Source organism: Bartonella sp. CM31XJBT (assembly GCF_028618555.1).
Classification (GTDB): domain Bacteria; phylum Pseudomonadota; class Alphaproteobacteria; order Rhizobiales; family Rhizobiaceae; genus Bartonella.
The window spans coordinates 1-57671 of sequence record NZ_JAQITD010000006.1 but is presented as its reverse complement, the minus strand read 5'-3'; the positions used below and the strand labels follow the sequence as shown (position 1 = coordinate 57671).

Below are 57671 nucleotides of genomic sequence, written 5' to 3'. Positions count from 1 at the left end.
TTGCCTGATCTTAATTGGCAGGAAACCTATAAGCGCTTAAAAAGAAAATCTGGTTTTTCTTGGATACAGCGTGGGTTAACACCAATGCAGAAGACGCAAATTATGGCTCTTGGTATACCAGGAATTGGTTTTCGGACTGAAATTCGTCGTTTTTATCCTGATGGACCTGTAACTTCTCATATTCTCGGTATGGTGAATGTTGATAATCAGGGCATTGCAGGTATGGAAAAATACATTGATGATGCGGGGCTGAGTGCTTTGCGTGCCGCTGGTCTTGCCATGGAAGAATCATTAAAACAAGTTCAGCTTTCGATTGATGTGCGTGTTCAGTCAATTGTTCATGATGAACTTATTCAGGCTATGAAGCGTTATAAGGCAATTGCTGCAGGAGCTGTTATTTTAAATATACATACGGGGGAAGTTTTGGCTTTGGCATCACTACCAGACTTTGATCCTGGAAATCCTGTTGAAGCTTTAAAAAGTGATCGTCTCAATCGGATGACGGCAGGAGCTTTTGAAATGGGATCGATCATTAAAAGTTTTACGACCGCTATGGCTCTTGATTCCGATATTTTTCATTTAAACAGTATTATTGATGCTTCAAAGCCAATAAAAGCAAGTAGTGGCTATACTATTCATGATTTTCATGGAAAAAATCGACCCTTAACGTTATGGGAGGTTTTTATTTATTCTTCTAATATTGGTTCTGCTAAAGAGGCGTTGGCGATAGGGATTGATAAACATCGTGGTTTTTTGCAAAAACTTGGATTACTGGATCGTCTCACAACAGAGTTGCCTGAAGTTGCCCACCCTATTGTGCCAAATCATTGGAAGGATATCCATTCTATGACGATTTCTTTTGGGCATGGTATGGCAACAACACCCTTGCAAACAGCTGTCGGGGCTGCTGCTTTAATGAATGGTGGTTGGTTAATTGCTCCGACATTTTTAAAACGGCCAAAAGAACAAACTTTGCACCATGCAAAACGGGTTTTGCAGGCTAAAACAAGTCAAAATATGCGTTACCTTTATCAATTAAATAGTGATATTGGTTCTGGACGTAATGCAAAAGTAGAAGGCTATCGTGTAGGTGGTAAGACAGGAACAGCTGAAAAAGTTGAAAATGGAAAATATTCTAAAACAAAAAATTTCAATAGTTTTCTTGCTGCTTTTCCTATTGAGGATCCTGCTTATGTTGTTTTAACAATTATTGATGAACCAAAGCCTGCTGAGGGACAGCGTTCAGCAACAGCGGGGATGAATGCTGGACCAATGCTTGCTAATATTGTTCGTCGCACAGCTAGTTTTCTTGGTGTAAAACCCGATTTTAAAAAAGAATATGAGCCTCTTTTAAGTAAAAAGAGCAATTCAAGTTTCGTTAAACAACGGTAAAATGAATATAAAGGTGCGTTATCATGTTGTTGGGAACAGTTTTTACAGAATGCGTTGAAGATGAAAGTCTTTCTTCAATAGAAATAACAGGAATAAGTGCGGATTCTCGACAAGTTTTGCCAGGCTATGTTTTTGTTGCTGTTCAAGGAAAAAAAAGTGATGGAAGACACTATATAGATGATGCGATAAAGCGTGGTGCACGAGCAATCGTTACAGATTGTCATGCTGTTCTTGAGGATTTATCTGTTCCCATTTTACGTGTTTCTAATGTTCGTCATAGTTTAGCGTTGGCAGCTGCACGTTTTTACGGTTCTCAGCCTGAAACGGTCGTTGCTGTGACTGGTACAAGTGGTAAAACATCTGTTGTCTCTTTTCTTCGGCAAATTTGGACTTATGTTGGATTTTGTGCTGCGAGTATAGGAACGGTTGGTGTTGTTTCTCCTAAACGGAATGTTTATGGTTCTCTCACAACACCTGATCCGGTCGTCTTGCACCGTCTTCTTTATGAAATTTCTCATGAAGGTGTGACACATGCAGCTCTTGAAGCTTCTTCGCATGGGCTTGATCAAGGGCGACTTGATGGAGTCCGTTTAACGGCTGGTGCCTTCACCAATTTAGGGCGAGATCACATGGATTATCACACGGGGGTAGAGGATTATTTGCGGGCTAAAATGAGGTTATTTGATACACTTTTGCCTGTATCTGCTCCTGCTTTGATTTTTGCTGATGATGTCTATTCACAAAAGGTTATTGATGTTGTCACACAAGCGCGTCGCCGTGTTTTGACAATTGGTCGTAAGGGGCAATTTATCACGATTAATCGTGTCGAACATCAACGCTCAAAACAGTGTATTGAGTGTCGTGTGGAAAACAATATTTATACATTTGATTTGCCTTTAGCTGGAGATTTTCAGGTCGCCAATGCGCTTATGGCAGCGGGGTTAGCAATTGCAACGGGTGCTTCACCTCGTAAGGTTTTTTCTGCGCTTGAAACTTTGCAGGGGGCACCTGGGCGATTAGAGTTTGTGGGAAAGACAGAAAATAATGCGCTTGTTTATATTGATTATGCCCATAAACCAGAAGCTTTGGAGCAGGTTTTGCTTTCTGTTCGTCCCTTTACGCAAGGGCGCTTGATCGTTGTTTTTGGTTGTGGAGGAGATCGTGATCAAGGAAAAAGACCTTTGATGGGAAAAATTGCGGCGGATAAAGCGGACATTGTTATTGTAACGGATGATAATCCTCGCACAGAAATGCCAGAAAAAATACGCAAGGATATTTTACAGGCGGTGCCAACAGCAATAGAGATAGCAGATCGTGGTGAGGCTATTTCTTACGCGGTGGAGCTTTTGAAAGTTGGTGACACATTAATCATTGCTGGAAAAGGTCATGAGGATGGCCAAATTATAGGGCAGACAACTTATCCTTTTTCAGATCGTCTGAAAGCGATAGAAGCTTTAGAGGACCGAAAGAAATGACAGCTTTATGGGATAAGCAAGCACTTGTTGCTGCAATTAATGGTGTTGTAATGGGAAGCATGCCAGAAACTTTTTCTGGGGTTTCCATTGATAGCCGTACTCTTGCGGAAGGGGATGTTTTTTTCTGCATTAAGGGGCATCATCTTGATGGTCATGATTTTGCTGCGCAAGCTTATGAACGAGGTGCAGGCGTTCTTATCGTTGCGGAACACCGTTTGAGGGATATGAAAAAGATATCGGCTCCACTCATTGTCGTTCCTGATGTTTTGCAAGCCTTAGAACAACTTGCACAAGCTGCACGCAAACGTTCAAGAGCTAAGATTATCGCGGTAACAGGATCAGTGGGAAAAACAACGACAAAAGAAGCTTTGAAACAAGCTCTTGCAACTGCTGGGAATGTTCATGCGAATCTCGCTTCTTTAAACAATTGCTGGGGGGTTCCACTCACTTTAGCGCGGATGCCTATGGAGAGTGATTATGGTATCTTTGAAATTGGTATGAATCATAGAGATGAAATTCGCCCTCTGGTCAAACTGGTTTGTCCGCATGTTGCTCTCATTACGCATATTTGTGCAGGACATATGGGTTTTTTCAAAGATCTTGAAGAAATAGCAAAGGCAAAAGCTGAAATTTTTGAAGGATTAGATGAAAAAGGAATTGCCATTTTAAATGCGGATAGTGATTTTTTTTCTTATCTCGTTCAAAAAGCAAAGAAATGCGGTGTAAAGAAGATCTTAAGCTTTGGTGAGACTAAAGATGCTGATTATCAAGCGCGAGGTATACGTCTTCTAACTGATAGTACTTCTATGATTGTGCGTATTGGGGGGCGGGATAGGGAGGTTCAAATTGGTGCTCCAGGACGCCATATTGTGCAAAATAGTTTAGGGGTTATTGCTGCTTGTGATGCTATGGGGGTTGAGTTAGAGCCTGTTTTTCTTTCTTTTCGCCATTTTTCTTCTCAAAAGGGGCGAGGTGTTCGTTATCAATTGTCTTTATCAAATGGGGGTGAATTTTATCTCATTGATGAAAGCTATAATGCAAATCCTGCTTCTATGCGTGCTGCACTTGAGCTTCTTGCTACAGGACCTGTAGGGAAAGAGGGGCGGCGAATTGCTATTTTAGGGGATATGCTAGAGTTAGGGGAGTATAGTGAAAAGCTTCATCGTGATTTAATAAAACCAATACGTCTTTCCGGTGCTAATCCGGTTTTTCTATTTGGTGAGGCGATGAAATCTTTAGTCAGTGATTTGTCTACCGGTGTTAAGGTTTATTATGCTGAAAATATTGAGAAAATTTTACCGCTTCTTTTAGCAGAAATTTCTTCTGGGGATCTGCTTATGGTTAAATCATCCAATAGCCTTTGTTCATCAAATATTGTGACTGCATTGCTTGATCGCTATAAAGCGGTTTCTTCATAGTTTTAAGAGGTTTTTTGTACAATGATGCTGTTTTTTTCTTCGTTTAGTGATTGGCTTCCAGGTGTGAATGTATTTCGTTATATTACTTTTCGCACGATAGCGGCTATGCTTACTTCGGGACTTATCGTCTTTTTGTTTGGACCTAGCATCATTGCTTCTCTTAAATTGCGGCAGGGTAAGGGACAACCGATTCGTGCTGATGGTCCTCAAACACATTTTAAAAAGGCTGGAACACCTACAATGGGTGGATTGATGATTTTAACCGGCATTGTGGTATCGGCATTTTTGTGGTGTAATTTATCGAATATTTACTTTTGGGTATCGCTATTGGTTATGCTTTCTTTTGGGGCAATTGGATTTTATGACGATTATCTTAAGGTCACAAAACAAACAGACAAAGGATTTTCTGGGAAAGCACGGTTAAGCTTAGAGTTTTGTGTTGCCGCAATTGCGGCTTTTGTTATTCTGAAAATTGGCTCATCTGGATTCGCTTTGCCTTTTTTAAAAGATTATCTTATCAATTTGGGCTGGTTTTTTATTCCTTTTTCTGCGTTTGTTATTGTCGCGACGGGTAATGCGGTTAATTTAACGGATGGACTCGATGGGCTTGCTATTGTTCCTGTGATGGTTGCAGCTTTATCTTTTGCTCTGATTGCTTATCTTTCTGGTAATATGAATTTTGCTGATTATCTCCAAATCCATTATGTATCGGGTACAGGTGAATTGGCTGTTTTATTGGGAGCTGTTGTTGGGGCAGGGCTTGGTTTTTTATGGTTTAATGCACCACCTGCAGCTATTTTTATGGGAGATACTGGTTCATTGGCTCTTGGAGGACTCTTAGGGACTGTTGCGGTTGCTACGAAACACGAAATTGTTTTGGTTCTTATTGGTGGGCTTTTTGTTGTGGAAGCTTTTTCGGTCGTTATTCAGGTTGGTTATTTCAAATTAACAAGAAAACGCGTGTTTCTTATGGCACCGATACATCACCATTTTGAGAAAAAAGGCTGGACTGAAAGCCAAGTCGTGATACGCTTTTGGATTATTTCGATTGTTCTCGCTCTCATAGGTCTTTCAACACTTAAATTGCGGTGAGAATGTGATTTCTGTTACGTGTTATAAAGGTCAAAAAGTTGCTCTGTTTGGATTGGGACAGTCTGGACTAGCAACGGCACAAGCATTGATGTGTGGTGGTGCAGAAGTGGTGGCGTGGGATGATAGTCCTTCAAGCGTGCAAATGGCTTTTCGGCACAATATTCCAACACGAGATCTCCGTTATGAAGATTGGTCAGAATTTGTTGCATTGATTGTAGCTCCTGGAGTTCCTTTAAGTTATCCTCAACCCCATTGGGTTGTTGAAAAAGCACGAAAAAAAAATATAGAAATTATCGGTGATATTGAATTATTTGTTCGGGCGCGCCATCAATTTTTACAGCATTATGGTTTTTGTGACAAAGACGTTCCTTTCATTGCGATTACGGGGACGAATGGGAAGTCAACCACAACATCTTTACTTGCGCATTTGTTGGAAAAAATGGGCTATGATGTGCAGATGGGGGGAAATATTGGAAAGGCAATATTGACGCTTAAGCCCTTTGTTAAAAAACGTATCTATGTGATTGAATGTTCATCATTTCAAATTGATCTTACTCCCTCTCTTCAGCCGACTATTGGACTTTTATTAAATCTCACACCTGATCATATTGATCGACATGGAAGTTTTGCCTGTTATGTGCAAACCAAAAGGCATCTGATTGCTCAGGCTTCTCAGGCTTTTATTTCAGTTGATGATGCAGCTTGCCGGGTTTTATATCAACAGTTACTTCATGAGGGGAAGCAAATTGAGGCAATTTCCAAGGATCATTTTGTTGAAAATGGTTTTTATGCAGATGGGACCAAGCTCTTTTCTGTTCGTCAAGGACAGCGTCATATGCTTGCAGATCTTGCTCCTATGGCGGGGTTACGTGGGAGGCATAATGCGCAAAATGCCCTTATGGCATTAGCAACGTTGCAGGCTTTAAAAATAACCGATCCTTCTATGGACAAGCATTTAGCAAGTTATAAAGGGTTGGATCATCGTATGCAACAGGTGCGTAAAATGGGGGCGGTTTTGTTTATCAATGACAGCAAGGCGACTAATGCAGATGCAACAGCTCCTGCGCTTTCCACCTTTAATGATATTTTTTGGATTGTTGGGGGACAGGCAAAAAAGGGAGGAATAGAGTCTCTTAGAGAATTTTTTCCTAAAATTCGTAAAGCCTATTTGATTGGGAGTGCGGCGGAAGAATTTGCTCGCACTATTGGATCTGCTTTTCCCTTTTCTATGAGCTTAACTTTGGAAAATGCGGTGCGTGAAGCAGCTGTTGACGCAATAGGCTGTAAGGCAAAAGAGGTGACGGTTCTTTTGTCACCTGCTTGTGCAAGTTATGACCAATTTAAAAATTATGAAATGCGAGGCGAAGCATTTGTCTCTTTTGTGATGCAGTTACAATAAAAAAAGCATCAATTATAAAAAATATTTTTGCGTTAAGACTCCAGAATCTTTTTTTGTGTAATTTAGTTTTTAAAGTGTTTGTTAAACAGGCTGGGAACCCATATCACTTTGAGACAATTTATAAAATGGATAAGGTGTGTATATCATGGTGACGCGTGCAGATAGAGATCCAATTGCTAATTGGTGGTGGACGATTGATCGCTCTATCTTTGCAGCTTGTTTAATTTTAATGGGAATTGGCATTATGCTGTCTTTTGCTGCCAGCCCCATTATTACAAAAAAAATCGGAATTGCTGATAGTTTTTATTTTGTTCGGTGGCATATCATTTTCAGCATTTTAGCATTTTTTACGATGGTTACCATTTCTTTTTTTTCGCTTTCTAATATTCGTCGTTTATGTGCTCTTTTGCTCATTGTAACGCTTGCTCTTATGGTTGCAACCTTATTTTTTGGTCCAGAATTAAAGGGAGCACGGCGATGGATTCAGCTATTTGGTTTTTCTGTACAGGCTTCAGAGTTTATGAAGCCAGCTTTTGTGGTTATGTCCGCTTGGCTTTTTTCGGAACAGATACGCAAGAGGGGAATTCTAGGTTATACGTTAGCGATTGTACTTTATGGCATTTGTTGTGTGCTTCTGGTTTTGCAGCCTGATATTGGACAAACAGTTTTAATAAGTGCAACATGGGGGGGGCTGTTTTTTATTGCTGGTGTACCTCTTACTATTATTTTTCTCTTTCTCATTTTAGGCGTTGTAGGAATTATTTTAGCTTATTTTTTTCTGCATCATGTGCGCGAGCGGATCAATGGTTTTTTGACAGGTGAAGGAGATACTTTTCAAGTGGATGTAGGACGTGAGGCTATTTTGAATGGTGGTTGGTTTGGGCAAGGTCCTGGGGAGGGGACAGTAAAACGTATCATTCCTGATAGCCATACAGATTTTGTATTTTCCGTTGCTGCTGAAGAATATGGTATTATTCTTTGTTTATTAATTATGATGCTGTTTGGCTTTATCGTTATGCGTTCATTGTATATAGCCATGAATACACGTGATTCCTTTATACGTCTTGGTATTACTGGCATAGCAATGATGATTGGCTTTCAATCAGCTATTAATATGGCCGTTAATCTTCACTTAATTCCTCCAAAAGGCATGACATTGCCTTTTATTTCTTACGGTGGTTCTTCGATGGTGGCGATTGCGTTTTCAATGGGCATTTTGCTTAGTTTAACACGTCGTTGGCCAGAAGCACGCCTTTCAGCTTTTTCTTCCTCTTCTGTCTTGGATACCCCTTATGAATGATAAAAAAGTTATTGTTTTGGTGGCTGGTGGTACAGGTGGACATCTTTTTCCTGCTGAAGCCCTTTCTGTTGAATTAAGGAAGCGTGGATATGATGTTCATTTAATAACAGATGAAAGAGCACGACCTTTTGTTCGGTGCTTTGATGAAGAGCATATTCATATCGTTTCATCGGCAACGTTTATACGACGTCATCCTTTTGCTCTGATAAAGACGTTTTGGTCTTTGCTAAGGGGAATGGGGCAATCGTTGGCGTTGTTTTATAAATTACGTCCTGTTCTTGTTGGAGGATTTGGGGGGTATCCGAGCTTTCCTCCTCTTTTTATTGCGGCTTTAACGAGGCGTGTGACATTTATTCATGAACAAAATGCTGTTATGGGGCGTGCCAATCGGGTGTTGGCAATTTTTGTGCGTGCAATCGCTGGTGGTTTGTTGTCGCCAAATGGCGCTTATGCTCATAAAATACTTTTGACGGGGAATCCTGTCCGTGAGGCTGTGTTGAAGGCGGCCAAAATTCCTTATCATTCTTCAGAGGGGGAAAAGCCATTTAATTTTTTGATTTTTGGAGGTAGCCAAGGGGCTTCTGCTTTTTCACATATTGTTCCAGAAGCGATTGCTTTATTCGATGATAAGAACCGTAAACGTTTACGAATTGTACAGCAAGTTCGCGGTGAAGCAGGAGGGTTGATCAAAATCTACCGTGATATGGGCGTACAAGCAGAGGTTGCTCCTTTTTTTGATGATATGGCTGAACGTATGGCACATGCTCATTTTATTTTGTCGCGCGCTGGGGCTTCGTCCGTTTGTGAGATAGCGGTGATTGGTAGACCTGCTTTGCTTGTTCCATATCCCCATGCTTTAGATCATGATCAGGCTGCCAATGCAGCTCTGCTTGCTCGTGTAGGTGGTGCGCAAATTGTATCAGAAAAAGATTTGAATGCACAAAAGCTTTTTTCTCTTTTAATGCACGCTTGTTGTGCACCCCATTTATTGGAAAAACAAGCGCTTGCTGCAAAAAAAGTTGGGCAACCTCATGCAACCCGTTGCCTTGCTGATATGGCTGAATCCTTAATTGCAGGGCGATTGTTGTCAGATATAAAAGAGGAGCTTTTTAATGAAAATGCCACTTGATATAGGCGTTATCCATTTTATCGGAATCGGGGGGATCGGTATGAGTGGAATTGCGGAGGTTTTTTATAATCTTGGCTATAAAGTTCAAGGGTCAGATCAAGTTGAAAGTGCAAATGTTGAACGTTTGCGGAAAAAGGGAATTAACGTTCATATAGGTCATTGTGCTGAAAACTTAGGGAATGCAGAGGTTGTTGTTTTTTCTACTGCCGTTAAAAAAACAAATCCTGAGTATATTGCTGCAAAGGAAAGACATTTACCGCTTGTTAGACGTGCAGAAATGCTGGCGGAGCTGATGCGGTTTCGGCGTGCAATTGCGGTGGGTGGTACACATGGTAAAACAACAACCACATCAATGGTTGCAGCCCTTCTTGATGCTGGTCATTTTGATCCAGTGGTGATTAATGGCGGTATTATTAATGCTTATGGTACGAATTCTCGTACAGGAGATGGCGATTGGATGATTGTTGAAGCTGATGAAAGTGATGGTACATTTTTAAAGCTGCCTGCTGATATTGCTGTTATTACTAATATTGACGCTGAGCATTTGGATCATTATGGAAGTTTTGATGCTGTGCGTGAGGCTTTTCGGCAATTCGTAGAAAATGTTCCCTTTTATGGTTTTGCTGTTTTGTGCCTTGATCATCCAGAGGTTCAGTCATTGGCGGGCCGTATTGATGATCGTTGGGTGATCACTTATGGTGCAAATCCACAAGCAGATGTTCGTTTTCTTAATCTTTCGATGGATGGTCAAAAAACGCATTTTGATGTTCTTGTTCGCTCACGCAAAACAGGAAGAAAGATTGAGTTGAAAAATATGCTTTTGCCTATGGCAGGGCAGCATAATGTTGCCAATGCAACGGCGGCGATTGCTATTGCGCATGAACTTGGCATTTCAAATGAAGCTATAAAAAGGGGCTTAGCAGAATTTGGCGGAGTAAAACGGCGTTTTACGCGAACAGGAAGTTGGCGTGGCATTGAAATATTTGATGATTATGGACATCATCCTGTCGAAATAAAGGCTGTTTTGCGTGCTGCACGTGAGAGTGCAAAAGGGCGTGTTATTGCGATTGCACAACCCCATCGGTATTCACGGTTGTATCATTTATTTGATGATTTTGCTGCTTGTTTTAATGATGCAGATACAGTGTTGATTACGCCCGTTTATGCGGCTGGTGAAGAGCCTATTGTAGGATTTGGTTCTCAAGAATTGGTAGAGCATATTAAAATGGCGGGTCATCGTGATGTGCGCTTGATACATGGTTTGGAAGATGTTGTGTCTCTTGTCTCAAAATTTGCTCAGGCAGAGGATTATGTTGTTTTTCTTGGTGCTGGCAATATCACACAATGGGCTTGTGCGTTGCCTCATCAGTTAGCGGTATTGGATGGTCATGATAAATTTTCAGCACATTGATGGTGAGGCGCTATTGGCGCAATTGCAACCATTGTTGGGTGGCGTGAGAGGAAAACTTACACCTAATGTTGAGATGCGTAAGGTAACGTGGTTTCGCACGGGCGGATTGGCAGAGCTTTTTTATCAGCCTGTTGATGAAGAAGATTTGGCTCTCTTTCTTCAAAATTTGCCTGAATTTGTTCCTGTAACAATTGTCGGTATCGGTTCTAATCTTCTGGTGCGTGATGGGGGGGTTCCTGGTGTTGTGATTCGTCTTTCGCCAAAAAGTTTTGGGCAAGTGAAGCAGGTTTCTCCAAAAGGCTTTTTAGTTGGTGCTGGTGCGGCGGATAAACATTTAGCTGCTGCCGCTTTAGAAGCTGAGATTGCAGGTTTTCATTTTTATCATGGTATTCCTGGAGGTCTTGGAGGAGCTCTCAAAATGAACGCTGGTGCGAATGGTGTTGAAACCGCAGCGCGTGTTGTCGAGGTCTATGCGCTGGATCGTAAAGGGCAACGTCATATCTTGAGTGTGAAAGATATGCATTATTCCTATCGCCATTGTGATGTTCCTAAAGATTTTATTTTTACGGCTGCTTTATTGGAAGGAAAACTCGGCAATAAAGATGATATTCGTGCTGCTATGGATGAAGTTGCCCTCCACAGAGAAACAGTGCAACCTATTCGTGAAAAAACAGGGGGGTCAACTTTCAAAAATCCTGGGAATGGATCTGCGTGGCGCGTGATTGATGAAGCAGGGTGTCGTGGTTTACGGATTGGTGGCGCTCAAATGAGTGAAATGCACTGTAATTTTATGATTAATACAGGGCAAGCAACAGGATATGATCTTGAAGCATTGGGAGAAACAGTGCGTGCACGTGTTTTTGCAAATTCAGCCCACCTTTTACAATGGGAAATAGAGCGTATTGGTCAATTTGAGCGCGGTCGAAGTGTTTCTCCTTTTGATCCATTTCATTGATTTATTGTTCACTAAAAAAGTGAAAATAAAAAATTGAGTCATTTCAAAGAGATAATAAAAAATTTCTATTAAGAATCAATAAATTAACAAAGAATCTCTTGCATCAGGCTTTTGAGTCTGATTCATTATGCAAAATGCTAGGTTATTGATTCGCAAGGATAAACTTTGTTTTTCCTGTATATGGTGCTGATGTATTCTATATAGACTACATATAGTATGCGAAAGAGGGTGATTTATTATGAAAGATAAACATATAGCTGTGTTAATGGGAGGTTTTTCTTCTGAGCGGTCTGTAAGTTTATCTTCAGGGGCGGCTTGTGCTGATGTTCTAGAGGTACAGGGGTATCGCGTGAGCCGCGTGGATGTTGATGCTCGTATTGCTTCTGTTCTTGAACAGTTGCAGCCCGATATTGCCTTCAATGCATTGCATGGTCCATTTGGTGAAGATGGCCGGATTCAGGGGATTCTTGAATATTTAAAAATTCCTTATACTCATTCTGGCGTGATGGCATCTGCTTTGGCAATGGATAAGGGACGTGCAAAAATTATCGTTGCAAATGTTGGGGTTTGTGTTGCTCCTTCTCGTATCATGAGCCGCTTTGCTTTGGGCCGAACGCATCCCATGGAGCCTCCTTATGTAATTAAACCTGTGTGTGAAGGATCAAGTTTTGGTGTTGTCATTGTCCAAGGAAATGAAGCTGTACCGCCGCATAATATTGGGGGAGCTGAGTGGGGATATGCCGATGAGGTGATGATTGAAAAATATATTCCTGGTCGTGAATTGACTTGTGCTGTTTTGGGGAATGAAGTGCTGGATGTGTGTGAAATTCTTCCCGATAAAAACTTTCCATTCTACGATTATGACTCAAAATATAAAACGGGTGGTTCTCTTCACATTTGTCCTGCACAACTTTCACTAAATATTTACCAAAGTGTGCAAAGAATGTCTTTAGCAGCCCATCAGGCGATAGGGTGTCGAGGTGTTAGCCGTTCTGATTTTCGTTTTGATGAAAAAACGGGAGAGTTGGTTTGGCTTGAAATTAATACGCAACCCGGTATGACATCGACGTCTCTTCTTCCTGATATTGCAAAAGCGAGCGGCCGTACTTACGGCGATATTGTTCAATGGATGGTGGAGGACGCATCATGTATGCGTTGAATGTTAGTAAAACAAATGTTCCGATGGAGGTGCTTTCAGTGCCGGCTTTGCCACGTCTTTATCGTCGTTTTCTTCGGTTTATGTTTGAGTTTGTTTTTGTTAATATTCATATTCCACGCCATTTTGGCTCTTTTGCTGTTGTATGGTTTTTCTTTGTTACGGCTTTTTATGGACTTTCATCAAGTGGTCAGATGGCTGTGATCGTAAACACGATCATATTGGATAGTAGTTTTGTGGTCACTCATGTTGATATAAGCGGTAATAAGCGCTTGGCAAAGCAGGATATTTTTAAAATTTTAAAACTTGATGTTGCGCCTTCTATATTCACTTTTGATGTTGAAAGAGCGCGTTCTCTTTTGGAAAAACAGGCTTGGGTGCAATCGGCTAATGTTCAGAAAATTTATCCTAATAAAATGCGCATTTCCATCGTGGAGCGTGAACCCTATGCCATTTGGCAACATGATGGCATAATGGATATTGTTGATAATACAGGTCGTGTCATTGTGCCTTTTAAAGGGGAAATTGTTCGGGATTTACCTCTTGTGGTTGGGCAGGGGGCACAAAATGCTGCTAAAGTGTTTATTCAAGCGCTGTCAGTCTATCCGGAAGTATATGATCGTATTCGTGCTTTTGTGCGGGTAGGTGATCGACGTTGGGATCTTGTTTTGAATAATGGAATGCGCGTTATGTTGCCTGAAAATGGTGCTCTTGAAAGGCTTTCTTCTCTTTTTTCGTCCGGTACAATGCAAGATCTTTTATCTCGCGATATTCTCAGTGTTGATTTACGTCTTGCTGATCGAATTACTGTTTCTTTATCAGATGAAACGTTGGAGCGTTATCATGCTACTGTAGCAGAAGAAGAACGTATTTTAAAAGCGCGAAAGGCAGGAAGCCTATGATGCTACTCAGATCACATCATTTGAAGGGGCGTAAAACACGTTTTTTAACGGTACTTGATGTCGGTTCAAGTAAGATTGTTTGTCTTATTGCTTGTTTGCGTCCTTTGAAGCATGCACACTATTTACATGGTCGTACACATTCTACGGAAATTCTAGGCTTTGGAGTGCAGCGTTCACGTGGTATTAAATCCGGTGTTGTCATGGATATGTTTGCAGCAGAACAATCAATAAGATTGGCTGTTGATGCGGCAGAAAAAATGGCGGGTTTGGTGGTGGATTCAGTGATTGTGAATTTTTCCTCAAGTCGATTACAAAGTGCTTTGATTAATGGAAAGGTCCATTTGAATGGTCGTGAAGTCACCAAGCGTGATATGCGTATGGCCTTTTCAGATGTTTCGCGTAAAGCCTTTGATGCTGAACGTCATGTTATGCACTCAGTTCCAGTTTCTTATGTATTGGATGGAGATAAAGGAATTTTTGATCCTATTGGCATGGCAGGGGAAACATTTGGTGTCGACGTGCATGTGGTAACAGCAGAAACAGCCTCTTTGCGTAATTTAGAAACTTGTATTAATCGTGCACATTTGAGTGTTGAAGCAATGGTTGCTACTCCCTTTGCAAGTGGTCTTGCTGTCTTGATGAATGATGAGGCGCATTTAGGGGCTGCATGTATTGATTTTGGTGGTGGAACAACAACATTTTCAGTGTTTTTTGAAGGAAAATTTATTCATGCGGATGCTCTTGCTGTTGGGGGGCATCATGTCACTCTTGATGTTGCGCGCGGATTTTCTATGTCTTTAACAGAGGCGGAACGTTTAAAAGTTGTTTATGGTTCAGCACTTTTAACAAGTGCTGATGAGCGGCAAATGATTAATGTAGCAGAAATTGGGAGTGAACAGCGTGAAACTCAATATCCTCGCGCGGTTCTTGGGCGTATCATTCGTGCGCGTGTTGAAGAAATTTTAGAAATGGTCCGTGATTGTTTAAATCGTTCTGGTTTTGGTCACATCATTGGTAAACGTGTTATTTTGACGGGGGGAGCAAGCCAGTTAACAGGATTGCCAGAAATGGCACGTACTATATTAGGAAGAAATGTTCGTATCGGGCGGCCTTTAGGTATTTCGAGGCTTCCTTCTCTTGCAAAAGGGGCGGCGTTTACATCTGCTGTTGGGTTGTTAATTTATCCGCAATTGGTGGGTTTTGAAGAAAAAACAATGCAGGCGGCAGGAAATCATTTATCGATGGGCACGCGTGGGTATTTTCAGCGTGTTGGTGAGTGGTTGCGTGAGAGTTTTTAGTTAAGTCTAGTTGGATAAATTTCATCGCTTTGGCTTGCGGTGTCTTATGAGAAGGAAAAGAAAATGACGATTAATCTGCATCGGCCAGATATCGCGGAATTGAAGCCACGCATTACCGTTTTTGGTGTTGGAGGTGGTGGCGGGAATGCCGTGAATAATATGATAAATGCTGGTCTTCAGGGAGTTGACTTTGTTGTTGCAAATACGGATGCACAGGCTTTGGCTATGTCAAAGGCTGAACGTGTTATCCAACTTGGGGCAGCTGTGACAGAAGGTTTGGGTGCTGGGGCTTTGCCGGAAGTTGGACAAGCGGCAGCAGAGGAATGTATTGATGAAATTATTGATCATCTTGCAGACTCTCATATGGTTTTCATTACTGCTGGTATGGGGGGAGGAACTGGAACAGGAGCTGCTCCCGTTGTTGCTCGCGCAGCGCGTGAAAAAGGTATTTTGACTGTTGGTGTTGTGACAAAGCCGTTTCAGTTTGAAGGCGCACGTCGTATGAAAACGGCAGAGGCTGGTATTGAAGAATTACAAAAGTCTGTCGATACATTGATTGTTATACCCAATCAAAATCTTTTCCGTATTGCAAATGATAAGACAACGTTTGCTGATGCTTTTGCTATGGCTGACCAAGTGCTTTATTCTGGTGTTGCTTCCATTACGGATTTGATGATTAAAGAGGGTTTAATTAACCTTGATTTTGCTGATGTTCGTTCTGTTATGCACGAAATGGGGCGAGCCATGATGGGAACGGGTGAGGCATCTGGTGATGGGCGTGCTTTGGCTGCGGCTGAAGCTGCTATTGCAAACCCACTGTTGGATGATACCTCTATGCGTGGGGCGCGTGGTTTATTGATTTCTATTACGGGTGGTCGTGATATGACTCTCTTTGAGGTTGATGAAGCTGCTAATCGTATTCGTGAAGAAGTGGATGCTGATGCGAATGTGATCTTTGGCGCTATTGATGATGAGTCATTGGAAGGTGTTATTCGTGTTTCTGTGGTTGCCACCGGTATTGATCGTGAAGTTAGTGATGTTGTTCAGTCCTCTCATCCTCAGATTCAAAGACCTGCTTCTTCAATACGCAAGAGCGATCCTGGAACGTCACACAGTTCTTTTCACGTTCAGTCATCGCCTCTGCGTTCTGAGTCAATGGTAGAAGTGATCGAATCACTTGAAATAGAGAAGGGTAAATCAACCGGAGAACAGTTCCGTCCCAAAAGTCAAATTTTTGCACAACCTGCAGAATCAATGACGACACGAAGTACCACGAATGCTGTTGCGTATGGTTCAAATGCTGTTCAGGAACAGAGATCCAATGTGCCTCGTATGCAAGTAAGCCGTGGTTCTCAACAGGCGATGACGGCTCCTGTGAGTATGGAGGCAACAGCACATGTTCTTGATGAGATGACAGGGGTTGTGAAGCAAAAAGAAAAGCCAGTGCAACCAAAACAAATGCAACAAATGCAAGCGCGCGCTCCAATGCGTATGCCTGAGTTAAAGGATTTTCCTCCTGTTGCTCATGGACAAAGTCAAAGAACATTTGTGACTGATCAAGGTCCTCGTAATCTTTGGCAGCGTTTGAAACAGAGCTTGACACATCGTGAAGAAGCTGAGCCAGAAGCGAGGCTGGAGCCTGCTGTTAGATCGTCTCAGCAGAAAGAGTCTCATGTTTACAATAAAAATTCTCAGGCGCTTTCTCAAGATGCTTCTGTGTATGTTCCACGTCGTTCTGGTGAGCTGCACCCTCAGGTACCACAAGATCAACGTACTTTTATAAGTGAAGAAGATCAGTTGGAAATACCAGCATTTTTACGTCGTCAGGCAAATTAATTGATGAAAAGTGAGATAAAGTAAGAAAAATTATTATTTCTTTAATGATCAGTCAAAAATTATACAGTAAAATATATTGCTGTTTTTTTGATAAAATACTTTGTTTTAAAAAAAAACCGCTTATAATAAGCGGTTTTTTTTTATTATTTACTATGAATATTCTTTATAATTTTATAAATTTTGTTAAAAGATGTACAAGCAATTTAATAAAATGATTATGATGAATTTAGTACCAAAATATCAGTCTACTCTTAAAAAAGCAGTAACATTTAAGGGGATTGGCGTTCACAGTGGCTGTTTGTCAGTGGTAAAGGTTTGTCCAGCGGATGTTGGGTGTGGTATTGTTTTTAAGCGTTGTGGATTAGACGGAACAGAGAAAATATTTCAAGCTCATGCATCGCAAACAGGAGAAACTGAATTATCAACAGTACTTGGAGATGGAGATGTAAGGGTTGAAACAATTGAACATTTGATGGCAGCAATTGCTGCTTATAATTTGGATAATCTTGTTATTGAAGTGTCACATAATGAGATTCCTATTTTGGATGGTTCAGCGTGGCTATATTGCCAAGCTTTTGAAGATGTTGGTATTGTACAGCAAAATGCGTTGCGTTCTTATTTCATTATAAAAAAGCCGGTGCGAGTTGAAGGATCTCATGGTGTTGCAGAGCTTTTGCCATTCGATGGACGTCGTTTTGATATAACGATCTCTTTTCCTTCTTCTGCTATTGGTAAGCAACATTTCAGTTTTGATCTTACCACACGAGGGTTTAGGGATGATTTGTCACGTGCGCGCACTTTTGGTTTTATCAAAGACGTGGAAGAATTAAGGCTTTCTGGAAAGGCGAGAGGTGCTTCTTTGGAAAATTCTCTTGTTATCGACCTTAATGATAAAATTTTAAATCCCGATGGTCCTTATTGGGAGAATGAATGTGTTCGGCACAAGATGCTTGATGCGATTGGTGATACTGCTTTGCTGGGAGCACCTTTTATTGGATTATTTCGTTCTTATTGTAGTGGGCATAGAATTAATGCGCAATTGGTGAAAGCTGTTTTGGCGGACGAATCATATTACGAAAAAAGCTTTTTAGAGAAAGAGTAAAAAAATTGACAAGATTTTTTTATCGTTTATTTGATTTTTAAGGGGATGATTGACCTAAACTGCTAAATTGGTTATGTGGATTTTAAAGTGATATGGTATAAAAACTTTAATAAATTGTTTTTGCTACAAGGTGATATTCTCTGGAGGCCGGAAAAACTATGAAAAAATCTCATGTGTGCATTGGAAATATGACATATAGAAAATCTAACATTGTACGCAAGATATTGGGGGTGGTACTTTTAGGAAGCACCTGTATGTTAGCGGGATGTCTCTTTAAAGAGAAAAAAACCCTTGATCCATCTGCTTATGTTTTGAAAATAGAGCCACCAGATGTTCTCTATAATCAGGCGCTTGCTAGCCTTGAAAGTGGGCGGCTTGGGGATGCATCGAAGAAGTTTTTGAAGATTGAAAAACAGTACGCTTATACAGACTGGGGGCGTAAATCTTTGGTCATGGGTGCTTTTACTAATTATCGACTCGGAAAGTATGATGATTCGATTAGTATGGCTCAACGCTATATTACTCTTTATCCAGGGTCGACTGACTCGGCTTATGCGTATTATATTATTGGTCTTTCTTCTTTCCGTCGGATTCCTGATGTTACACGTGATCAACGTGATACGAAACGTGCTATTGCTGCTATGCAGCTTCTTATAGAGCGTTATCCTAATTCTGAGTATGTCAAGGATGCTAAGGATAAAATCCGTTTTGGTCGCGAACAGCTGGCTGGTAAAGAAATGCAGATTGGCCGTTATTATGAAGAGGGGCGGCGTTACCTTGCGGCAAGTAGACGGTTTCGTACCGTGGTTGAAGAGTATTCTGATACAAATCAAATTGAAGAAGCGCTTTTCCGCTTGACTGAGGTTAATCTTGCTCTCGGCTTAACGGCGGAAGCACAGACGGCAGCAGCTATTTTAGGACGTAATTATCCCAAAAGTGAGTGGTATAAATTTTCTTATAATCTCTTGCAGAAGAATAAAATATCGCCACGTGAGCATAAATCTTCTTGGATCTCAAATGCTTTAGGTGGTGATAAGAAGAGGGTACGTTGATTCTCTATGTTGGTACAGCTTTCGATTCATAATATTGTTTTGATCGAAACGCTTGATATTCATTTTACGGCGGGGTTGACGGTTTTAACTGGAGAAACAGGTGCGGGGAAGTCTATTCTCCTTGATGCTTTATCACTTGCTCTAGGGGGGCGGGGTGATGCTTCGCTTGTGCGTCATGGTGCTGACCGCGGGCAGGTCACAGCTGTTTTTGATGTGTCTGTTTCACATCCTGCACGTCAACTTATTCGTGAGAATGGTCTTGATGATGAGGGTGATATTATTTTACGGCGTGTGCAATCAAGTGATGGACGTAGCCGTGTTTTTATCAATGATCAGGTGTCTAGTGTTGCATTGATGCGGAGTGTTGGCCGTTTGCTGGTTGAAATCCATGGACAACATGATGATCGTGCGCTTGTTGATGTTGCTACACATCGCCAATTATTAGATGCCTTTGGTGGTCTTGAAGATGAAGTGGAAAATTTGCGTCAGTGTTATCACTCATGGCGTGAATTTGAGGAGCGTTTGCAACGGCAGCGTCTTAAAGTAGAGAGTGCCGTACGTGAGGTTGATTATCTTCGTGCGTGTGTAGAAGAGCTTGAAAAGCTTGATTTTAAAGTTGGTGAAGAGGAAGCTCTTTCTCTTCGTCGTGCTGATATGCTTAAATTAGAAAAAATAGCGACAGATATTAAAGAAGCGGATGATCTTTTAACGGGTCAAAAATCACCAATCCCAGTACTTTCTAATTTGGTGAGGCGTTTGGAGCGGAAAATTCCTGAGGCGCAAGAACTTATTGTACCAGTGGTGAAATCTATTGATGAGGCATTGCATGCACTTGCAACAGCACAAGAAGGTATTGAGACGGCAATACGAGCATTAGATTTTGAACCTGATGAATTGGAACGGATAGAAGAGCGTCTTTTTTCTCTTCGGGGTTTTGCTCGTAAATATCAAGTTTCAGCGGATGAATTGATTCAGTTACGCGATAAAATGGATGCAGAACTCGCTGATTTTGAAGAGGCTCAGACTATATTGACACGCTTTGAAGATGAGGCAAGACAAGCACAAAAAAAATATGATATGTTAGCGCAAGCGTTGTCAATAAAACGTCAAGAGGTTGCAAAGAACTTGTCTGAAAGCGTGATGACTGAGCTACCGGCATTGAAATTAGAGAGGGCTGAATTTATTGTTGAAATGCAAAGTGATACGGAAAAGCGGAGTGCAGAGGGATGTGATCGTGTTGAATATTGGGTGCGAACAAATCCTGGCTCACGGGCTGGTCCCATGCTTAGTGTGGCTTCTGGCGGTGAATTATCTCGTTTTTTGCTGGCATTAAAAGTTGTTTTATCTGATCGAGGATCAGCACCGACGCTGATTTTTGATGAAATTGATACAGGCGTTGGGGGGGCTGTTGCAGCGGCTATTGGGCAACGGTTGCAACGCTTATCAGAACATGTCCAAGTTTTCGCTATTACGCATGCTCCACAGGTTGCATCGAAAGCGCATGGTCATTTTCTTATTTCAAAAATTGAGAGTCATGATAAAGGACGCTTTGTTACTGCGATTCATAAAATGGAAGAGCATGAGCGTGCAGAAGAAATTGCCCGTATGTTGGCTGGAGAACAGATTACTGAAGAAGCGCGTGCAGCGGCTCAAAAGCTTCTAGCATAAAGGTAATTAGTCAGCGATAAAAATACTGGAAAGCTTGTATTTATTGAGATTCACTTGATGAGGATGCGTGTGGAAATCCTTGTGGCAGTGCTTGTAATTTGGAATAGATTTTATGAACAAAGATGCAGATAAAAATCTCACAGCTGTTGAAGCAGAACGTGAATTAGAGTGGTTGGCAAAAGAAATTGCACGTCATGATGTGCTTTATAATCGTGATGATCAGCCTGAAATTTCTGATGCAGAATATGATGCTTTGCGCCGCCGTAATGCAGAAATTGAAGCTCTTTTTCCAGAGCTTATACGTATTGATTCTCCTTCACATAAAATTGGGGCACCAATTTCTGAAAAGTTTGAAAAATCTGTTCATGCACAGCCTATGCTTTCACTTGATAATGCGTTTAGCTCTGAAGATGTTAGTGAATTTGTTGAGCGTATTCGTCGTTTTTTACGGCTTCCAGAAACACAAGTGTTAGAAATAACAGCGGAGCCAAAAATTGATGGTTTATCTTTGTCTTTACGCTACGAAAAGGGGCGGCTTGTGCGTGCGGCAACGCGTGGGGATGGAACTGTCGGTGAAAATGTGACGGCAAATGCCCGAACAATTGCTGATATTCCACAAGTTTTACAAAGTGATTTTCCTGATATCATTGAGGTTCGCGGTGAAGTTTATATGGGGCGGGAAGATTTCCAAGCACTGAATATCAGCCAACAAGAGAAGGGAAAGTTAACTTTTGCCAATCCTCGAAATGCGGCGGCTGGTTCACTCCGTCAGCTTGATTCACGGATAACCGCTAGCAGAAAACTTCAATTTTTTGCTTATGCTTGTGGTGAGGTGAGTGAAATATTGGCAGAAAGTCAAATGGAGATGATGAAAAAGCTAAAAGAATATGGCTTTGTTATCAATCCATTAACAAAAGTCTTTAAGACAGTAAAAGAAATTATTTCGTATTATCACGATATCGAAGAATGCCGTCATTCTTTAAGCTATGATATTGATGGCATTGTTTATAAGGTTAATGATTTGATGCTCCAAAAGCGTTTGGGGTTTGTTTCTCGTTCGCCGCGTTGGGCTATCGCCCATAAATTTCCAGCAGAAAAAGCGATAGCGCTTTTGGAAGATATTGACATTCAAGTTGGTCGCACGGGAGCTTTGACACCTGTTGCACGTCTTACGCCTATTACTGTTGGTGGAGTGGTGGTGACCAATGCTAGTTTGCATAATGAGGATTATATTAAGGGAATTGGTCATAAAGGAGAGCCCATTCGTGAAGGACGTGATATCCGTGTAGGCGATAGCGTGATTGTACAACGTGCTGGTGATGTGATCCCTCAAGTTATTGATGTTATCATTGAAAAACGCCCGAAAGATGCTGCTGTTTTTATTTTTCCTCATTTGTGCCCAGCTTGTGGGAGTCATGCTGTTCGTGAAGTGCGAGAAGCCGTGCGTCGCTGTACAGGGGGGCTTATTTGTCCGGCACAAGCGATTGAACGTATTCGTCATTTTGTTTCACGCAATGCTTTTGATATTGAGGGCTTGGGTAAAAAACAAGTGGAGTTCTTTTTCCATGTTCAAGATGAAGCGCTTTGTATTCATACACCAGCCGATATTTTTACGTTACAACGGCGCCAAGAAAAATCTTTGATACGTTTGGAAAATATGGAAGGTTTTGGTACTGTTTCAGTGCGGAAATTGTATGATGCCATTAATGCGCGCCGAGAAATTCCTTTGAGCCGTTTTTTGTTTGCATTGGGGATTCGTCATGTTGGCGAAGTGAATGCACGCCGCCTTGCACGTGCTTATAAAAATTATACAGCTTTTGAGATCGCGGCTATGGAAGCACTTATGCCATGTGATAAGAAAAATGAAGAAGGAAATGAGGCTTGGATGGAGCTTACCAATATTGAAGGAATTGGACCACAGGTAGGGAGCGCAATTGTTGATTTTTATCAAGAAGCGCATAACCGTGAGATTTTATCTGTTTTGCTTGAAGAAGTAACACCTCTTGATGAAGAGCCTATCATAGCAGATTCTTCACCAATAGCGGAGAAGATCATTGTTTTTACAGGAACTTTGTCGCATATGTCACGCGATGAAGCAAAAGCATTGGCAGAGCGATTAGGGGCTAAAACATCTGGTTCACTTTCTAAAAAAACAGATCTTCTTGTTGCAGGACTTGGAGCGGGCTCCAAATTGGCTAAAGCTGAAGAATTAGGTGTTGAGGTTATCGATGAAGAGGTTTGGCTACAGCTGATTGAGAAACATAATGTTTAAAGGGTGTTTTCCAGAAGATCGTATACTGTTGATATGATTATCTTTCTTACATTTTTTTGGGGGATGAAATCAAAAAGGGGATAATAGGAGCTGTTTTTTGCAAAAATAGAGCGCCATATATTTTGATATTTATTAAGTTATTAAAATAATTAACGTTGAACTTAAATATTAAACTTAAACTATTATGATGAAGAATATGCAAGGTTATTATTAGTAAAAGATATAAATTATTACTGTGAAGAAAGGTAAAATTTTTGAACAAATATGTAGAATTTAATCCAAAATGCCGTAATAGAAATGTAACGCGGAAGATTACAAAATATAATAAAATATTCCGCTATAAATGAATAAGGGATATAAATGCGAGTTGTTTATTATGTTGAATTTATAAAAGATTACTGGTACCTATACTTATCAGGCATTATTAGATGGTACACTTGTCCAATTTCATTACAAAATTTCGGATATTCGCTAATGCGTCTAGCAGCATAATTTTTTTCCTGACTTCCTTCATCTCTCTCAAATTTCTCAGCATAGGAAATTTCGTTTATTAGAGCTAGTATTTGGATTGAGAATATTTCAGAATTAAATACCATTCGTGCGTATCTAAACATTGGATCTGTCGAGTTCATGACCAAATTTTTTGCCCAAATGAAATCGTTTTCTTTCCAATTATATTGAGAACGTAGCTTATGTATGTAGGTAGGTAGGGATAATGCTGGAAATTTTTTATTGTACTCTCCCTGTAATAAGTCCACAAGGCATGCACACCAAACAACTTTCGCATGGATAAGATTTATATTTTCAGGAATTAGTACTACCATCCCAGGGCTTAGAACATGATATACACCATAACTCTTATTATCCAGATATTTTTTTGCAATTTCTAGGCGCTCTTCGTATATATTATCAGGATATTGTGTCTTTACGTACTCTTCGTATAATTTATCGTACTGATTTGGAGTAATGACTTGATTTTCAGAAAATAAAGCAATAGGAATTCGCTTAAATTTAGTAATTTCCTTCAATACAGAAGGCCCAATATAGTATCCAAATAATAATATTACGGAACAAAATAAAATTATACGCATTAGGATAGTCACTTTATTTCTAAAATACTGGATAAGGAAAGGATATAGATTACTAAGATCTGTGCTTAAGATTTTGTTAACTAACAAGCTATAAGACACACGTTTTATTGTGTATTTTTCAGAGCATTTGTAAAACTCTGTAGAGAGTTTGAATCTTCTTTATTTACGTGACTGTTTTTGTGTTATCTAGTTTTTCATATCCTCTGTGATTGTTGTTAATTTTTAGCTGAATAACACATTCAGGTCAAAACACATGCCTCCATATATGTTGTTTTTATACTGTGTAGTTGGAAACTATCTATATTGTGGGTAACTTTTTTTCAACAGTAAGTAATAGTCTAGAAAATAATATTTTACTGTTAACTATGCAAATAAATAAAAAACTTTAACGCTGATGTTATCAGCATGCTCCTTCTTTTAATTCTAACTTAATTTTATTTCATAGCAGATTCTATTTTATTGTAGCAATATGTATTATAATGAATTACAACTATTGAAAATGATTCAAGAATTAAAATAATATAAATTATCATTGTGAAGCAAACAAAAAGGTAAAATTTATGCGAATAAATATGCAGAATTTTTGAATCCAAACAGCGTAATAAGCTGGTTATAATAGGTGTTTTAGAAATACGATGCGAAGGATTACAAAATATAACGAGAGTTTCCATATAAAGAAACTAGGGATATGGTAGTATCTAGATGGTAATACCCAAAATAAGCATTACCACGTGCAGGCGTATCTCACTCTGCTTCACCTAGGTCAGTGTTTGCCATATCAGAAAAAACGTGAAGTATCTTGTAGAAATATTTTTTGTATTTCCTGACGCAAGTACATATTTTTCTCTAAAAAAAGACGGTGCTGTTTTTGTAGAAAGGGTAAAAGTTATAGGTTGCTTGATTTAAAGGGGCATTGTTGCTTCTTTTGCCCATTTTTTATCTTCTTCATTTAAGTAAGGTGCATTCATCTGATAAACGCGCGCATGGTAATCATTGAGCCATTGCCGTTCTTCTTGTGTCAAAAGCTCTGGAAGGATTAACCGTCGATCAATGGGGCAATGTGTGAGTGTCTCAAACGAGAGCATTTCTATATCTCCACCATCAATTTTTTGTGCTGGCTTTACTATCATCAAATTTTCAAGACGGATACCAAAAGCACCTTCGCGATAATATCCTGGTTCGTTTGAAAGAATCATACCGGAGATGAGTTCTTGGCATCCTTTGCGGGAAATATTTTGTGGTCCTTCATGAACAGAAAGATAAGACCCAACACCATGACCGGTGCCATGAGCATAATCAAAACCAGCTTTCCACAATGCAATGCGTGCTAGAATATCAATGTCTTGTCCACGGGTTCTTTTGGGAAAGCAAGCAGTTGAAAGAGTAATCATGCCCTTGAGAACAAGAGTGAAACAGCGTTTTTCTTCTTCTCCAATATTCCCAATTGCTACTGTACGTGTGACATCTGTCGTTCCATCACGATATTGGCCACCTGAATCAACAAGATAAAGTTCACCAGCATTGAGTTGTTTATTTGTTTGTGTCGTTACACGATAATGAATAATGGCGCCATTTTCTCCTGCTGCTGAAATTGTATCAAAAGAAAGATCTTTAAGTTTTTCTCCCATTTCGTTTGCTGTATTTATGCGAAATTCTTCTAATTTTTGAGCAGCAGAAATTTCACTTATTGACCCTGGTATTTGTTTATCTAACCAAGAAAAAAAACGGGTTAGGGCAACACCATCGCGTAGATGCGCTTTGCGTGCGCCATTGAGTTCTGTGTCATTTTTAATGGCACGTGGTAGAGCAGCAGGATCGGTAAGTGTGATAAAAGAGCTATTTTTTTCTTCAATAACAGTTCGTAATTTTTCGCATGTTAGCTGTGGATCTAAGGCAAACACGGTCCCTTTTTGAACATACTCTTTGATCTTGGGAATAAGCTGTTCTGGTTCATATAATTTTGCATAATGTTCCAGATATTGTTTCTGTTCTACACCAAGTTTTTTGCTGTCAATGAATAAGGTTGGTGTTTCGTTAAGTGGAATGAGAGCAAAACAAAGGGAAAAAGGCGTGTTGGAAACATCATTGCCCCGTATATTGAATGTCCATGCAATGGAAGAGGGGTCTGTAAAAATAAAAGCATTTGCATGAGTTTGCTGTATATCTTTGTAAATCAAAGCGAGTTTTTCATCTGTATCGCACCCAGCATATTTGAGAGGGTGAATTGATAAGGCAGATTGTGGTAATTTTGGTTGATTATGCCAGAGCAAATCAATGGGATTATGTTGAACTTCTACAAGTTTTCCACCTGCTTTCATTTCTAATGCGTTTCTCAATGCATCGGTGGCAGCAATCGTGTGGAGCCATGGATCAAAGCCAATAGAAAGTTTTTGACCATTTTTTTCAAGCCATTGTGAGGGAGGACAAGTTATGAGATCTTCATAATTAAAAATATCAGGATCAGTTTGTTGGCGAACTTGGAGCTTATATCGCCCATCTGTAAATATGATGGCTTTGTTTTTTAAAATCAGTGCAATCCCAGCTGATCCAGTAAAGCCGGTTAACCAGCTAAGGCGTTGAGCATGAGGGGGGACATATTCTCCTTGATGCTCATCGCACCGCGGAACAAGAAAACCATCGAGTCCAAGGTGATCGAGTTCTTTACGAAGGCAAGAAATGCGTTCTGCTGCATAAGCAGGATTTGTTGTCGCCTCAAAAGATTGATACATAACGACGTCCTTTTCTTTTATTTTATTTCAGATGTATCGTAACCCATCCTTGCCGGTGGTATGTTTCGATATGCTTCATTCCTTGTTTTATATAAGTCTCCAAAACATGGGCATGTTGTTCTTCAAGAATTCCAGAGAGTATAAGTGATCCCCCTTTTTGAAGTGCCTTTACCACTTCTTGCGCAAGTTCAATAAGCGGATTAGCAAGGATATTGGCAACGATGAGATCAAAAGGGGTTCGTGATGCAATTGCATCATGGGCAAAATCTGTTGCTGTAATAGCTGTAATATATTCCTTGACACCATTGAATTCGATATTGTGTTGTGCAACTTGAACAGCAATTGGGTCAATATCGGATGCAAGCACAGTAATTGGTTTGAGCATTGCTATGCCAATGGCTAGTACACCGCTCCCAGTACCAAGATCAAGGGCATTTTTGGGATTTTCGTGTTTCATGACTTTGGCAATCATTTCTAAACAACCGGCTGTTGTTCCATGATGTCCGGTGCCAAAAGCTTGATTAGCTTCAATTTCAATAGGGAGAACATTTGCTGGAATGGCGTTTCGGTTGTGACTTCCATGAAGGAAAAAAGGACCGGCTTGCACAGGTTTTAGTCCTTCTAGGCTTTTTTGTACCCAATCAATGTTGGGTAAAACTTCCATATTAATTTTATCAAAATCTATAGAAAGGATTTGAGCAAAACGTTTCAATGCGTTCTCTTGATTGTCTTGATCGACATATAGAGAAAGCTCATATACAGCATTTTGTTCATCTATCTCTGTGAGAGCAAGAGGATACCCTTCTTCGTCAAAGGCTGTTTCTATAAGGGTATAGAACCGTTCTGCTTCATTTTTAGAAGCAGTATAATAGAGGCGAATTTGTTGCGACATACTGTTCTTTCTTTTGATCGGTTTTTTTAGTTTAAGATGAGTTTTTTTAACCGTTCAATGGCGATTTCATCTTTTAATTCGCTATCGCTTTCTTTCGTGTCATAACGGATAACGCCAGCTAATTTTCCACCTTTTTTGAGTAAAAAAATTGCTGCTGTATGGTTATATGTATAGTTTCCATCTGTTTCAGGGACTTTTTCAGCAACGATGTTGAAAGAATTGACCATTTTATGAACTTTTTCAGGATCTCCGCTGATGCCAACAATTTTATTGTTAAAATTACTGAGATAATCATGGAGTACTTTTGGTGTGTCTCGTTCAGGATCAACAGTCACAAACCATATACCTAATTTATCAGCTTCAGGCCCAAGGGCTGTAAGCCATCGATCAAGATTCATCAGTGTGGTAGGGCAGCTTTCAGGACACATAGTGAAGCCGAAAAAAATTATTGAAGGCTTGCTTCGAACATCAGCCTCAGTAATATTTTTTCCATTAGAATCAGTGAGAGTAAAGTTATCACCTAAAGGCTTATTTGTCAGCGTATCATAAATAAAAACACCTGCAAGAAATATGATTGTCAGCCCCAAGATGCGTATTACATTTTTCATAGTTTGACTCTCTTAAATAGATCGAGAAATTGTAACATCGGCAGGTTTGTTTTGCAATGTGTGTTTCATGGTTGATTTTATTGGCTTGATTGGTATGTCTTTCCATATCTATGATGAAACATTGGTGAAAGATGCATGAATATTGAGAACGATCTTCGGTTTCATGAAAGTGAGCCTCGTATCCATACGACGGCACGGCTGCATGGTTGTAAATTAGGGCGCTATGTGGAAATTAATGAGCGGGTGATTTTACGGGATGTAACCGTTGGAGATTTTTCTTATTTAGAACGTAATAGTGAGGCTATTTATAGCGATATTGGGCGTTTTTGTTCTATTGCATCTCATGTACGGATGAATGCGTTGGAGCATCCTATGGAGCGCGTTTCAACGCATAAAATAACCTATCGTCCAAACGAATATTTTCGTTATATGGCATTAGATAGTGGTTTTCGTGAAAGGCGTTGTGCAAAACGTGTTATTATTGGGCATGATGTGTGGATTGGATATGGTGCGGTTATTATGCCTGGGGTGACAATTGGTCATGGCGCTATCATTGGCGCGAACGCTGTTATAACGAAAGATGTTTTGCCTTATACGATTGTCATTGGGGTGCCTGCTAAACGGTTGCGGATGCGTTTTCCCAATAATGTGATAGAATGCCTTTTAGATATGGCTTGGTGGGATTGGCCGCTTGATAAAATTCACAACGCATTGCCTGATATGCAAAATTTGCCTATTGAAGCCTTTGTTCGTAAATGGAAATGACATTCAGAATAAAATAAAGTGGTTTCTTGAAAAAACTGATCGTGGTTTACTTGTAATTAAGCTTTGTTTACAAAATTGTCTAGTACACGCTTTTCTCCGGCTTTTTCGAACATTATTGTCAATTTATGATCGTCTATTGCTGTAATATGACCATAACCAAATTTTATGTGAAAAATCCGATCATTGACAGAAAAATCTGATGGTGCATGAGAGATTGATTGAGAGATAACTTTCCCTTCAATATTCTTGTTTTTTTGTGCACGCTTTTGTCTTGCTGTTGCATAGTCAGTATAAAAGGAATCGTGATGTTGAAAGGAAGATTTTCCATAACCACCATAGGATGTTTCCATTTCTACAACTTCTATATGTTCTGCTGGTAATTCATCTAGAAAACGGGAGGGAAGAGCAGGTTGCCAAAGTCCATGAATTCTTCGATTAGATACAAACCATATATGCAAATGTTTTTTTGCTCTTGTTAGACCTACGTAAGCAAGGCGCCGTTCTTCTTCTAATCCTGAACGTCCACCTTCATCTAATGAGCGTTGGTGGGGAAAGAGTCCTTCTTCCCAACCTGGAAGAAAAACTGTTTCAAATTCAAGTCCTTTGGCTGAATGAAGTGTCATGATGTTGACTGCATCCATATTTTCATTATTTTCCGTTTCCATAACGAGTGCAACATGTTCCAAAAAACTTTGAAGATTTTCAAATTGTTCCATGGAACGAATCATTTCTTTAAGATTTTCTAGTCTTGTAGGAGCCTCTGGTGAGCGATCTTCTAACCACATGGTTGTATAACCAGAATCATCAAGGACGATCTCGGCAAGTTCTCTATGAGGAGTGTCTTGAAGCATATTTTGCCAGCGGCGGAAGCTTTCAATGAGGCTTCGTAACGCACTGCGCGCCTTAGGCTTTAATTCATCTGTTTCAATGATGTCAGCGGCAGCAGAAAAGAGAGGAACAGCACGTGCACGTGCACTCTCATAAAGAATGCGCAGGGTTGCATCTCCTATGCCGCGTTTTGGTGTATTAATAACACGCTCAAAAGCTAAATCATCAGTAGGTTGGACAACAACGCGTAAATAAGCCATGGCATCACGTATTTCCATTCGCTCATAAAAACGAGGACCACCAATGACGCGATAATTAAGGCCAAGTGTTACAAAGCGATCTTCAAATTCACGCATTTGAAATGATGCGCGTACCAATATAGCCATATGATTTAATGCATGACCGGTTTGTTGTGCGCGTTCGATTTCTTCTCCGATTGCTCGTGCTTCTTCTGCCGAATCCCATGCTGAATGAATTTTTACCTTTTCTTCCTCACTCTTTATTTGAGCAGAAAAAAGGACTTTTCCCAGCCTTTCTTCATTATGAGCAATGAGATGGGAGGCGGTTTTGAGAATATGGGATGTTGAGCGATAATTGCGTTCTAGACGAATAATTTTAGCAGAAGGAAAATCTTTTTCAAAACGTAATATGTTTTCGACTTTTGCACCACGCCATCCATAAATGGATTGATCATCATCGCCAACACAACAAAGATTAACATGTTGACCTTGAGGATGTTGGGCCAAAAGGCGAAGCCAAAGATATTGTGCTGTATTTGTATCTTGATATTCATCGACAAGAATATAACGAAATTGAGAATGATATTCGCGAAGAATATCTGGATTATGTTGGAAGATAGAGATAGAATGAAGTAGAAGGTCACCAAAATCACAAGCATTAAGATCTTTTAATCGATTTTGATAATTGTGATAAAGTTCATGTCCCATGCCGTTACCAAAGGAATGAGCATCACTTTTTGAGATATGTTTTGGTGAAAGTCCTTGATTTTTCCAAGAATCAATCATCATGGCAAGGTTTCGTGCGGGCCAACGCTTATCGTCTAATCCTTCAGCTTGAATAAGCTGTTTTAAAAGTCGAAGAACATCATCGCTATCGAGAATTGTAAAGTTTCTTTTTAAATCAACAAGTTCTGCGTGACGGCGTAAAATTTTAGCGCCAGTGGAATGAAAGGTTCCAAGCCAAGGCATACCTTCAACAACTTCTCCAATAAGTTCACCAATACGTATTTTCATTTCACGTGCTGCTTTGTTGGTGAAAGTGACAGCAAGTATTTGCTGAGGAGAGGCAAGTCCAGAGCGTAAAATGTGAGAAATACGGGTTGTTAAAACGCGCGTTTTTCCTGTACCAGCACCTGCAAGAACTAAAAGAGGTCCCTCAGTATTCATAACAGCTTGTTGCTGTTCTGGATTGAGTTGTTCTAAATAATCTGTGTTATATGATTTTTGTTCTTTTAGAGTATGGGAGAAAAAACCAGAGCTCTTCTTATCATGGTCTGGAGGGGAATCTTCTTCAAAGAAAGGTATGTTGTGATCAGAAAAATTACTCATTATCTCTCTTTTGTAGTCTTTTTTTTATTGAAGTTCTAGATTAAAAAAACTTCTCTTAAAAAGTCACAACAGTTTCAGTTAAACAGACAGAAAGAGAACGTAAAAAAATAAGCACAAACATTAAAGGCGCTGGGTGAGAACGCTTTGAAGGGCATAAACGCGTAACGAAGCCGAAAGATTTACTTGTTGTGGTCTTTTGCTATCAATATCGGTGATAATAAAGGCTAAAGATTGTCCTTTTTGGCGGGCTATATCTTTTAGAATATCTAAAAATGGTGGTTCTAAAGAGACGCTTGTTGCGTGTCCATCAACGCGAACAGATATCTTTCGTGGAATGACTTTTGACCAATCGATAGAATTATTTTCGTGCATTTTTACACCTTTATTCGTCGTTTCGTAAACGATTTTGATCAAGAAATTTTTGCGTTTTTAAAGATTTTTGTTGCTCAAAATTTTTTTCAGTTTTTGTTCGTCCAAAACGATAACGATTTTGCTCAGCACGAAGAGATTTTTCTGTACGTTTTTTTTGTTTTCGAAATTGGCGAAGATTAATCAATTCAGTCATGAGAAAAATTATTTTTTCCGAAAGGAATCTAAAGAGACAACATCAGCACTTTGACTTTGTTTTGCATCGTTATTTGAAGGTTCTTTGTTTGTACTGAGACTTTGTTCTTTTGTAAGCGTATTTTCTATTTTTTGTTTGTTTGATAAGGTAATGGGCGTAGTTGAGGTATTTTCTGAATTTTCACTTTCTCCAGAGGTCAGATTTGAGGGCAGATCAAATGCTGCTTCAAATGCTGCTACAGGATCATAAAAGACCTGAATGGAAGTAAAAGGAATCACGAGCTTTTCGGTTATTTCCCTGAAAGAGAGGGTTACTTCGAAAGCTGTTTCTGAAACACTGAGATCTCTAAATTGATGTTGTAAGACGATTGTCATTTGCTCGGGATAGCGATTTTTTAGCCGAGGAGAAATTTTAACGCCTGGGGCATTGGTCAAAAAAGTTATAAAAAAATGATGATTTCCCGGAAGACCTGCTTTGGCAACTTCCGATAAAACTTTACGGATAACTCCACGAAGCGCATCCTGAACGAGAATATCGTAACGGATTTGATCTTTAACCATCGAAGTTTATTCCTTTTATTTCACGTAGCAGAATGGGGCGTATTGATATTGTGTGACAGAATATATTTTAAATTAGCAGTATTTTTTCTACGATGCACCTCAATAAATCGAATAAATACGAAACTCTATGGTAAATAATGTCTGATAACGTCTGAAAGATCAATCAACAACATTTAAAAAAGTGAAGGCTTCTGTTGCCAGGTGCCTCCGAACCCCGCTTAAACCTGCGACGGTTTAAGGCTCAAATTGAAACATTCACACCACCTTAAGCGGCGAGACGTGCTTCCGCATAGTTGTCATTTGCAACTACTCATTTAGCCCGATAACGGTGGTACAATGCCGAGTAAAAGAGCGATCTTTACACCCTTGTCGATCCTATTTCGCCCCCACCAAAATATAACTTTGGTTTCTTATATTTTGGTGGAGGCGCCGGGTACCGCCCCCGGGTCCAATAGGTTTATTTCACCGTCCATTTATTACCATAGCTGGTAAACCAGCCCTCTAAATATAGATGAAGAACAGTCTTAGGAAAAGGGGGGGTTGTTAATATTTTTAATCCTCTAATTATTTATGGAGCTATATGATGCGGGCTGTAAAGTATAGTCCGCTCATTTTTGGAGAGGAGATGATGCAAAATGACAAATAATTTAGCAGATATTAAACTATATGATTCAAATCCCGATGAAGCAGCAGTAGAACGACTTAGCCGTCGTTTAGCTTTAGTGATGAAAAAGCAGGATGCAGCGCTTGTTGCTACATCGGATCCAAAAGAGTTAGAACGTGTTGAAAAATGGGTTCAAGATGTTTTAGAAGCAGATGAGAAGAGTGCTAAAATGGCTGTTTCAAAAGTGGCTGAGATGATGTCTGGAGAGCGTAGAAAAAGTCGACTGACTTTTTATTATCTAGTTGCTAAGCACCTTAATGCACTTCATAAAATTTAAACAATATTAAATTTGTGATAATGATAAAAAAAGCCCAATTTCTTGGGCTTTTTCGTTGATAAAAAGGGTTAATGTTTTTCATCCTCTTGGAGGTAGCCTCCTTTACGCATACTCGGGACAAAGAGAAGAGCAATGAATGCCATGATCATCACGACGGTTATATAAAAATAAAAGAGTGATTCATGACCGTACTTTTTTAATCCAAGCGCGACGTATTCAGCAGAACCACCAAATAAGGCGTTGCCAATGGCATGAGAGATGCTAACGCCTAATGCGCGTATTGAAGAGGGAAACATTGCTGATTTGACGACACCAGAGATGGATGTATACATGCTCATAATGAAGAGCAAGCCAATAATGACGGAAAAGGCAACCCATATACTATGCGTATTACCGATTATCCAGAGTCCAGGAAATGTAAAGATGACAGAGAGTATACTCCAAATGATAAGTAAAGTTTTTGTTCCAATTTTATCGGCTATGATACCAGCTATGGGTTGGAATAGGATGAAAATAAATAGTACAGCTGTCATAATCGTTGTTGCGGTATGTTTATCAAAGCCGGTGGTTGTGATTAGATATTTTTGCATATAAGTCGTAAAGGTGTAAAATGTGAGTGATCCTCCTGATGCAAAGCATGCAATTACGACAACGGCTTTTGTATGCTTGGTGAGAAGTTCCTTAAGACTGCCAGAGTGTTTGTGAGAGCGGCTTTCTTTCGTGGTTGTTTCGTGGAGAGAACGACGCAGATAAATCGCAATCACTGCCCCGAAACCACCAATCACAAAAGGAATGCGCCATCCCCATGCTTTTAACTGATCTTCAGAGAGATAAGATGCTAGAATAAATATAATGAAGCTGGCAAGAAGTTGACCTGTAATAAGGGTGGCTGATTGGAAAGAAGCAAAAAGCCCACGATGTTTTTTGAGAGCAACTTCGCTCATATAAGTGGCTGCTGTACCATATTCACCACCCGCTGAAAGTCCTTGCATCATTCGAGCTAAAAGTAAAAGGATTGCTGATGTTATTCCTAAGGTTTCATAGGTGGGAAGTATGGCGATGAAAAAAGAGCCACCACACATCATAAAAATGGATATAAGCATCGAGCGTTTACGTCCATAACGATCGGCGACAAATCCTAAAAACCAAGCTCCAATAGGGCGCATAAGAAAGCCAATAAAAAACACACCCGCGGTTTTTAACAGTGGCGTAATCGTATCACCATCGGAGGGAAAGAATTGTGATGCAAAATAAATTGATGCAAATGAGTAAACGTAAAAATCATACCATTCTACGAGATTTCCTGATGCGCTTGCTATAATAGCAAAAACACGTTTTCTTGCATCCTGTGATGCTGAAGTTGTTTCATTTTTCATGAATTGTTCCCCTTTTGGATTTATATTTTATATTTTCTAAACATAATTGTTTATGATTTCCAGAAAAATTCAATTGTATTATAATAATTTCTTAGGGAAACTCTTTAAGATGATTTATTAGAGTTATGTTGTCATTCGTTTTAAGATTTTTACTTGTGTTATAGAATAAAAAGTTATCACGTTGCATTTAAAGGGAGAGAACATTGAAAAGTAGATCAAGATACCTTTAAACTTTATGAGAAGAATGCAATTATTGGCATACCGGAAGATTATAGAAGAGATGGTCTTTATGAGCAGAAAGCCCAAAAACTGAAGACATTTCATAAAGCTTAAATAATGTAAAAGGGGATTTTTGTGTCCTTGCTTATCTTGTTGTATCACCACACATCATTATTTAGGAGGGGGAGGTAAGGCTCAGATAAGGTTTTCCGTATGAGGTGTTTTTCAGATATCATGATAAATATTTAGGGTAGGGCTTGCCTATAGAATCTTATCAAGTAAATTACATAAAGAGGGCAGTAACTATAGACAATTTAAGAGAAACTGAGTTGTTTGTAAGACGAATGCGGGGCAGAATTTTCGTTCTTTGTTAGGATGGAGAGGAGATAAAAAAAGCCCAATTTCTTGGGCTTTTTTTTTATCCAGAAAATAAGTTTAATGAAGTCTATCGTCTTTATCGAGATATCCTCCTTTATCTATATCGGGCATAAGAAGAATAGAGATGAGTGCAATGACCATCATACCAACTATGTAAAAAAAGAAAACAGATTCGTATCCCATATTTTTTAATCCAAGCGCTACATATTCGGCAGAACCGCCAAAGAGTGCGTTGCCAATGGCAAAAGCAAATCCAACACCAATTGCTCGGATTGAAGCAGGGAACAATTCTGCTTTTATGATACCAGCAATGGACGTATAAAAACTCATAACACAGAGTATTCCAATAATGATTAAGAGTGCTGTCCATGGATTATGGGCATTACCGATCATTTTAAGTACAGGGATAGTGCAGATAATGGATAATAGCCCCCAACTAATGAGTGAAGCTCTTGCTCCAATTTTATCGGCTAGGGAACCAAAAAGGGGTTGGAGTAGCACAAAAATAAAGAGGGCGGCAGTCATTATCGTTGTTGCAGTTTGTTTATCAAAGCCGGTGGTTGTGATCAGATATTTTTGCATATAAGTAGTGTATGTATAAAATGTGAGTGATCCACCAGCTGTAAAGCCAACAACCAAAAAGAAAGCTTTTTTATGATTGCGAAAAAGTTCTCGAAGACTACCAGCATGTTTTTCAGAGCGGCTTTTGTGGGTTGTTGTTTCATGGAGCAAACTACGCAGATAAATTGCAACGATTGCTCCAAAGCCACCAATCACAAAAGGAATACGCCATCCCCACGCTTTTAACTGATCTTCAGTAAGGTAAAGGGCTAAAATAAATATTATAAAACTTGCGAGAAGTTGACCTGAGATCGTTGTTGCATATTGAAAAGAAGCAAAGAGCCCGCGACGATTTTTGGGTGCAACTTCGCTCATATAAGTTGCTGCTGTACCATATTCACCTCCAACGGAAAGTCCTTGAAACATACGGACAAAAAGGAGAAGGAATGCTGCTGTTATTCCCAAGGTTTTATAAGTAGGAAGTATGGCAATGAGAAAAGAGCCACCACACATCATAAAAACAGAAATAAGCATTGAGCGTTTACGTCCATAACGATCCGCAATGAATCCAAAGAGCCATGCTCCAATTGGACGCATAAGAAAGCCAATAAAAAAGATTCCTGCTGTTTTTAACAGTTGTGTAACGATATCTTCATCTTCAGGAAAAAATTGTGAGGCAAAATAAACCGATGCAAAGGAGTAAGCATAGAAGTCGTACCATTCTACCAGATTTCCTGATGCGCTGGACATGATAGCAAAAATACGTTTCCTTGTATCATGTGGGTCTAAAGTTGTTTGATTATTCATGAAGTATTCCCCTTTTAGATTTATAACTTTTCTTCTTTTTAAAGCTATTTACGATGTGCATTATAAAAACGCCATTGTACCATGATAATTTTTCAGGGAAACATAAAGATTTTTTCTAGAGCTATCAGTGCTGTTTTGGGCTTATGGTGTTGTTATATTGCGTAAATTATGCGCTTTTTACTATCCTTAAGGAAATATTATTTTTTGTTTGATTGTGAATTATTTGCATATGCAGAGTGCTTATGAAGATATGATACTCTTTAGTTTATATGCTTGATGTTGTTTCGTAAAATGATGTTATTGACTATTGCATGCGAGGTTGGTGTATCAGTTAAAATACTTTTTAGGAATGATCTTAAGTGTTAAGGGGGAGTACAATATTAAGAGTTCCTCAATAGTATAATGATAGCGGCTTGCACTTTTATTAAGTGTAAAGAGAGTGATGCCCATGTTTATACTTTACGGGGCTTTTACGTTATGTCATTCACGGGTGCCGTTGTGAAATGGAGTTGGGTGCATTGAGAAATGTTTCTCAAAAAAGTGTACGAATTCATAATATAATGGTATTTTCTATTTTTCATGAAAGGATTTGTTTTGCATGAGGGGGTACTATTAAGAACGTATTAAACAAAATCATGAGTGTAATCTTTATTATTGATAAAATTTCTTGAAAGATAATCACTTTTCTTCAACGTTGAGTGGGAATGGGAATATTAAAATAAATCAAACGTTTTTTATCTTCCGTGAATTAAATTCAGCAAAAGAAGTATTTATTACATAATAATATGAAGCCATTTATTTTTATAAGCGGCGTGTGTAGGAGGGAACATTGCTTCTTTAGAGTGTTTGAAGGGATAAAAAACTGTGAGCTTTAAACTTCTATTGGAAAGAATATAAAAAAGCCCAGAATACTGGGCTTTGCTTTTTTTGTTGAAACCCTTGTTTGTTAACATTAAAGGTTAATGAATATCGTCTCCTTGTAAATACCCTTTTTTGCGAGCATCTGGCATTAAGAGAATTGCGATGAAGGCAATAATCATCATGCCGGTTATATAAAAATAGAAGACAGATTCATATCCAAGATCTTTTAATCCAAGCGCGACATATTCAGCAGAACCGCCAAACAGTGCGTTGGCAATAGCATAAGAGAGCCCAACTCCTATTGCTCGTACTGAAGCGGGAAACATTTCTGATTTTACAATGCCAGAGATAGATGTATAAAAGCTCATAATGCAGAGCATTCCAGTAATGACTGATAAAGCAATCCATGTACTATCAGTATTACCAATCATATTAAGTCCAGGAATGGTAAAGATAATAGATAAGACACTCCAAATAAGGAGAGAAGTTCTTGTTCCAATTTTATCTGCGAGAGAACCAAAGAGGGGTTGGAGTAACATGAAAACAAAGAGTGCAGCAGTCATTATAGTTGTGGCTGTATGTTTATCAAAGCCGGTGGTTGTGATCAGATATTTCTGCATGTAAGTCGTATAGGTGTAAAATGTGAGCGATCCTCCAGCGGTAAAGCCGATAACTAGAAAAAAAGCTTTTCGGTGGTTACTCAGAAGTCCCCTAATACTACCAGCTTGTGCACTAGAACGACTTTCTTTGGTCGTTGTCTCATGGAGTGTGCGGCGTAGATAAATCGCAACAATTGCGCCGCATCCACCAATGGCAAATGGAATACGCCAGCCCCACGCTTTTAGCTGATCTTCGGTGAGATAAAGCGCTAAAATGAATATAACGAGACTGGCTAGAAGTTGACCACCAATCAGTGTGGTATATTGGAAAGAGCTAAAAAATCCGCGGCGATTTTTGAGGGCGATTTCGCTCATATAAGTTGCTGTTGTACCATATTCACCGCCGACAGAAAGCCCCTGAAGCATTCTGAGTAAAAGTAAAAGAATTCCTGCTGCCATTCCAATGGTTTCATAGGTAGGAAGTAGGGCAATTAAGAACGAACCACCACACATCATAAAAACAGAGATAAGCATTGAGCGTTTGCGTCCGTAACGATCGGCAATGAAGCCAAAAAGCCATCCGCCGATTGGGCGCATAAGAAAACCAATAGCAAAAACACCCGCCGCTTTTAAAAGTTGCGTAACGTCATTGCCATCTGAGGGAAAGAATTGTGATGCAAAGTAAATGGATGTAAAGGAATAAACATAAAAGTCATACCATTCTACTAGATTACCTGATGCACTGGACACGATAGCCCAGATACGTTTTCTTGTATCATGTGGTTTTAAAGCTTCTTGTTTTTCCATAGTCGATCCCTTTATTTGATGTTTATCCATCTTTGTTCATTTATGTCATTTTCTTAGAAGCTGTCTATAGTATTTTATCTTTTGCATCAAAAATTTAGTCAGATCATGATAATTTCTTGTGTAAGATGTTTTTGGAAAAAGATTTGAATTATGTTTGTACGGATTTTACAGTTTTTATTTTCTATAATGAGAAGAATCGGACATAATAGCCCTATGAAGTCATATCTTGCTCTTTTATCTCATGTTTTAAATCAGGGTATTGATCGGACAGATCGAACGGGTGTTGGCACGCGATCTATCTTTGGGTATCAGATGCGCTTTGATTTACAAGCAGGATTTCCGTTGTTGACAACAAAGAAGCTACACTTACGTTCAATTATTTATGAGCTTTTGTGGTTTCTTAAAGGCGATACAAATATCGCTTGGTTGAAAGAGCATGGTGTGTCGATTTGGGACGAATGGGCTGATGAAAAGGGAAATCTTGGTCCTGTTTATGGTTATCAGTGGCGTTCTTGGCCTGCTCCTGATGGACGCCATATTGATCAAATTAACAATCTTTTAACGATGATTAAGGAAACGCCAGATTCTCGTCGCTTGATTGTATCAGCTTGGAATCCTGCATTAATAGAGGAAATGGCGTTACCTCCGTGTCATTGTCTTTTTCAATTTTACATTGCGGAGGGTAAATTATCTTGTCAACTTTATCAGCGTTCGGCGGATATTTTCTTAGGTATTCCATTCAATATTGCATCCTACGCATTGCTAACGATGATGATTGCGCAAGTAAGCGGTCTTAAAGTAGGCGATTTTATTCATACTCTGGGAGATGCTCATCTTTATTCTAATCATTTTGAACAGGCAAAATATCAATTGTCTCGTATACCAAATGCTTTGCCATGTATGCGCATAAATCCAGCGGTAACAGATCTTTTTTCTTTTCAATTTGAGGATTTTGAGTTGCTTAATTATGAAGCACAACCTCATATTAAAGCGCCGGTAGCAATATGACGATTTCCATTTGTTTAATTGCTGCTGTTGCAGAAAATGGTGTTATCGGTCGTGAAGGTGCAATGCCGTGGCATTTATCGACGGATTTGCAACGCTTTAAAGCTTTGACGTTGCGTAAGCCCATTATTATGGGAAGAAAAACTTGGGATTCTATCGGGAGACCTTTATCAGGGCGTACAAATATCGTCATTACGCGTGATTGTACCTTTTGTGCTGAGGGGGCTGTTGTTGCTCACTCTTTATCGCAAGCTTGTTCTCTTGCAACAAGCGTTGCTTCTCAAAATGATGTAGAGGAAATTTTTATTATTGGTGGTGGTGCAATTTTTCAACAAGGGTTGCATATGGCTGATAAAATATTTCTTACAGAAGTTTTAGCTTCTATAGAAGGTGATAGTTTTTTTCCTGTTTTTGATAAAGAAAAGTGGACTATTGTGCAAACACAAGATATTCCAAAAGGGGATAAAGATAGTCATCCGACACGTTTTGTTGTTTATGAGCGGAAATAATTTTTTGTAATATGAAGTGGAAGGGGTTATCAGTTGTATTGTAATGAGGTAAGAGACACCCTATAAGATCAAGCAAATGGTTGGTGTTCGAGTAGTGGTAATCAGTTAAAGAGGTGATAATGCCCTGGACAAATCAAAATGGTGGTGGCCCGTGGAGTGGCGATAAAAACAGTGGTGACAAAAAAACACCAGCTAAGAATCTCTTTGGTTCTGGTGGCGGTAATGGTGGCGAAAATGGTCCTAATCTTAATGATATTTTGCGCAAAGGGCAGGATCAGTTTAAACAATTCGGGAGAAGCAGTTTTTCTGTTTTATTCCTTCTGCTTATTGTGTTTTTTTGGCTATACCAGTCAATTTATATTGTTCAGCAAAATGAACAAGCGGTAGAGTTGCGCTTTGGCATCCCTAAAGAAGGCATTATTGGTGATGGGTTGCATTTTCATTTTTGGCCAATTGAGACCTATATGAAAGTACCTTTAACGGAAAAAACAATTGCGATTGGTGGGAAGCCTGGTCAGGCGCAACAAAGTGATGGCTTAATGCTTTCAAGTGATCAGAATATCGTTAATGTTAATTTTTCCGTTTACTATCGGATTTCATACCCTAGTCAGTTTTTATTCAATGTGAATGATCAAGAGGGAACAGTTCGCCAAGTTGCTGAGAGTGCAATGCGTGAGGTCATTGGTTCGCGGCCGGTTGATGATGTTTTACGTGACAAGAAAGAAGAAGTTGCTAATGACGTCAGAAAGATTATTCAGTTGACTGTAGATAAATATCAACTGGGTGTTGAAATAAGTCGTGTGTCTATCAGTGAAGCTGCTCCTCCGACAAAGGTTGCTGCTGCGTTTAATTCTGTTCAGCAGGCGGAGCAGGAACGTGGAAGAATGATTGAAGAGGGGAATCGTGTGCGTTTTACGAAAATTGGTTTAGCAAATGGTGAAGCTTCACGCACACGGGAAATCGCAAAAGGTGAAAAGGCACAAATGGTTGAAGAGGCAACAGGGCGTGCTGAACGTTTTCAGGCGATAGCTCGTGAGGCTGCGATTTCACCAGAAGCTGCTCGCTATCGTCTCTATATGGAGACGATGGGGCGGATTCTTTCTTCACCAAATAAGCTGGTTCTTGATCAGGCAAATTCTCCAGCGGTGCCTTATTTACCTTTGAACGAATTGTTGCGTAGCAAGTCATCGGAAAAAGTAAAGGCAACATCAGCGCGTCCTGCGTTACTCTTAGATTCTCGTATTTCTGGAGGAGATTAATTATGCAGCAATCTCGCTTTTTGTTTGTTTTTAGTGCTATAGTGTTTGTTTTGATGATTTTGTGGATGTCCGTATTTATCGTCTATCCTCGTCAACAAGTAGCAATTAAGCGTTTTGGACAAATTGTTCAGGTAGAATCTAATCCTGGAATCTATTTCAAGGCGCCCTTTATCGATAAGATGATCATTGTTGATAATCGGTTATTGCGTTACGATGTTCCTACACAATCTGTACAGGTTCGTGGTGGTGCGTATTATGAGGTGGATGCGTTCTTTATTTACCGTATTACAGATCCTAAGTTGTTTTTACAGCGCATTGCTTCTGGGCGTCCACAAATTGCGGCACGTGAAAACCTTGCACCACGGTTTATTGACGCTTTGCGCGCTGTTTATGGTAAGCGAGAATTTAAAGCAGCCTTATCGGATGAACGAGGCGCGATGATGGCTGAAGTACAGAAGCAGTTTTCTGTAGATGCAGGTTCGTTGGGTATTACCATTGTTGATGTGCGTATTCGTAAAACCGATTTGACTGATGCTGTTTCAGAAGATGTCTATCGGCAAATGGCAGCTGAACGTGAAGCTGCTGCGGAAAATATCCGTGCTCGTGGTCAACAAGAGCGAGATCGTATTGTAGCAGAAGCTAATCGTGAATATGAAGAAATTGTAGCAGCGGCAAAGCGTGATGCTGAAATTACTCGTGGTGAAGGTCAGGCTGAAAGTATTCGTCTTTTATTGAATGCGAGGGAGGCTAATCCGTCTTTTTACGATTTTTGGTTGGCGATGGAACAATACAAGAATTTAGAGAAAACACCGATGGTGATTTCTCCAAATGAGGATTTCTTTTTCTATTTTCGTAATCCGCCGCAGGCAAATAAAGCATTCTTACCAACAATGAATACTGGCATTAGTAAAACTGATCCAAAATCGGGAGAGAATAGATAAAATAATGGATTGCAGATACGAGATTTTGCATGAAAAGAATGATCTGTGACCATTTTCTTTTATGGTAAAAGTGGTAGAGAGTATCGAGCCGTGCTGGTTTTATGTAGATAAATTTAGTGGGGCTCTTTGCATCTTTGATTAAAGGCATGTCATGGATAGAAGTGTCGTGAGTAAAAATACGTTTTTAAAGTTTTTTATCACAAGAGTTGTTTTTTGTGTGACTTTGTTTCTATCAGGGTCAGGTTTGTCTTGGGGAGCAGAGACAAGCGAGGCATTGCTTTCTATTCCTGATTTAGCTTCTGAGCTTTTGGAAACAGTTGTGAATATTTCCACGGCACAGACTGTTGAAGGAACAGAACAGGATGAAAATACCTCGGTACCCGTTATCCCAAAAGATTCATTGCTGGAGGAATATTTTAGTGATTTTTTTACACCCAAGGATGCTCAAAAAGATAGTCAATTTCAAAAGGTGCGTTCTTTAGGGTCTGGTTTTGTGATTGATGCGCAAAAAGGGATTATTGTTACAAATTATCATGTTATTGTTGATGCTGATGATATTGAAGTTAATTTTACGGATGGTACAAAACTAAAGGCAAAGCTTCTTGGAAAGGATAGCAAAACTGATTTGGCGTTGCTTCAAGTCGATGCAGGAAGTAAAAAATTAAAAGCTGTGCGTTTTGGTGACTCAGAAAAAGCACGTATTGGTGACTGGGTTATGGCTATTGGTAATCCTTATGGTTTTGGTGGAAGTGTGACGGTTGGTATTATTTCTGCGCGTAACCGTGATCTTAATGCTGGTCCCTATGATAATTTTATTCAAACAGATGCAGCAATTAATCGGGGCAATTCTGGTGGTCCGTTATTTGATAGAAATGGTGAAGTCATTGGCATTAATACAGCAATTGTTTCACCTTCGGGAGGATCTATCGGTATTGGATTTGCTATTCCATCGGATATGGCTCTTTCTGTTATTAATCAATTGCGTGATTTTGGAGAAATAAGACGTGGTTGGTTGGCTATTCGTATTCAGCCGGTAACAGAGGATATTGCAAAAAGTTTAAAATTGGACAATGCTGTGGGAGCATTGGTGGCTGGTAAAATAGAACAGACGGAAGAAAATAATGTAGATAATAGCCAGTTACAAACTGGAGATGTTATTCTTTCTTTTGGTAATTCCAAAATTAAGCATGCACGTGATTTGCCGCGTTTAGTTGCAGAAAGTTCAGAAGGAAAGGTGGTGGATGTTACTGTTTTACGGAATGGGCAAGAAGAAACAGTAAAAGTTAAGCTTGGACGTTTGATTGAAACAGATCCAAATGAAGATACAGAAGAAGAAGTTGATGATAAAAAAAATCAAGATCTGTCGAAAAACGTGACAATGCAATTTATGGGAATGACGTTATCTGAACTGACGGAGGATTTGCGTCATCGTTATTCAATTTCAGATAAACTTCGAGGACTAGTGGTGACATCTGTTGCACAAAATAGTGCAGCGGATAAAAAGCGTATTCGCGTTGGTGAAGTGATTGTTGATATCAATCAGAGTTCTATCACAACAATTGATGAGGCTAAAAAACGTATTCATAAATTACGTGAAGCTGGACGCAAAAATGCTCTATTTATTGTAGCGCGTCCAGATGGAGAGTTACGGTTCGTAACGCTCCTAATGGATTGATCCTTAAAAATTATTTTTTGTTTTTTATCAGCCTTAGTATATGGGATATTTTGCAAGCTAGGCATGTGATGTCCAATATTTCTCAAATTCATTTCACGATAGAGAGCATGGGGTGTGCAATATAAAATTCATTGGGCAGCTCTATTTTTGCGTTAAATAAAAGTACAAGTTGGTACCATCATAGATTTGCTAGATTTCCAACCTTGCAACAGCTTAGGCTTTAAAATAGTGCATAAGAGATCTATGTTTTGTATTTAAGTCAATTATTATTATAAATAATGTTGTATCTAGTGAGAATTTTAGCACTTTGTGATTGTATTTTGTGTGCTATAGAGAACGTTTTTTCACTTCAGTTTGAAAAAAGCTCTCTCAGAGAAAAATCATATTAGACTAAATTAGTTATATATATATTTACACCTTTCTTGGTGATGGATGAAAAAATAGTTATAAAGAAAGAGCGTGAAGAAGACAATTTCTGAATCTCCTATTATAAATCAGAGTAGCATGCTGTTTTTATAGGAAAAAATAAAGCTGTTTGATTGTATAGGTTAAGCTCAGTATTATTTTCATAAATGATGACAAAGAGTATGTTTTTAATGGCCTAAACGGACAAAATTATTATAGCTGTGGTTTGTTATTGAATTATGATAGCAAAAAATGCTTGGAAATTCCTTTGGTGTTGTTCTTAAGTCTATTTTTTCTTTTTTATAAGTTTCATAGGATTTTCTTTGTATTGAAGAGAATTTGTGTTCGTATTTTTGTTTGAAGTATTTACTCTATGATAATGGAGAGAAGATAGTGGCTTTGGGGGTGTCTGTATGTTGCAATAAGTTATTGATTGGGAGAAATTGCTATTCATGGCACAAAGAACAATTACATTGATAGCAGGGCCAACGGCAAGTGGGAAGTCAGAACTTGCCTTGCAAATGGCTCAAGAAAAGAATGCTCTCATTATTAATACTGATTCAATGCAGGTTTATGATGTTTTAAATATTTTAACGGCACGGCCGGGGGAGGCTGATACCGCGATTGTTCCCCATTATCTTTATGGTCATGTGAGTCCTACTTTGAACTATTCAGTAGGGCAATGGTTGTGTGATGTCGAGGAGCTATTGGCTACTTTTTCTTTAAGATCAGTTATTTTTGTTGGTGGAACAGGACTTTATTTTCGTGCTCTTTTAGAGGGGATTTCGGAAGTCCCTCATGTTCCAGATGTTGTGCGGCAGAAGTGGCGTTTGCTGCTTGATAAAGAGGGACCTGAAAGTCTTTATCGCCAGTTGTTGCAGATTGATGCTGTTGTTGCTGAAAAAATTTCTTCGCATGATAGACAGCGTATTGTCCGTGCTTTGGAAGTTTATGATGCAACCGGTAAGACGCTCAGTTGGTGGCAGAAACAAAAAACAACACCTCTCATTGCGCCAAATTTGACCGAAAAAATTCTTCTCATGCCACCACGTCCTCTGCTTTATGAACGTATTCATAAACGCTTGGATTCTATGATTGAAAGAGGAGCTTTAGAAGAAGTGGTGGCTATGAAAAAACTTAAACTTTCCCCTTCATTACCAGCAATGAAGGCTATTGGTATACCTGAGTTTATGGCTTATTTGGATGGATATAGAAGCTTTGAGAGTGCTCTTGAAGCGGTGAAAATACAAACGAGGAGATATGCAAAAAGACAAATGACATGGTTTCGTAATCAATTTGATGAAGAATGGATGCTTACTTTTTGATAAAAGAGCTGGAGCCTTGCAAAGAAATTTTCGAAAGATAAAAGATAATTCGTAAAAAAGAAATTTTTTAGAAAATATAATTTTTTATTGACGAATGGTATCAATGGAATTAGAAATCTGTCTACAAGGAATTTTTTATATATTTTATACGTTGGAATAATGGGGGGTAATCATACAGTATGTGTTGTGTAATGGGCTCCTTTGGGGGCTTTTTTTATGGGCTCCGTTAGGGGCTTTTTTATTGTCCTATAAAGTAGGTGAGTGGGAAAAATGAGAAATGATCAAAGAAAGCAAGAGAGTGCAGATGGAAAAATAATGTCGGGCGCTGAAATAGTGGTTCAGGCTCTTATAGATCAAGGCGTTGAACATATTTTTGGTTATCCTGGTGGGGCTGTTTTGCCTATTTTTGATGTTCTTTATCACCAAGATACACTCCAGCATATTTTGGTGCGCCATGAACAAGCCGCAGGGCATGCGGCTGAAGGCTATGCACGCAGCACAGGGAAGGTAGGGGTTATGCTTGTGACTTCTGGTCCAGGGGCAACGAATGCTGTGACACCTTTGCAAGATGCTCTTATGGATTCGATACCTCTTGTTTGTTTTTCTGGGCAGGTGTCAACAACGGTGATTGGAACAAATGCTTTTCAAGAGGCTGATACAGTTGGAATTACAAAGCCTTGTACGAAGCGTAATTGGCTGGTTAAAAATGTCAATGATCTTGCGGCTATTATTCATGAAGCTTTTGCTCTTGCTCAATCAGGTCGTCCTGGGCCGGTTTTGATTGATATTCCTAAGGATGTTCAATTTGCTTCAGGACTTTATAGAGCACCTCAAGTTCAGGAGTCTTTACATTCTTTTCCATCGTTGAAAGGGAATATTAAGGCTATTGAATCTGCCGTTTCTCTTTTAGTTGAGGCAAAACGCCCTATTATTTATTCTGGTGGTGGTGTTATTTCATCGGGGATGAAAGCTATACAGCTTTTACGTAATTTGGTTCAATTGGGGGATTTTCCGATTACTTCAACATTAATGGGACTTGGTGCTTATCCTGCTTCCGGTAAAAATTGGCTTGGAATGCTTGGAATGCATGGAACCTATGAGGCTAATATGGCCATGCATGATTGTGATGTCATGTTAGCTGTTGGAGCACGATTTGATGATCGTATCACGGGGCGCCTTGATGCATTTGCACCTCATGCGCGTATTATTCATATTGATATTGATCCTTCTTCCATCAATAAAATTGTAAAAGCAGAAGTTCCAATTATTGGTGATGTGGCTTGTGTTTTAGGAGATATGACGCAACTCTTAAGAATACAGCAACCAGCGTTTAACAGTGAAGTCCGTGAGGCGTGGTGGACGCAAATTAACCGTTGGAAAGCTCGTAATTCATTGGCATATGCGGAGAAAAAAGATGTCATTATGCCGCAATATGCTCTTGAACGACTTTATGCTCTTACCAAAGATGCGAATGCTTATATTACAACGGATGTCGGACAGCATCAGATGTGGGCAGCACAGTATTATCATTTTGATGAACCAAAACATTGGATGACTTCTGGTGGTCTTGGAACGATGGGGTATGGTCTTCCGGCGGCTATCGGTGTTCAAATAGCACATCCTGATGCGCTTGTTGTGTGTATTTCTGGTGATGCCTCCATTCAGATGAATATTCAAGAGCTTGCAACAGCTATTCAGCATGACACACCTGTAAAAATTTTCATTTTAAATAATCAGTATATGGGGATGGTTCGCCAGTGGCAGCAATTGCTGCATGGTAATCGTCTTTCTCATTCTTATACGGAATCTATGCCTGACTTTGTGAAATTGGCACAAGCTTATGGAGCCGTGGGAATTCATTGTTCAAAACCCGATGAACTTGATGATAAAATTCAGCAGATGATTGACTGTGATAAGCCTGTTCTTTTTGATTGTCGTGTTTATCATTTAGAAAACTGTTTTCCTATGATCCCATCGGGATGTGCTCATAATGAGATGTTATTACCCGATGAGGCAAGCGAAGAAGCTATTGCAAATGCTATTTCTTCCGAGGGAAAGATTCTTGTATAAAATTAATATGTTAACAAAATGGTGAAGGATAGTGATGATGAAGTCTTTGGAGTCCTCATCTCTGTCTCTTCTTTGTGGAGAGTTCCTATTATCCCTAGAGCTCATTTTATGATTTTCATTCTTTGTTTAAAGACATGGGGTGTATTATTATTTGTTCATCTAAAAAATGTTATAAGTCGTGTGCACAATTATGTTTGAATTTATTTGTACGCGATGTTTGTTTTTTTAATTCATATGTTCACATTAATAGCTATTTCGTTGCATTTTTTAGATAATACATTGAATTATCTGTTATAAATTAATTATGTTGTCTCATATATGAAAGATTCCATCGTGCAAGAAAAAAATCCACTGTGCTTGAAGGGGGCAACCATGCAAACCGTCATACTTGTGAAAACAATAGAAAAGTTTGTCACTATGTTTTGGTTTCGCATTATGAAATTACTCCAAATCGCTTTTTCAAGGGCTTGATAGGGGAATCCCCCTAGCGGCTTGAAGGAAGGGCAAAAATAACAAAGATCAAATGCAGCCATAGAAAATCAATTGGCCACCATAGCTTATAATTAGGTAGTAACCTCACCTGATTATGCGGGAGAAACCTATACATATGAGATGTATCATCAATATATAAACCAGAATAATACTCAACATTATATCATTATCAGGACATTAACATTGAAAATCAAATACTCTTTCTTTTATTTGTTCTATGTATCTATGATTCCATAAATCTGCAGAGACCAACACTCTTTGAATCCACCGCATTGGATTTTCATAACTATCAAATGATCCAAAAAACTTATCTCTAGAGTGTAGAGCCATTCTATTATCAATGTATAATAATCTTCCTTAGTGGTACATCAATTCCAAAAGATACAGCCTTAATAGCTTCATAAAAATGATCTAAAGCTTCCTTGGCTTTTTTGACTGTGGTTCTAACATGCCAGGATAAAAAACAGCGCTGATATCAGGGAATTCACTGTCCCTGTGAACTAGGGGCACTTTACTTGTAGAGGTTACCCCATTTTTTCTCCATCTATAGGGAACATTAATTATATATAAATTATCCCTTAAGCTACTCAAATCCTCCTCACTTAAAAATTTTAAAGCTAGACGTGCATCAGACTATTCTCGTTAACGGGCCATCAACGCCATTGCGAACACCAGATAAAAGTATCCCCTTTAAGAGATAAATTTAAACCCGTTATAAATTTTAGTGCAGCATTTTCTGCATGAAAATCTAACTCAACTTCAGATCCTAATTCTGTATAATCTTTTTTATTATCCTCTAAAGGAAGCAGGTTATTTACTATATGTTCGCCTTCAAACTTAATTGAATAAGGCTCTCCGATCACTAAAGAAAACATCATAATTAAATTTTCGCTAATATAGCCACTTTTACAAGACGCATCTAAATTATAAGGATTAGGTGACGTATTAATTTGTCTATCAACAGGAAGGTTTTCAAAGATTAAATATGGTCTAGGGGTAATAGACCCCTTTTTGTTCATAAGAATTGTCAATATTCTATGTGGTAGCAGCGAAAATGCTATTTTTTAACTCAACCGAATATTCAATACTACCGTATGGATACTCAATAATAATTAAGTCAATAAGTTATATTAATAGTGAGGGTTTTATTCGCTATTGATTCTATTACGTTTTTTTGCCTCTATTCCTCATCTTTTTGAAGTTTTTTTATAGCTTCAAGAGCGAGTTTTTTACGGTCTGCGCTCTTTGTGTAAAGAGATGACATGGCGTCATCTGTCCAGCCAATATGTGTCGTGCAAATTTGATAGGCTAGCGATATAAGATAAATTTTACAAACATTGGCTCAGCCGGCATTAAGCGCTCTTTATAAAAGACGCTATATTTTGGCAAGCTTTTTCAAAATAATTCTCAAAGCTTTCTTCAGTCACATAGCCCAGATGCGGTGTGCAAAGAACTCTATCTGATTGCAATAATTTGCTCTCATATACTGGCTCGCTGTCATAAACATCCAGTGCAAAGTAAGTTGAATTTTCCAAACTTAGTATTTTTTCTATCGCCCCTTTTTCAACCAAAGCTGAACGCGCTGTGTTAACAAAAATAGCATGTGGTTTCATGCTCAATAGATCATCTAATTTTATGATTTCTCTGGTTTTATCGCTTAAACGTAAATGGACGGATATAACGTCAGGACGTGTAAAAAATTCATCTTTTGAATGCGTAAAATGATAACCTAAATTTTTTGCTTCTTGCGTTGAACGCTCGCTCCCATAAACCAAAATGGACATGCCAAAAGCTTGAGCATATTGAGCAACCATTTTACCAATACGGCCAAACCCGAATATTCCAAGAGTAGCCCCTTTCATTTGGTTGCCAAATGTTGTTTGCCATCGTCCTTTTTTCATATCAGATACAGATTTACAGAGTTTTCTACGCGCAGACATAATTAAGAGCCACGCAAATTCAGCAGCAGAAGTTGGATCTCCACCACCGTCTAATATTTCAATTCCTAAGTCTCTACAAGTTTCTATATCAATATGTGAACCTATAGGGCCTGTTTGGCAGATTAATTTTAAATTTGGCAGTTTCAGGAGAAGATTTCTATCAACTATAGTCCGCTCTCTGATTAAGATAAGAATATCTATCTCTTTGAGCTTATCTTCTAAATCACATTCTTTAGCTAAATTATTTATAACCAGCACTTCATGCAATTTCATTAATTTTGTAATAGACTGTAATGTTAGGGTGGCTTTTTGATAGTCGTCTGGAATTAATATTTTCAATTTAAACCTTCCGTTTCATTCATCAATATTTGAGCTCATTATTTCATTGTTATTTCTAGCAATAAGAATAGTATTAATCAGTTAGTTTTTATAAACTTTAAAACATTGCGACAAAAAGAAAAAGTTTGACTCAGTCGATGGAGAATTGCGCTTTTCTCATATTCTAGAGGACGAACCTGAAGTGCTACGCTGGACATGAAACCATGTCCCAGTTTTCTTATAATAGACTACCAAGAAGGCCATACTTACGAACCATATTTTATTGTTGAAACAGAAAAAGTTCCATATTTGTGCGAGATAAAGCGTGCTTCATATAAGCGTGATGTCTCTCTTTATTCGTTGAGATATAACATATTTGTAGCATGAAGAGTAAATTTATTAAAATCATGATAAGAGGGAAATAGGAACCTTATAGGTGTATCATCATAGGATTAAGTCGTTTTGTTGAGAGCTATTTCTATTTTTGCCAAAAGGTTTTTGATATATTTATTATTATTTCGTAATAGTGGATGTACTTTATTTTTTATGTGCAAGAAAGCTGATTGATTGTGTAAAATAGCGTTCAAAAATTACATTATTCTTATCCTGTTAAGGACATTTTTTCTAGTGAGGGTTTTGCAATTGCAATGCTCTTTTTCTCATTCTAAATTTTGGGGTTAGAAAAAGCGTATAGAGGTGTTATTTTAAATTTAAGATATGCATCTTCCATTGTTGGTGTTACTGTTGTAAAAAATGATATTTTATTTGATACGCATAAAGTGTTACCAAGAAGATCGATGTATAGATAAAATTTAGATTGTTACAATATCTTGAAAAAGCAATGGGTAAATAATTGATAATTGTGCTACGAAAGTTGTTAGATGGGCGTGTATCAGCAATCCTTAATAAAAAATTTTTTCTTGATAGTAGTTTTTTTTCAAAATACTGCTCTTTTTATGCAAATCTTATGTTGGTAAGCTATGCAGTTTTCACGGGAACAGGATAATGCATTGAAGGCTGTTGCCGCGTGGTTGAAGGAAGGGCGTTCTCCTCTTTTTCGCCTTTTTGGCTATGCGGGGACGGGTAAGACGACGCTTGCGCGCTATTTTGCAGAAACAGTTGATGGTTCTGTTCAGTTTGCTGCTTTTACAGGGAAGGCGGCGCAGGTTTTACGTTCTAAAGGTGCAAGCAATGCTTGTACGATTCATTCGCTGATTTATTGTCCACGTGGTGAAGAGGAAGTTTCCGATGAAATAACAGGAAAAAAGTCTATCGCTCCAACATTTACATTAAATCGAAGAAGTGCTGCTGCACAAGCTAAACTCATTATTGTTGATGAGTGTTCGATGGTCGATGAAAAATTGGCGCGTGATTTAATGAGTTTTCGGACGCCAATTCTTGTTCTTGGTGATCCAGGCCAATTGCCTCCTATATCAGGTGGAGGATTTTTTTCCAGTGGAGAACCAGATTTTCTTCTTTCAGAAATTCATCGGCAAGCGCGAGATAATCCGATTATACGTCTTGCTATGGACGTGCGTGAAGGACGCGATATTGCTTATGGTGACTATGGAGAAGCTTGTGTTGTTACACGTAAAGAGGTCAATCAACAATTGGTTTTGGATGCTGATCAGGTATTGGTGGGGGTTAATCGTACGCGCTACCTTTATAATCAGCGTTTGCGTGTGTTAAAAGAATTTACAGCAGATTATCCGCAAGCAGGAGATAAGCTGGTGTGTTTGCGAAATGATCCTATTAAAGGTTTGTTGAATGGCTCTTTATGGAAGGTGATGACTTCACAGAAGGAGACAGTTAAACCGAGTATTAATCTTCTTGTTAAACCAGAAGAAAGTGAGCGTGGGGTAGCAAAGATTAAACTTTTAAAAGCAGCGTTTGAAAACCCTGATCAAGAAATTTCATGGCAATTAAAAAAGCGATATGATGATTTTGATTATGGGTATGCATTAACGGTTCATAAGGCGCAAGGTTCTCAATGGAATAATGTCGTTTTGTTTGATGAAAGTTTTGCATTTCGTGATATGTATGCGCGCTGGCTTTATACGGGAATTACGCGCGCAGCAGAACGTTTAATGATTGTTCGATAGAAAAAAATATGTATATCATCTAAGTTTCAGATGGAAAATGCCTTTTTTCTATCTTGTTACACACTATAAAAAAATGGAAATGGGCATGGCGGTAAAACTTTCGGTTAATCTTAATGCTGTTGCTGTTTTGCGTAATCGACGTAATCTTCCGTGGCCAAGTATAACGAATATTGGGCATATAGCGCTTGCTGCTGGAGCAGCAGGTTTGACGGTTCATCCACGCCCTGATGAAAGGCATATTCGTTTTGCGGATTTGCCAGATATATACTGTTTAATCAAGAACGCTTTTCCTACAGCTGAGTTTAATATTGAAGGTTATCCCAGTGATCAATTTTTAGATATCGCTGAAAACTACGCGGATCAGATTACCCTTGTTCCTGATGATCCAGATCAGTCAACGTCTGATCATGGTTGGAATTTTGCTCATGATGCAGAATTTTTAGCACCTATTATTCAGAATTTAAAAAAAAGAAAGATTCGTGTATCCCTTTTTGCTAACCCTACTGTCGATGGTCTTGATATTGCTAAAGCAATGGGTGCTGATCGTGTGGAATTTTACACGGGACCTTACGGTGGTGCATTTCAGGACAAAATAAAACAAGTTCAAGAGCTCAATAAACTTGTTTTAGCAGCAAGAAGAGCAAAAGAGTTGCAGTTAGGTATGAATGCAGGGCATGATCTGACAATTATGAATCTTCCTGCTCTTGTCAAAAAGATTCCTTGGCTTGATGAAGTTTCTATTGGCCATGGGCTTATTGCTGATGCGTTGGAGTATGGAATGCATGAGACTGTTCAGCGTTTTATCCGATTATTATCGTAATCTTTTTTTCTCTATAAAAATTGGAAGAGAAATTTTTATAGAGGTTTGTCAATTTATCTTAAAAAACAATTTTATACATGTTGAGATAAGTAGCACTATTAGCATACATTATAAAATATTCTATTTTCCTCTGTTTATTAGTAGCTTTCTATTTTTTGTGTTTTTTAGGGTATGAAATGCTTTTTGATATACCATCCATTATGAGGAAATTTTACCAAATCTACTTACTATAATTTCTTTGAAGGGAGAAGAAATAGGGTTTTGAAAGTATTTCCATTATAAAGGAGTGCGTAGGATTTTAATGGATCAATACACAAATTTTCTTGATATTTGAGCTCATTTTCGGGTTATCTGTAAATAGTATAACGTAAAATCTCCTTATGAGTAAGCTTAATGCAATAGGAGCTGTTAAATAGAATGATGATATCGACTTGTAGCTTTATGAAGTAAAGAGAGTGGTGTGCAATAAATCTTAGACTATTATAGGGGATTCTTGAAAAGGGCTCGAGCATATTAAAATTTTTTTATAAGGCGCCATAAATGGATAACATAATGGCCGTATGGGGGTGTTCTTTTTTGCGTGAGAAGCGTGGATATTAAAGAACGTAAAAAGTAAAAACATCCTCTCTATTATTCTAAAGATATTGTTGTATATGCTTTTGAAGGTTGTATTAAAACAATACTTGTTATTTTGTAATTTTTCTTGCTATCCATATTGATTTGGTTCATGTTAAAAATTGTATGTTGTATCTTAATTTTTAGAATATAGCGTTTTGTTGCACGATAGAAGAGTAGAATATTAGCTAAATTTTCTTTAGAAATCTTATTTTGTGTAATTATTATTTTTGTAGAATAGCAGTTGAAGTTATTTGGGGATCTGTATATGTTTTAGGAATGTTTGGGGATTACAGTTTTTTCTATGCAATATGTAAACTTTAAAATTATTCAATTGCTGTGTTTTTATAAGCGGTGTTTTTTGTCTTTATAAGTGTGTGATGCACTAAAGATAATGTTTCTTATTTAATAAAAATAATCTGAAATCCAGTTTAAATAGAGAAAGAAGGAATTTTTTTATGCGTGTTTATTATGATCGTGATGCGGATGTTAATCTCATTAAAGGGAAAAAAGTAGCCATTGTTGGTTATGGTTCTCAAGGGCGTGCGCACGCTTTAAACTTGAAAGATTCCGGTGTTAAAAATGTGCAAATAGCTTTGCGTTCAGGGTCGGAAACAGTTAAAAAGGCTATGGCCGATGGTTTTGAAGTGGTGAGTGTTGCTGAAGCAGCAAAATGGGCAGATCTCATCATGATGGCAACACCAGATGAATTGCAAGCTGATATTTATAAGGAACATATTCATGATCATTTACGCGACGGGGCAGCAATTGCTTTTGCTCATGGTTTAAGTATTCATTTTGGCTTGATTGAACCTAAAAAAAACGTTGATATTGTGATGATTGCTCCTAAAGGTCCAGGTCATACAGTTCGTAATGAATACCAACGGGGTTGTGGTGTTCCTTGTTTAATAGCGGTGGCGCAAGATGCTTCAGGGCATGCACATAATGTAGCATTGTCTTATGCATGTGGACTTGGTGGTGGACGTGCTGGGGTGATTGAAACAACATTTAAAGAAGAGTGCGAAACTGATCTTTTTGGTGAACAAGCGGTTCTTTGTGGTGGTCTTGTTGAATTGATTCGAGCAGGTTATGAAACACTAACGGAAGCAGGTTATGCACCGGAAATGGCTTATTTTGAGTGTTTGCATGAGGTTAAACTGATTGTTGATCTCATGTATGAAGGGGGCATTGCAAATATGAATTATTCGATTTCTAATACAGCTGAATGGGGTGAATATATGTCTGGTCCACGTGTGATTACGGAGAAAACCAGAGCAGAAATGAAACGTATATTGAAAGATATTCAAACGGGTAAATTTACATCGAATTGGATTCAAGAATATAAAGCTGGTGCTGCTCATTTTAAAAGTATGCGGCGTTTAAATGATAATCATCCTATTGAAGAAGTTGGTAAAAAACTTCGTTCTATGATGCCTTGGATAAAATCGAATGCTTTGGTTGATAAAGAGCGTAATTGAAGATTCTACAGAGATATTTTGTCAATAGCTTTTATAATTTTATAGATAAATATCAAAAAAGGGTAACTTTAGTTACCCTTTTTTATATGTTTTTTGTAATATAAGCTTTATTTTTTAATTTTTTGCATAATTCTTTTTCCCAAAAAGAAAGTATACAATTCCTAAAAATATGAACCATGCTGGAGTGTATTTTAAAGCTATGGCAGTGTCAGCTTCTAATGACAATAAATAGATAATGAATGCAAAGAAAACAAGAAGCGCCCAACACATAACAACACCTCCTGGCATTTTATAAGGAGAGACAGTATGCTGGAGAGGACGATTGCGGCGATAGATGATATAGCTGATCAAAATGATAGACCATACAAATATAAACAAAGTTGCGGCAATTGTCGTAACAATTGTAAAAGCAGCTATGAGTGTTTGAGATAACGATACGACGGCATAACCAAATAAGATGCATATACATGAAAAGAATAATGCGTTGGCTGGAACGTGGTTACGAGAAAGTTTTCCTAAGAATTTAGGAGCACCTTTTTGTGTTGCTAGCCCATATATCATACGGCTGGTAGAAAAAATTCCACTATTTGCTGAAGATGCGGCAGCTGTGAGGACAACAAAGTTCATCAAACCTGCAGCAGTTGGAATACCAATAAGTGCATACATTGTTACAAATGGGCTTTTTTCTGGACTGATTTGATCCCACGGCGTCACAGACATAATCACAAGAAGAGAGAATATATAAAAGAATACAATGCGGATTGGTATTGAATTAACAGCTTGTGGTAAAGCTTTTTGAGGCTCTTTTACTTCAGCAGCAGCTGTTCCAGCGAGTTCAATGCCAACAAAAGCAAAAATAACAATTTGAAATCCAGCAAAAAAGCCTGTAATTCCTCGCGGAAAAATATTCCCACCGTTCCATATATGGCTAAGAGAAGCAACCGTACCGTTTGGAGAAACAAAACCGGTAAAGATCATATAAAATCCTACAACGATTAGGACTAGAATTGCTACGATTTTGATAAAACCAAACCAAAACTCAAGTTCGCCAAATAGTTTTACGGCGACGAGGTTAAGAATTAAAAAGGACATAAGACCAATTATAACAGGAATCCACGGATTGAGTTCAGGCCACCAAAAGTGTGTGTAAGTGACAATAGCAATAATTTCAGCAGTTCCAGTGACAATCCAACACAACCAATATGTCCAGCCGATAAAGAATCCGGCACACGGCCCTAGAAGATCGGTTGAGAAGTCAATAAAAGATCGGTATTGTGTATTAGAAAGCAGTAACTCTCCCATAGCACGCATGACAAAGTATAGAGCACAACCAATAATTGCATAAACGAGTAGAATTGAGGGGCCTGCTACACTGATTGTTTTTCCTGATCCCATGAAGAGACCTGTTCCAATCGCTCCACCAAGGGCTATAAGTTGTATGTGTCGGTTATGTAGTCCACGTTGCAATTTCTTCTTAGGTTTTTTTTCTAAATTTTGTTTGTTCATTTTGGGGGAGTTCTCCTTAGTTATTTTTAAATAAAAATTACCCTAAAAAAGGTAATTCCTTCTATCGGAACACGCTATGGTTAAGGAGTAAAGGAATTTTTTTCTATGACTATATGTGAATAAAGCAAAAACATTATTAACTAATGGAATAATTATTTTATATATAAGAAACAAAAGATAAATTGTATTATATTTTTTT

43 protein-coding genes, 1 other RNA gene and 1 pseudogene (1 of these 45 running past the window's edge) are annotated in these 57671 nt (G+C 38.8%); 29 read left to right on the top strand and 16 right to left on the bottom strand.

Features of this window, described 5'->3' with window-relative positions:
* From PVV63_RS04170 to ligA, 17 genes are all read left to right on the top strand, one after another.
* On the top strand, nt 1-1392 hold the 3' portion of the coding sequence (locus PVV63_RS04170; RefSeq protein ID WP_273790786.1) for a penicillin-binding protein 2. The gene continues 351 nt to the left of window position 1, outside the view; the window shows 1392 of its 1743 coding nt (coding positions 352-1743); its start codon lies off the left edge, out of view; it ends in the stop codon at nt 1390-1392.
* 23 nt (nt 1393-1415) lie between these two features.
* Complete coding sequence (locus PVV63_RS04165) at nt 1416-2867, top strand: UDP-N-acetylmuramoyl-L-alanyl-D-glutamate--2,6-diaminopimelate ligase (RefSeq protein ID WP_273790785.1); 1452 nt, start codon at nt 1416-1418, stop codon at nt 2865-2867.
* Nucleotides 2864-4285, top strand: coding sequence for a UDP-N-acetylmuramoyl-tripeptide--D-alanyl-D-alanine ligase (murF, locus tag PVV63_RS04160; protein WP_273790784.1), 1422 nt, complete (start codon nt 2864-2866; stop codon nt 4283-4285). The genes PVV63_RS04165 and murF overlap by 4 nt, the downstream gene beginning before the upstream one ends.
* A gap of 21 nt (nt 4286-4306) precedes the next feature.
* The gene (gene mraY, locus PVV63_RS04155) at nt 4307-5377 is read left to right on the top strand and encodes a phospho-N-acetylmuramoyl-pentapeptide-transferase (protein WP_273790783.1); all 1071 of its coding nucleotides are present in this window, start codon (nt 4307-4309) and stop codon (nt 5375-5377) included.
* 4 nt (nt 5378-5381) lie between these two features.
* Nucleotides 5382-6776, top strand: coding sequence for a UDP-N-acetylmuramoyl-L-alanine--D-glutamate ligase (gene murD, locus PVV63_RS04150; RefSeq protein WP_273790782.1), 1395 nt, complete (start codon nt 5382-5384; stop codon nt 6774-6776).
* A 145-nt stretch (nt 6777-6921) separates the two neighbouring features.
* Nucleotides 6922-8076, top strand: a complete 1155-nt coding sequence (locus PVV63_RS04145; protein ID WP_273790781.1) for an FtsW/RodA/SpoVE family cell cycle protein — start codon at nt 6922-6924, stop codon at nt 8074-8076.
* Nucleotides 8069-9205: an undecaprenyldiphospho-muramoylpentapeptide beta-N-acetylglucosaminyltransferase gene (gene murG, locus PVV63_RS04140; RefSeq protein ID WP_273790780.1), complete on the top strand. Its 1137-nt coding sequence runs from the start codon at nt 8069-8071 to the stop codon at nt 9203-9205. The genes PVV63_RS04145 and murG overlap by 8 nt, the downstream gene beginning before the upstream one ends.
* A complete protein-coding gene (gene murC, locus PVV63_RS04135; protein WP_273790779.1) occupies nt 9189-10616 on the top strand; it encodes a UDP-N-acetylmuramate--L-alanine ligase in 1428 nt (475 codons plus the stop codon). Before murG ends, murC begins: the two co-directional genes overlap by 17 nt.
* A complete protein-coding gene (gene murB / locus PVV63_RS04130) occupies nt 10594-11571 on the top strand; it encodes a UDP-N-acetylmuramate dehydrogenase (protein WP_273790778.1) in 978 nt (325 codons plus the stop codon). The genes murC and murB overlap by 23 nt, the downstream gene beginning before the upstream one ends.
* Nucleotides 11572-11809: 238 nt before the next feature.
* Entirely contained in the window at nt 11810-12730 is a 921-nt protein-coding gene (locus tag PVV63_RS04125; RefSeq protein WP_273790777.1) for a D-alanine--D-alanine ligase, read from the top strand.
* The gene (locus PVV63_RS04120; protein WP_273790776.1) at nt 12718-13629 is read left to right on the top strand and encodes a cell division protein FtsQ/DivIB; all 912 of its coding nucleotides are present in this window, start codon (nt 12718-12720) and stop codon (nt 13627-13629) included. Before PVV63_RS04125 ends, PVV63_RS04120 begins: the two co-directional genes overlap by 13 nt.
* Nucleotides 13626-14927, top strand: a complete 1302-nt coding sequence (ftsA, locus tag PVV63_RS04115; protein WP_273790775.1) for a cell division protein FtsA — start codon at nt 13626-13628, stop codon at nt 14925-14927. The genes PVV63_RS04120 and ftsA overlap by 4 nt, the downstream gene beginning before the upstream one ends.
* Nucleotides 14928-14990: 63 nt before the next feature.
* On the top strand, nt 14991-16763 hold the full coding sequence (gene ftsZ / locus PVV63_RS04110) for a cell division protein FtsZ (RefSeq protein WP_273790774.1): 1773 nt from the start codon (nt 14991-14993) through the stop codon (nt 16761-16763).
* Between the two features lie 217 nt (nt 16764-16980).
* A complete protein-coding gene (lpxC, locus tag PVV63_RS04105; protein ID WP_273790825.1) occupies nt 16981-17865 on the top strand; it encodes a UDP-3-O-acyl-N-acetylglucosamine deacetylase in 885 nt (294 codons plus the stop codon).
* Nucleotides 17866-18023: 158 nt separating this feature from the next.
* The gene (locus tag PVV63_RS04100) at nt 18024-18917 is read left to right on the top strand and encodes an outer membrane protein assembly factor BamD (RefSeq protein WP_273790773.1); all 894 of its coding nucleotides are present in this window, start codon (nt 18024-18026) and stop codon (nt 18915-18917) included.
* A gap of 6 nt (nt 18918-18923) precedes the next feature.
* A complete protein-coding gene (gene recN / locus PVV63_RS04095; protein ID WP_273790772.1) occupies nt 18924-20585 on the top strand; it encodes a DNA repair protein RecN in 1662 nt (553 codons plus the stop codon).
* A gap of 112 nt (nt 20586-20697) precedes the next feature.
* The gene (gene ligA, locus PVV63_RS04090) at nt 20698-22857 is read left to right on the top strand and encodes an NAD-dependent DNA ligase LigA (RefSeq protein WP_273790771.1); all 2160 of its coding nucleotides are present in this window, start codon (nt 20698-20700) and stop codon (nt 22855-22857) included.
* Between the two features lie 395 nt (nt 22858-23252).
* Here the strand turns inward: ligA and PVV63_RS04085 are convergent, their stop codons facing one another.
* From PVV63_RS04085 to PVV63_RS04070, 4 genes are all read right to left on the bottom strand, one after another.
* A complete protein-coding gene (locus tag PVV63_RS04085) occupies nt 23253-23948 on the bottom strand; it encodes a hypothetical protein (protein ID WP_273790770.1) in 696 nt (231 codons plus the stop codon).
* A gap of 902 nt (nt 23949-24850) precedes the next feature.
* Entirely contained in the window at nt 24851-26677 is a 1827-nt protein-coding gene (locus PVV63_RS04080) for an aminopeptidase P family protein (RefSeq protein ID WP_273790769.1), read from the bottom strand.
* A 22-nt stretch (nt 26678-26699) separates the two neighbouring features.
* The gene (locus PVV63_RS04075; RefSeq protein ID WP_273790768.1) at nt 26700-27569 is read right to left on the bottom strand and encodes a 50S ribosomal protein L11 methyltransferase; all 870 of its coding nucleotides are present in this window, start codon (nt 27567-27569) and stop codon (nt 26700-26702) included.
* A gap of 26 nt (nt 27570-27595) precedes the next feature.
* Entirely contained in the window at nt 27596-28177 is a 582-nt protein-coding gene (locus PVV63_RS04070; RefSeq protein ID WP_273790767.1) for an SCO family protein, read from the bottom strand.
* A gap of 135 nt (nt 28178-28312) precedes the next feature.
* Between PVV63_RS04070 and PVV63_RS04065 the strand changes: the two genes are divergently transcribed.
* Entirely contained in the window at nt 28313-28942 is a 630-nt protein-coding gene (locus tag PVV63_RS04065; protein WP_273790766.1) for a DapH/DapD/GlmU-related protein, read from the top strand.
* A 56-nt stretch (nt 28943-28998) separates the two neighbouring features.
* Here the strand turns inward: PVV63_RS04065 and PVV63_RS04060 are convergent, their stop codons facing one another.
* The 5 genes from PVV63_RS04060 to ssrA form a co-directional block, all read right to left on the bottom strand.
* Entirely contained in the window at nt 28999-31338 is a 2340-nt protein-coding gene (locus tag PVV63_RS04060) for an ATP-dependent helicase (RefSeq protein ID WP_273790765.1), read from the bottom strand.
* A gap of 120 nt (nt 31339-31458) precedes the next feature.
* Complete coding sequence (locus tag PVV63_RS04055; protein WP_273790764.1) at nt 31459-31710, bottom strand: ribbon-helix-helix domain-containing protein; 252 nt, start codon at nt 31708-31710, stop codon at nt 31459-31461.
* A 10-nt stretch (nt 31711-31720) separates the two neighbouring features.
* On the bottom strand, nt 31721-31903 hold the full coding sequence (locus PVV63_RS04050) for a DUF4169 family protein (RefSeq protein WP_273790763.1): 183 nt from the start codon (nt 31901-31903) through the stop codon (nt 31721-31723).
* 8 nt (nt 31904-31911) lie between these two features.
* Nucleotides 31912-32463, bottom strand: a complete 552-nt coding sequence (locus PVV63_RS04045) for an SspB family protein (RefSeq protein ID WP_273790762.1) — start codon at nt 32461-32463, stop codon at nt 31912-31914.
* Between the two features lie 180 nt (nt 32464-32643).
* Nucleotides 32644-33000, bottom strand: a transfer-messenger RNA (tmRNA) gene (gene ssrA, locus PVV63_RS04040).
* 98 nt (nt 33001-33098) lie between these two features.
* On the opposite strand from ssrA, the gene PVV63_RS04035 reads away from it, so the two are divergent.
* Nucleotides 33099-33404, top strand: a complete 306-nt coding sequence (locus tag PVV63_RS04035) for a DUF2853 family protein (protein ID WP_273790761.1) — start codon at nt 33099-33101, stop codon at nt 33402-33404.
* Nucleotides 33405-33472: 68 nt separating this feature from the next.
* Here PVV63_RS04035 and PVV63_RS04030 read toward each other — a convergent pair whose 3' ends face one another.
* The 3 genes from PVV63_RS04030 to PVV63_RS04020 form a co-directional block, all read right to left on the bottom strand.
* A complete protein-coding gene (locus tag PVV63_RS04030) occupies nt 33473-34780 on the bottom strand; it encodes an MFS transporter (RefSeq protein ID WP_273790760.1) in 1308 nt (435 codons plus the stop codon).
* Nucleotides 34781-35434: 654 nt separating this feature from the next.
* Nucleotides 35435-36745: an MFS family transporter gene (locus PVV63_RS04025; protein WP_273790759.1), complete on the bottom strand. Its 1311-nt coding sequence runs from the start codon at nt 36743-36745 to the stop codon at nt 35435-35437.
* A gap of 959 nt (nt 36746-37704) precedes the next feature.
* Complete coding sequence (locus PVV63_RS04020; RefSeq protein ID WP_273790758.1) at nt 37705-39012, bottom strand: MFS family transporter; 1308 nt, start codon at nt 39010-39012, stop codon at nt 37705-37707.
* 213 nt (nt 39013-39225) lie between these two features.
* Here PVV63_RS04020 and PVV63_RS04015 point away from each other — a divergent pair, with 213 nt between their 5' ends.
* From PVV63_RS04015 to PVV63_RS03985, 7 genes are all read left to right on the top strand, one after another.
* A complete protein-coding gene (locus tag PVV63_RS04015) occupies nt 39226-40020 on the top strand; it encodes a thymidylate synthase (RefSeq protein WP_273790824.1) in 795 nt (264 codons plus the stop codon).
* The gene (locus tag PVV63_RS04010; protein WP_273790757.1) at nt 40017-40526 is read left to right on the top strand and encodes a dihydrofolate reductase; all 510 of its coding nucleotides are present in this window, start codon (nt 40017-40019) and stop codon (nt 40524-40526) included. The genes PVV63_RS04015 and PVV63_RS04010 overlap by 4 nt, the downstream gene beginning before the upstream one ends.
* A 119-nt stretch (nt 40527-40645) precedes the next feature.
* Entirely contained in the window at nt 40646-41785 is a 1140-nt protein-coding gene (hflK, locus tag PVV63_RS04005; RefSeq protein WP_273790756.1) for an FtsH protease activity modulator HflK, read from the top strand.
* Nucleotides 41786-41787: 2 nt separating this feature from the next.
* Nucleotides 41788-42726, top strand: coding sequence for a protease modulator HflC (gene hflC, locus PVV63_RS04000; protein WP_273790755.1), 939 nt, complete (start codon nt 41788-41790; stop codon nt 42724-42726).
* Nucleotides 42727-42877: 151 nt separating this feature from the next.
* The gene (locus PVV63_RS03995) at nt 42878-44401 is read left to right on the top strand and encodes a Do family serine endopeptidase (RefSeq protein ID WP_273790754.1); all 1524 of its coding nucleotides are present in this window, start codon (nt 42878-42880) and stop codon (nt 44399-44401) included.
* An 857-nt stretch (nt 44402-45258) separates the two neighbouring features.
* Nucleotides 45259-46131, top strand: a complete 873-nt coding sequence (gene miaA / locus PVV63_RS03990) for a tRNA (adenosine(37)-N6)-dimethylallyltransferase MiaA (protein ID WP_273790753.1) — start codon at nt 45259-45261, stop codon at nt 46129-46131.
* A 270-nt stretch (nt 46132-46401) separates the two neighbouring features.
* Nucleotides 46402-48201 (top strand): acetolactate synthase 3 large subunit, encoded by a 1800-nt coding sequence (locus tag PVV63_RS03985; protein ID WP_273790752.1) that lies wholly within the window; start codon nt 46402-46404, stop codon nt 48199-48201.
* A gap of 1145 nt (nt 48202-49346) precedes the next feature.
* Here PVV63_RS03985 and PVV63_RS03980 read toward each other — a convergent pair.
* From PVV63_RS03980 to PVV63_RS03970, 3 genes and pseudogenes are all read right to left on the bottom strand, one after another.
* On the bottom strand, nt 49347-49712 hold the full coding sequence (locus PVV63_RS03980; RefSeq protein WP_273790751.1) for a hypothetical protein: 366 nt from the start codon (nt 49710-49712) through the stop codon (nt 49347-49349).
* A gap of 161 nt (nt 49713-49873) precedes the next feature.
* Nucleotides 49874-49975, bottom strand: a pseudogene (locus tag PVV63_RS03975) (integrase); the annotation flags it as partial.
* A 70-nt stretch (nt 49976-50045) separates the two neighbouring features.
* Nucleotides 50046-50972 (bottom strand): D-2-hydroxyacid dehydrogenase family protein, encoded by a 927-nt coding sequence (locus tag PVV63_RS03970; protein WP_273790750.1) that lies wholly within the window; start codon nt 50970-50972, stop codon nt 50046-50048.
* Nucleotides 50973-51931: 959 nt separating this feature from the next.
* On the opposite strand from PVV63_RS03970, the gene PVV63_RS03965 reads away from it, so the two are divergent.
* The 3 genes from PVV63_RS03965 (at nt 51932) to ilvC (ending at nt 55966) form a co-directional block, all read left to right on the top strand.
* Nucleotides 51932-53053, top strand: a complete 1122-nt coding sequence (locus tag PVV63_RS03965; protein WP_273790749.1) for an ATP-dependent RecD-like DNA helicase — start codon at nt 51932-51934, stop codon at nt 53051-53053.
* An 85-nt stretch (nt 53054-53138) separates the two neighbouring features.
* A complete protein-coding gene (locus PVV63_RS03960) occupies nt 53139-53873 on the top strand; it encodes a pyridoxine 5'-phosphate synthase (RefSeq protein WP_273790748.1) in 735 nt (244 codons plus the stop codon).
* A 1073-nt stretch (nt 53874-54946) separates the two neighbouring features.
* Complete coding sequence (ilvC, locus tag PVV63_RS03955) at nt 54947-55966, top strand: ketol-acid reductoisomerase (protein ID WP_273790747.1); 1020 nt, start codon at nt 54947-54949, stop codon at nt 55964-55966.
* A gap of 114 nt (nt 55967-56080) precedes the next feature.
* Here ilvC and PVV63_RS03950 read toward each other — a convergent pair whose 3' ends face one another.
* A complete protein-coding gene (locus tag PVV63_RS03950; RefSeq protein WP_273790746.1) occupies nt 56081-57472 on the bottom strand; it encodes an amino acid permease in 1392 nt (463 codons plus the stop codon).
* Between the last annotated feature and the right edge of the window lie 199 nt (nt 57473-57671).

Coding starts and splice junctions, on each gene's coding strand:
- PVV63_RS04075 (WP_273790768.1), bottom strand. CDS start 27,569: ATGTCGCAACAAATTCGCCTCTATTATACTGCTTCTAAAAATGAAGCA.
- PVV63_RS04020 (WP_273790758.1), bottom strand. CDS start 39,012: ATGGAAAAACAAGAAGCTTTAAAACCACATGATACAAGAAAACGTATC.
- PVV63_RS04085 (WP_273790770.1), bottom strand. CDS start 23,948: ATGCGTATAATTTTATTTTGTTCCGTAATATTATTATTTGGATACTAT.
- PVV63_RS04080 (WP_273790769.1), bottom strand. CDS start 26,677: ATGTATCAATCTTTTGAGGCGACAACAAATCCTGCTTATGCAGCAGAA.
- PVV63_RS04100 (WP_273790773.1), top strand. CDS start 18,024: ATGAAAAAATCTCATGTGTGCATTGGAAATATGACATATAGAAAATCT.
- PVV63_RS04010 (WP_273790757.1), top strand. CDS start 40,017: ATGACGATTTCCATTTGTTTAATTGCTGCTGTTGCAGAAAATGGTGTT.
- PVV63_RS04060 (WP_273790765.1), bottom strand. CDS start 31,338: ATGAGTAATTTTTCTGATCACAACATACCTTTCTTTGAAGAAGATTCC.
- PVV63_RS03995 (WP_273790754.1), top strand. CDS start 42,878: ATGGATAGAAGTGTCGTGAGTAAAAATACGTTTTTAAAGTTTTTTATC.
- PVV63_RS03980 (WP_273790751.1), bottom strand. CDS start 49,712: ATGAACAAAAAGGGGTCTATTACCCCTAGACCATATTTAATCTTTGAA.
- PVV63_RS04120 (WP_273790776.1), top strand. CDS start 12,718: ATGTATGCGTTGAATGTTAGTAAAACAAATGTTCCGATGGAGGTGCTT.
- PVV63_RS03950 (WP_273790746.1), bottom strand. CDS start 57,472: ATGAACAAACAAAATTTAGAAAAAAAACCTAAGAAGAAATTGCAACGT.
- PVV63_RS04070 (WP_273790767.1), bottom strand. CDS start 28,177: ATGAAAAATGTAATACGCATCTTGGGGCTGACAATCATATTTCTTGCA.
- PVV63_RS03985 (WP_273790752.1), top strand. CDS start 46,402: ATGAGAAATGATCAAAGAAAGCAAGAGAGTGCAGATGGAAAAATAATG.
- PVV63_RS04125 (WP_273790777.1), top strand. CDS start 11,810: ATGAAAGATAAACATATAGCTGTGTTAATGGGAGGTTTTTCTTCTGAG.
- PVV63_RS04145 (WP_273790781.1), top strand. CDS start 6,922: ATGGTGACGCGTGCAGATAGAGATCCAATTGCTAATTGGTGGTGGACG.
- hflC (WP_273790755.1), top strand. CDS start 41,788: ATGCAGCAATCTCGCTTTTTGTTTGTTTTTAGTGCTATAGTGTTTGTT.
- miaA (WP_273790753.1), top strand. CDS start 45,259: ATGGCACAAAGAACAATTACATTGATAGCAGGGCCAACGGCAAGTGGG.
- PVV63_RS04035 (WP_273790761.1), top strand. CDS start 33,099: ATGACAAATAATTTAGCAGATATTAAACTATATGATTCAAATCCCGAT.
- recN (WP_273790772.1), top strand. CDS start 18,924: ATGTTGGTACAGCTTTCGATTCATAATATTGTTTTGATCGAAACGCTT.
- ftsZ (WP_273790774.1), top strand. CDS start 14,991: ATGACGATTAATCTGCATCGGCCAGATATCGCGGAATTGAAGCCACGC.
- PVV63_RS04030 (WP_273790760.1), bottom strand. CDS start 34,780: ATGAAAAATGAAACAACTTCAGCATCACAGGATGCAAGAAAACGTGTT.
- PVV63_RS04050 (WP_273790763.1), bottom strand. CDS start 31,903: ATGACTGAATTGATTAATCTTCGCCAATTTCGAAAACAAAAAAAACGT.
- PVV63_RS04165 (WP_273790785.1), top strand. CDS start 1,416: ATGTTGTTGGGAACAGTTTTTACAGAATGCGTTGAAGATGAAAGTCTT.
- PVV63_RS04025 (WP_273790759.1), bottom strand. CDS start 36,745: ATGAATAATCAAACAACTTTAGACCCACATGATACAAGGAAACGTATT.
- murG (WP_273790780.1), top strand. CDS start 8,069: ATGAATGATAAAAAAGTTATTGTTTTGGTGGCTGGTGGTACAGGTGGA.
- ftsA (WP_273790775.1), top strand. CDS start 13,626: ATGATGCTACTCAGATCACATCATTTGAAGGGGCGTAAAACACGTTTT.
- PVV63_RS03965 (WP_273790749.1), top strand. CDS start 51,932: ATGCAGTTTTCACGGGAACAGGATAATGCATTGAAGGCTGTTGCCGCG.
- PVV63_RS04065 (WP_273790766.1), top strand. CDS start 28,313: ATGAATATTGAGAACGATCTTCGGTTTCATGAAAGTGAGCCTCGTATC.
- hflK (WP_273790756.1), top strand. CDS start 40,646: ATGCCCTGGACAAATCAAAATGGTGGTGGCCCGTGGAGTGGCGATAAA.
- mraY (WP_273790783.1), top strand. CDS start 4,307: ATGATGCTGTTTTTTTCTTCGTTTAGTGATTGGCTTCCAGGTGTGAAT.
- PVV63_RS03960 (WP_273790748.1), top strand. CDS start 53,139: ATGGCGGTAAAACTTTCGGTTAATCTTAATGCTGTTGCTGTTTTGCGT.
- murF (WP_273790784.1), top strand. CDS start 2,864: ATGACAGCTTTATGGGATAAGCAAGCACTTGTTGCTGCAATTAATGGT.
- PVV63_RS04015 (WP_273790824.1), top strand. CDS start 39,226: ATGAAGTCATATCTTGCTCTTTTATCTCATGTTTTAAATCAGGGTATT.
- murB (WP_273790778.1), top strand. CDS start 10,594: ATGATAAATTTTCAGCACATTGATGGTGAGGCGCTATTGGCGCAATTG.
- ligA (WP_273790771.1), top strand. CDS start 20,698: ATGAACAAAGATGCAGATAAAAATCTCACAGCTGTTGAAGCAGAACGT.
- PVV63_RS04045 (WP_273790762.1), bottom strand. CDS start 32,463: ATGGTTAAAGATCAAATCCGTTACGATATTCTCGTTCAGGATGCGCTT.
- PVV63_RS04055 (WP_273790764.1), bottom strand. CDS start 31,710: ATGCACGAAAATAATTCTATCGATTGGTCAAAAGTCATTCCACGAAAG.
- murC (WP_273790779.1), top strand. CDS start 9,189: ATGAAAATGCCACTTGATATAGGCGTTATCCATTTTATCGGAATCGGG.
- ilvC (WP_273790747.1), top strand. CDS start 54,947: ATGCGTGTTTATTATGATCGTGATGCGGATGTTAATCTCATTAAAGGG.
- lpxC (WP_273790825.1), top strand. CDS start 16,981: ATGATGAATTTAGTACCAAAATATCAGTCTACTCTTAAAAAAGCAGTA.